At 43.2% G+C, this 57,671-nt stretch carries 63 protein-coding genes and 1 pseudogene (1 of these 64 only partly in view); 2 read left to right on the top strand and 62 right to left on the bottom strand.

Annotated features, from left to right (window positions below):
* The 16 genes from dnaD to CW370_RS06470 all read right to left on the bottom strand — a co-directional run.
* Positions 1-449: the 5' portion of a DNA replication protein DnaD gene (gene dnaD / locus CW370_RS06395; RefSeq protein WP_004398499.1), read on the bottom strand. It extends 250 nt beyond the left edge of the window; only the first 449 of its 699 coding nucleotides appear in the window; its start codon is at positions 447-449; its stop codon lies off the left edge, out of view.
* Between the two features lie 92 nt (positions 450-541).
* Entirely contained in the window at positions 542-1,834 is a 1,293-nt protein-coding gene (gene asnS, locus CW370_RS06400) for an asparagine--tRNA ligase (RefSeq protein WP_004398777.1), read from the bottom strand.
* A gap of 143 nt (positions 1,835-1,977) precedes the next feature.
* Positions 1,978-3,159, bottom strand: coding sequence for an aspartate transaminase AspB (aspB, locus tag CW370_RS06405; protein ID WP_024571844.1), 1,182 nt, complete (start codon positions 3,157-3,159; stop codon positions 1,978-1,980).
* A 22-nt stretch (positions 3,160-3,181) separates the two neighbouring features.
* Positions 3,182-3,667, bottom strand: a complete 486-nt coding sequence (tseB, locus tag CW370_RS06410; RefSeq protein WP_014477164.1) for a cell wall elongation/penicillin-binding protein regulator TseB — start codon at positions 3,665-3,667, stop codon at positions 3,182-3,184.
* Positions 3,668-3,675: 8 nt separating this feature from the next.
* The gene (locus tag CW370_RS06415; protein WP_003225588.1) at positions 3,676-3,846 is read right to left on the bottom strand and encodes a YpmA family protein; all 171 of its coding nucleotides are present in this window, start codon (positions 3,844-3,846) and stop codon (positions 3,676-3,678) included.
* 143 nt (positions 3,847-3,989) lie between these two features.
* A complete protein-coding gene (gene dinG / locus CW370_RS06420) occupies positions 3,990-6,785 on the bottom strand; it encodes an ATP-dependent DNA helicase DinG (protein ID WP_024571843.1) in 2,796 nt (931 codons plus the stop codon).
* 125 nt (positions 6,786-6,910) lie between these two features.
* Positions 6,911-7,294: an aspartate 1-decarboxylase gene (gene panD, locus CW370_RS06425; protein ID WP_003225586.1), complete on the bottom strand. Its 384-nt coding sequence runs from the start codon at positions 7,292-7,294 to the stop codon at positions 6,911-6,913.
* 1 nt (position 7,295) lies between these two features.
* Complete coding sequence (gene panC / locus CW370_RS06430) at positions 7,296-8,156, bottom strand: pantoate--beta-alanine ligase (protein ID WP_024571841.1); 861 nt, start codon at positions 8,154-8,156, stop codon at positions 7,296-7,298.
* A 1-nt stretch (position 8,157) separates the two neighbouring features.
* Positions 8,158-8,991 carry a 3-methyl-2-oxobutanoate hydroxymethyltransferase gene (panB, locus tag CW370_RS06435; protein ID WP_003230652.1) on the bottom strand — a complete coding sequence of 278 codons (834 nt, stop codon included), beginning with the start codon at positions 8,989-8,991 and terminating at the stop codon, positions 8,158-8,160.
* 245 nt (positions 8,992-9,236) lie between these two features.
* Positions 9,237-10,214 (bottom strand): bifunctional biotin--[acetyl-CoA-carboxylase] synthetase/biotin operon repressor, encoded by a 978-nt coding sequence (locus tag CW370_RS06440; protein WP_024571840.1) that lies wholly within the window; start codon positions 10,212-10,214, stop codon positions 9,237-9,239.
* A complete protein-coding gene (locus CW370_RS06445) occupies positions 10,199-11,392 on the bottom strand; it encodes a CCA tRNA nucleotidyltransferase (protein WP_029946163.1) in 1,194 nt (397 codons plus the stop codon). The genes CW370_RS06440 and CW370_RS06445 overlap by 16 nt, the downstream gene beginning before the upstream one ends.
* 4 nt (positions 11,393-11,396) lie before the next feature.
* Positions 11,397-12,530, bottom strand: coding sequence for an N-acetyl-alpha-D-glucosaminyl L-malate synthase BshA (gene bshA, locus CW370_RS06450; RefSeq protein WP_024573473.1), 1,134 nt, complete (start codon positions 12,528-12,530; stop codon positions 11,397-11,399).
* On the bottom strand, positions 12,527-13,237 hold the full coding sequence (gene bshB1 / locus CW370_RS06455; RefSeq protein ID WP_024573474.1) for a bacillithiol biosynthesis deacetylase BshB1: 711 nt from the start codon (positions 13,235-13,237) through the stop codon (positions 12,527-12,529). Before bshB1 ends, bshA begins: the two co-directional genes overlap by 4 nt.
* A complete protein-coding gene (gene mgsA, locus CW370_RS06460; RefSeq protein ID WP_014477171.1) occupies positions 13,230-13,643 on the bottom strand; it encodes a methylglyoxal synthase in 414 nt (137 codons plus the stop codon). Before mgsA ends, bshB1 begins: the two co-directional genes overlap by 8 nt.
* 15 nt (positions 13,644-13,658) lie before the next feature.
* Positions 13,659-14,462 carry a 4-hydroxy-tetrahydrodipicolinate reductase gene (gene dapB, locus CW370_RS06465; protein ID WP_024573475.1) on the bottom strand — a complete coding sequence of 268 codons (804 nt, stop codon included), beginning with the start codon at positions 14,460-14,462 and terminating at the stop codon, positions 13,659-13,661.
* Between the two features lie 11 nt (positions 14,463-14,473).
* On the bottom strand, positions 14,474-14,809 hold the full coding sequence (locus tag CW370_RS06470) for a nucleotide pyrophosphohydrolase (RefSeq protein WP_004398044.1): 336 nt from the start codon (positions 14,807-14,809) through the stop codon (positions 14,474-14,476).
* A gap of 139 nt (positions 14,810-14,948) precedes the next feature.
* On the opposite strand from CW370_RS06470, the gene CW370_RS06475 reads away from it, so the two are divergent.
* Positions 14,949-15,821 (top strand): YitT family protein, encoded by an 873-nt coding sequence (locus CW370_RS06475; protein ID WP_003230635.1) that lies wholly within the window; start codon positions 14,949-14,951, stop codon positions 15,819-15,821.
* A 41-nt stretch (positions 15,822-15,862) separates the two neighbouring features.
* On the opposite strand, the gene ypjB is transcribed toward CW370_RS06475, so the two are convergent.
* From ypjB to CW370_RS06655, 36 genes are all read right to left on the bottom strand, one after another.
* A complete protein-coding gene (ypjB, locus tag CW370_RS06480) occupies positions 15,863-16,657 on the bottom strand; it encodes a sporulation protein YpjB (protein ID WP_024573567.1) in 795 nt (264 codons plus the stop codon).
* A gap of 68 nt (positions 16,658-16,725) precedes the next feature.
* The gene (locus CW370_RS06485; protein ID WP_017696530.1) at positions 16,726-17,319 is read right to left on the bottom strand and encodes a DUF1405 domain-containing protein; all 594 of its coding nucleotides are present in this window, start codon (positions 17,317-17,319) and stop codon (positions 16,726-16,728) included.
* Between the two features lie 110 nt (positions 17,320-17,429).
* A complete protein-coding gene (locus CW370_RS06490; RefSeq protein ID WP_004398051.1) occupies positions 17,430-18,197 on the bottom strand; it encodes a menaquinol-cytochrome c reductase cytochrome b/c subunit in 768 nt (255 codons plus the stop codon).
* A gap of 34 nt (positions 18,198-18,231) precedes the next feature.
* Entirely contained in the window at positions 18,232-18,906 is a 675-nt protein-coding gene (gene qcrB / locus CW370_RS06495; protein ID WP_003225560.1) for a menaquinol-cytochrome c reductase cytochrome b subunit, read from the bottom strand.
* 1 nt (position 18,907) lies between these two features.
* Positions 18,908-19,411, bottom strand: a complete 504-nt coding sequence (locus CW370_RS06500) for a ubiquinol-cytochrome c reductase iron-sulfur subunit (protein ID WP_003230627.1) — start codon at positions 19,409-19,411, stop codon at positions 18,908-18,910.
* A gap of 142 nt (positions 19,412-19,553) precedes the next feature.
* Entirely contained in the window at positions 19,554-20,000 is a 447-nt protein-coding gene (locus tag CW370_RS06505) for a YpiF family protein (protein ID WP_014480115.1), read from the bottom strand.
* Between the two features lie 54 nt (positions 20,001-20,054).
* Positions 20,055-20,594, bottom strand: a complete 540-nt coding sequence (locus CW370_RS06510; RefSeq protein WP_015251820.1) for a ReoY family proteolytic degradation factor — start codon at positions 20,592-20,594, stop codon at positions 20,055-20,057.
* 71 nt (positions 20,595-20,665) lie between these two features.
* Positions 20,666-21,937 carry a tetratricopeptide repeat protein gene (locus CW370_RS06515; RefSeq protein ID WP_024573468.1) on the bottom strand — a complete coding sequence of 424 codons (1,272 nt, stop codon included), beginning with the start codon at positions 21,935-21,937 and terminating at the stop codon, positions 20,666-20,668.
* 334 nt (positions 21,938-22,271) lie between these two features.
* Positions 22,272-23,558, bottom strand: a complete 1,287-nt coding sequence (aroA, locus tag CW370_RS06520) for a 3-phosphoshikimate 1-carboxyvinyltransferase (RefSeq protein WP_015251819.1) — start codon at positions 23,556-23,558, stop codon at positions 22,272-22,274.
* A gap of 10 nt (positions 23,559-23,568) precedes the next feature.
* Positions 23,569-24,684 (bottom strand): prephenate dehydrogenase, encoded by a 1,116-nt coding sequence (locus tag CW370_RS06525; protein ID WP_014480118.1) that lies wholly within the window; start codon positions 24,682-24,684, stop codon positions 23,569-23,571.
* A gap of 48 nt (positions 24,685-24,732) precedes the next feature.
* On the bottom strand, positions 24,733-25,815 hold the full coding sequence (hisC, locus tag CW370_RS06530) for a histidinol-phosphate transaminase (protein WP_029946590.1): 1,083 nt from the start codon (positions 25,813-25,815) through the stop codon (positions 24,733-24,735).
* A 10-nt stretch (positions 25,816-25,825) separates the two neighbouring features.
* Complete coding sequence (gene trpA / locus CW370_RS06535; RefSeq protein ID WP_024573433.1) at positions 25,826-26,629, bottom strand: tryptophan synthase subunit alpha; 804 nt, start codon at positions 26,627-26,629, stop codon at positions 25,826-25,828.
* On the bottom strand, positions 26,622-27,824 hold the full coding sequence (gene trpB, locus CW370_RS06540) for a tryptophan synthase subunit beta (protein WP_024573432.1): 1,203 nt from the start codon (positions 27,822-27,824) through the stop codon (positions 26,622-26,624). Before trpB ends, trpA begins: the two co-directional genes overlap by 8 nt.
* A complete protein-coding gene (locus tag CW370_RS06545) occupies positions 27,805-28,452 on the bottom strand; it encodes a phosphoribosylanthranilate isomerase (protein WP_024573431.1) in 648 nt (215 codons plus the stop codon). Before CW370_RS06545 ends, trpB begins: the two co-directional genes overlap by 20 nt.
* A 4-nt stretch (positions 28,453-28,456) precedes the next feature.
* A complete protein-coding gene (gene trpC, locus CW370_RS06550; RefSeq protein WP_003230601.1) occupies positions 28,457-29,209 on the bottom strand; it encodes an indole-3-glycerol phosphate synthase TrpC in 753 nt (250 codons plus the stop codon).
* A complete protein-coding gene (gene trpD / locus CW370_RS06555) occupies positions 29,202-30,218 on the bottom strand; it encodes an anthranilate phosphoribosyltransferase (protein WP_024573430.1) in 1,017 nt (338 codons plus the stop codon). The genes trpC and trpD overlap by 8 nt, the downstream gene beginning before the upstream one ends.
* Complete coding sequence (gene trpE / locus CW370_RS06560) at positions 30,190-31,737, bottom strand: anthranilate synthase component I (RefSeq protein ID WP_029946591.1); 1,548 nt, start codon at positions 31,735-31,737, stop codon at positions 30,190-30,192. Before trpE ends, trpD begins: the two co-directional genes overlap by 29 nt.
* 216 nt (positions 31,738-31,953) lie before the next feature.
* Entirely contained in the window at positions 31,954-32,337 is a 384-nt protein-coding gene (gene aroH, locus CW370_RS06565) for a chorismate mutase (protein ID WP_004398675.1), read from the bottom strand.
* Positions 32,334-33,422 (bottom strand): 3-dehydroquinate synthase, encoded by a 1,089-nt coding sequence (gene aroB, locus CW370_RS06570; RefSeq protein ID WP_024573048.1) that lies wholly within the window; start codon positions 33,420-33,422, stop codon positions 32,334-32,336. The genes aroH and aroB overlap by 4 nt, the downstream gene beginning before the upstream one ends.
* Entirely contained in the window at positions 33,422-34,594 is a 1,173-nt protein-coding gene (gene aroC, locus CW370_RS06575) for a chorismate synthase (RefSeq protein WP_004398727.1), read from the bottom strand. The genes aroB and aroC overlap by 1 nt, the downstream gene beginning before the upstream one ends.
* 74 nt (positions 34,595-34,668) lie before the next feature.
* A complete protein-coding gene (gene cheR, locus CW370_RS06580; RefSeq protein ID WP_014477188.1) occupies positions 34,669-35,439 on the bottom strand; it encodes a protein-glutamate O-methyltransferase CheR in 771 nt (256 codons plus the stop codon).
* Positions 35,440-35,675: 236 nt separating this feature from the next.
* A complete protein-coding gene (gene ndk / locus CW370_RS06585) occupies positions 35,676-36,125 on the bottom strand; it encodes a nucleoside-diphosphate kinase (RefSeq protein ID WP_010886554.1) in 450 nt (149 codons plus the stop codon).
* 115 nt (positions 36,126-36,240) lie between these two features.
* On the bottom strand, positions 36,241-37,203 hold the full coding sequence (gene hepT / locus CW370_RS06590; RefSeq protein ID WP_024572573.1) for a heptaprenyl diphosphate synthase component II: 963 nt from the start codon (positions 37,201-37,203) through the stop codon (positions 36,241-36,243).
* A gap of 25 nt (positions 37,204-37,228) precedes the next feature.
* Positions 37,229-37,930, bottom strand: coding sequence for a demethylmenaquinone methyltransferase (gene menG, locus CW370_RS06595; RefSeq protein ID WP_003230580.1), 702 nt, complete (start codon positions 37,928-37,930; stop codon positions 37,229-37,231).
* 6 nt (positions 37,931-37,936) lie between these two features.
* On the bottom strand, positions 37,937-38,692 hold the full coding sequence (gene hepS / locus CW370_RS06600; protein ID WP_024572572.1) for a heptaprenyl diphosphate synthase component 1: 756 nt from the start codon (positions 38,690-38,692) through the stop codon (positions 37,937-37,939).
* Positions 38,693-38,855: 163 nt separating this feature from the next.
* Positions 38,856-39,083: a trp RNA-binding attenuation protein MtrB gene (mtrB, locus tag CW370_RS06605; protein ID WP_003230576.1), complete on the bottom strand. Its 228-nt coding sequence runs from the start codon at positions 39,081-39,083 to the stop codon at positions 38,856-38,858.
* 21 nt (positions 39,084-39,104) lie between these two features.
* Entirely contained in the window at positions 39,105-39,677 is a 573-nt protein-coding gene (gene folE / locus CW370_RS06610) for a GTP cyclohydrolase I FolE (RefSeq protein WP_003225516.1), read from the bottom strand.
* A gap of 187 nt (positions 39,678-39,864) precedes the next feature.
* Positions 39,865-40,143 (bottom strand): non-specific DNA-binding protein Hbs, encoded by a 279-nt coding sequence (gene hbs / locus CW370_RS06615; RefSeq protein WP_003153447.1) that lies wholly within the window; start codon positions 40,141-40,143, stop codon positions 39,865-39,867.
* A 373-nt stretch (positions 40,144-40,516) separates the two neighbouring features.
* Complete coding sequence (gene spoIVA, locus CW370_RS06620; RefSeq protein WP_003230572.1) at positions 40,517-41,995, bottom strand: stage IV sporulation protein A; 1,479 nt, start codon at positions 41,993-41,995, stop codon at positions 40,517-40,519.
* Between the two features lie 180 nt (positions 41,996-42,175).
* A complete protein-coding gene (locus CW370_RS06625; RefSeq protein ID WP_015714176.1) occupies positions 42,176-42,910 on the bottom strand; it encodes a hypothetical protein in 735 nt (244 codons plus the stop codon).
* A 21-nt stretch (positions 42,911-42,931) separates the two neighbouring features.
* Entirely contained in the window at positions 42,932-43,135 is a 204-nt protein-coding gene (locus CW370_RS06630; RefSeq protein WP_024572571.1) for a DUF2768 domain-containing protein, read from the bottom strand.
* 338 nt (positions 43,136-43,473) lie between these two features.
* Positions 43,474-44,511, bottom strand: a complete 1,038-nt coding sequence (locus CW370_RS06635) for an NAD(P)H-dependent glycerol-3-phosphate dehydrogenase (protein WP_024572570.1) — start codon at positions 44,509-44,511, stop codon at positions 43,474-43,476.
* Between the two features lie 17 nt (positions 44,512-44,528).
* Entirely contained in the window at positions 44,529-45,839 is a 1,311-nt protein-coding gene (gene der, locus CW370_RS06640) for a ribosome biogenesis GTPase Der (protein ID WP_003230565.1), read from the bottom strand.
* Between the two features lie 153 nt (positions 45,840-45,992).
* Complete coding sequence (locus tag CW370_RS06645) at positions 45,993-46,187, bottom strand: capping complex subunit for YIEGIA (RefSeq protein ID WP_024573590.1); 195 nt, start codon at positions 46,185-46,187, stop codon at positions 45,993-45,995.
* The gene (locus tag CW370_RS06650; protein WP_029946258.1) at positions 46,184-47,077 is read right to left on the bottom strand and encodes a YIEGIA family protein; all 894 of its coding nucleotides are present in this window, start codon (positions 47,075-47,077) and stop codon (positions 46,184-46,186) included. Before CW370_RS06650 ends, CW370_RS06645 begins: the two co-directional genes overlap by 4 nt.
* A complete protein-coding gene (locus tag CW370_RS06655; RefSeq protein ID WP_024572168.1) occupies positions 47,074-47,673 on the bottom strand; it encodes a YphA family membrane protein in 600 nt (199 codons plus the stop codon). Before CW370_RS06655 ends, CW370_RS06650 begins: the two co-directional genes overlap by 4 nt.
* A gap of 77 nt (positions 47,674-47,750) precedes the next feature.
* Here CW370_RS06655 and CW370_RS06660 point away from each other — a divergent pair, with 77 nt between their 5' ends.
* Positions 47,751-47,882, top strand: coding sequence for a YpzI family protein (locus tag CW370_RS06660; protein WP_003225499.1), 132 nt, complete (start codon positions 47,751-47,753; stop codon positions 47,880-47,882).
* Between the two features lie 42 nt (positions 47,883-47,924).
* Here CW370_RS06660 and fni read toward each other — a convergent pair whose 3' ends face one another.
* From fni to gudB, 10 genes and pseudogenes are all read right to left on the bottom strand, one after another.
* Positions 47,925-48,974 carry a type 2 isopentenyl-diphosphate Delta-isomerase gene (gene fni / locus CW370_RS06665; protein WP_024572169.1) on the bottom strand — a complete coding sequence of 350 codons (1,050 nt, stop codon included), beginning with the start codon at positions 48,972-48,974 and terminating at the stop codon, positions 47,925-47,927.
* Between the two features lie 12 nt (positions 48,975-48,986).
* Positions 48,987-50,135 carry a 30S ribosomal protein S1 gene (gene rpsA, locus CW370_RS06670; protein ID WP_014477197.1) on the bottom strand — a complete coding sequence of 383 codons (1,149 nt, stop codon included), beginning with the start codon at positions 50,133-50,135 and terminating at the stop codon, positions 48,987-48,989.
* 232 nt (positions 50,136-50,367) lie between these two features.
* Entirely contained in the window at positions 50,368-51,042 is a 675-nt protein-coding gene (cmk, locus tag CW370_RS06675; RefSeq protein ID WP_024572170.1) for a (d)CMP kinase, read from the bottom strand.
* 78 nt (positions 51,043-51,120) lie between these two features.
* Positions 51,121-51,297, bottom strand: coding sequence for a YpfB family protein (locus CW370_RS06680; protein WP_003230553.1), 177 nt, complete (start codon positions 51,295-51,297; stop codon positions 51,121-51,123).
* A 44-nt stretch (positions 51,298-51,341) separates the two neighbouring features.
* Positions 51,342-51,994 (bottom strand): annotated as a pseudogene (gene dgrA / locus CW370_RS06685) (cyclic di-GMP receptor DgrA).
* A 93-nt stretch (positions 51,995-52,087) separates the two neighbouring features.
* Positions 52,088-53,440 carry a germination protein YpeB gene (gene ypeB, locus CW370_RS06690; protein ID WP_003230547.1) on the bottom strand — a complete coding sequence of 451 codons (1,353 nt, stop codon included), beginning with the start codon at positions 53,438-53,440 and terminating at the stop codon, positions 52,088-52,090.
* A 34-nt stretch (positions 53,441-53,474) separates the two neighbouring features.
* Positions 53,475-54,392: a spore cortex-lytic enzyme gene (sleB, locus tag CW370_RS06695; protein WP_015714181.1), complete on the bottom strand. Its 918-nt coding sequence runs from the start codon at positions 54,390-54,392 to the stop codon at positions 53,475-53,477.
* A gap of 138 nt (positions 54,393-54,530) precedes the next feature.
* Entirely contained in the window at positions 54,531-55,187 is a 657-nt protein-coding gene (gene prsW / locus CW370_RS06700) for a glutamic-type intramembrane protease PrsW (protein ID WP_014480144.1), read from the bottom strand.
* 119 nt (positions 55,188-55,306) lie between these two features.
* Positions 55,307-56,281, bottom strand: coding sequence for a YpdA family putative bacillithiol disulfide reductase (locus CW370_RS06705; protein WP_029946317.1), 975 nt, complete (start codon positions 56,279-56,281; stop codon positions 55,307-55,309).
* Between the two features lie 108 nt (positions 56,282-56,389).
* Positions 56,390-57,664: an NAD-specific glutamate dehydrogenase gene (gene gudB / locus CW370_RS06710; RefSeq protein ID WP_003230536.1), complete on the bottom strand. Its 1,275-nt coding sequence runs from the start codon at positions 57,662-57,664 to the stop codon at positions 56,390-56,392.
* Between the last annotated feature and the right edge of the window lie 7 nt (positions 57,665-57,671).

The following is a 57,671-nucleotide window of genomic DNA, read 5'->3' on the forward strand; positions in this document are numbered from 1 at the left end:
GCCAGCGTTTCACACTCCAAAGGCGATAACGGCCTTGCGAACTCTTCCTCAAAAATGGTATAAAGGCTTTTTTGTTCCCCTTCTGCTTTTCTTTCCTGTGTTTGATTCTGTGCAAGCTGAATATACTCGTACAGCTTGCCCCATAAAGGCTGAAGAGAATATTTCTCAAATTTGATGCCGTTTTGATCCTCGCATTCTTCAATAAACAGAAAGCCTTTTTGAATAAACATCCGCAATCTGTTTGTGCATTCTTCAACAGAAATTGACATACCTTCCTGCAGCTGATTCGGTGTAGGAAAATATGATCCTTTTTCTAAATGCATTTTAATTTTTAACAGCAGAATAAGTTCTGTTTCATTAAGCCCAAGCTGTTTATAATGCGTGAGCAGAAGATTGGGGATGGTTGATGTTCCCTGCTCCTGCATATCAATAAATTGCTGTTTTTTCATCGTCACACCTCTTACTGTAAAGGATTGTGATTGCCCCTTTACTGTAAAAAGTCTCCCTTGCAGGAGACTCTTTTTTGTTTCATTTGAATGTATTACGGATACAGACGGTTTAACAGTCTTGGGAACGGAATCGTTTCACGAACGTGAGGCGCTCCGCTGATCCAAGCTACTGTCCGCTCTAATCCAAGGCCGAAGCCGGAATGAGGAACTGATCCATATTTTCTAAGTTCAGCATACCATTTATATGCGTCAGAATCCAGTCCATGTTCTTTAAGACGCGATTCCAAAAGTTCCATATCGTGAATCCGTTCAGACCCGCCGATGATTTCTCCATAGCCTTCCGGAGCAATCAAGTCAGCGCAAAGCACAACGTCCTCACGGTCAGAAGCCGGCTGCATATAGAACGGTTTTAAGGACGTCGGATAGCGAGTGATGAATACCGGTTTGTCATAGTGTTCAGCAATCGCTGTTTCATGAGGCGCTCCGAAATCATCTCCCCACTCGATATCGTCAAAGCCTTTTTCTTTCAGAAATTCAATCGCTTCATCATACGTGATTCTTGGGAATGGAGCTTTGATTTGCTCAAGTTTTGACGTGTCTCTTCCCAATGTGTTTAATTCAATTTTGCAATTCTTAAGAACTGATTGCACGATGAAAGAAACGTAATTTTCCTGTACTTGAAGGTTTTCTTCAAATTCTACAAACGCCATTTCCGGTTCGATCATCCAGAATTCGATTAAGTGACGCTTTGTTTTAGACTTTTCCGCTCTGAACGTCGGTCCGAAAGAGAATACTTTTCCTAAAGCCATTGCCGCAGCTTCCATGTAGAGCTGGCCGCTTTGAGACAGATAAGCATCTTCATCAAAGTACTTTGTCGCAAAGAGTTCTGTTGTTCCTTCAGGTGCACTTCCAGTCAGAATCGGCGGATCCACTTTTACGAAGCCTTCGTTATTAAAGAATTCGTAAGTCGCGCGAATGATTTCATTACGGATTTTCATGATCGCATGCTGGCGCTTTGAACGCAGCCATAAATGTCTGTGATCCATCAAAAATTCCGTTCCGTGTTCTTTTGGTGTAATTGGATAATCGGTCGCTTCGTGAATGACTTCAATATCTGTCACAGCAAGTTCATATCCAAGCGGAGAACGCTCGTCCTCTTTGACAATCCCTTTTATATAGAGCGACGTTTCCTGCGTCACTGATTTAGCTGTTTGGAAAATGCTTTCTTCCACTTCCGCTTTTACTACGACACCCTGAATAAAACCGGTACCGTCCCGAAGCTGTAAAAACGCAATTTTCCCGCTTGAACGCTTATTAGCGACCCAAGCTCCGATCGTTACTTCCTCACCTACGTGCTTGTACACTTGGTTGATTGTTGTTTTCAACATATTTCCCTCCAAAACAAGAAAGACATTCGGAAGCTCATTGCCCCGCGAACTCTTTTATCATCACTTTATTATACCCGCTCTTAACTAACCGGGTCAATGCAGATAAAAAGCGGCTTTTCTGTCAGCCGCTTTTTGATCTGTTAGCTATGTTTTTCTACAAAACGCTTGATTCTTTCAATGGCTTTTTCAAGAAGATCTAACGATGTTGCATAAGAAAGACGGACATTCTCAGGAGAGCCAAATCCGGATCCTGGAACAATCGCAACTTTTTCCTCCTCGAGAAGCGCTTTAACAAATTCATCTACATCTTTGAAACCGCAAGATTGAGCTGCCTCTTTTGCATTCGGGAACAAGTAAAAAGCACCTTCCGGCTTCACACAGCTGAACCCTGGGATTTCTATGAGCTTTGCATAGATCGTATTTAATCTATGTTCAAATGCTTCTCTCATTTCTTCCAATGGCTCAGAAGGCCCGTTATAAGCAGCAATCGCTCCGTATTGTGCGATTGATGTCGGGTTTGACGTGCTGTGGCTTGCAAGGTTCGTCATCGCTTTAATAATGTCTTCAGAGCCTGCCGCATAACCGATTCTCCAGCCTGTCATGCTGTGGGACTTCGATACGCCGTTTATAATGACCGTTTGTTCTTTCAGTCTGTCTGACAGCTGTGCAATGGAAACATGTTTCTTTCCGCCGTATGTAAGTTTTTCATAAATTTCATCTGACACAATCAAGATATCATGTTCAAGGCACACTTCACCGAGTGCAGATAGTTCTTCTTCCGTATACATGACACCAGTCGGGTTGCTTGGAGAGTTAATAACGATTGCTTTTGTTTTTTCCGTAATTGCATTTTTCAGCTGCTCAGGCGAAATTTTGAAGTGATTTTCCTCAAGCCCTTCTACATAAACTGGCTTTCCGCCAGCGAGTTTCACCTGCTCCGGATAGCTTACCCAGTAAGGCGTTGGAATAATAACTTCATCTTCTTCATCCAAAATCACTTGGAAAAGGGTATACAGAGCATGTTTGGCACCAGTGCAGACAATAATTTGAGACGGTTTGTATTCAATATTCTGGTCGCGTTTAAATTTCTTTGCAATGCTGTTTTTCAGTTCAGCCAAACCAGCGGAAGGCGTGTATTTCGTATGGCCCTCGTTCATCGAACGCACAGCGGCATCAATAATATGCTGCGGTGTATTGAAGTCAGGTTCGCCTGCTCCTAAGCCGATGACATCATGGCCTGCGGCTTTCAGTTCTTTCGCTTTCGCTGTGATTGCCAGTGTGGTTGATGGTGTTAATGCGGATACTCTTTTTGCCAGTTTCAACTTGAACTCCCCCTAATTCGTCTTAAGGCGTGATATTTTTGAGAATCTTTCCAGTTGTAAAGTCCACATAACTTAAACTGTATTGCCCTTCTTTGTCTAAGTACGTCACTTCCCAAAGCAGGACGTTTCCTTCTCTTGCCAGATGAACCTCTTTTTGCTTTGAAACCAGCCCTTCATCCTTTATGATTTTCGCCGCTTTGTCTTCAGAGATTCCCTCTTTCGCTTCTTTTGAGAGAATTTTTGCTTTTTTATCAGCAGGAACCCAGACATATAATGCAGTGCCTTTTTTATCCGTTCCCTTTACAACATAATATTTTTCTTTTCCGACAAATGTTTCGACTTGATCAACATTGGCGAGATCGGTTTCTTTTTTAGCTTCAGCAGCTGCTGCTTCGTGCCCCTCTTCCTTTTGTGCCATGGCTGATTTATAAATGCTTGCCGAGACAAGAAGTACTGCTAAAAAAATAATACCAAAAATGACGGTAAATATTAATGCTTTTTTTCTCATCTTCTCACCTACGTACGATAAATGGTAAAAACGGCTTGGTTTTTGTTTTCTTCATCCAGCGCAAGGCCGAACATCAGATTGTCTCTTTTCAGTGTACGATTCAATGTGTCCACAATTTTATACAGATCATCAGAATGCTCTACATTAATTGTTGAAAGAATTTCGATTTTACTTTCCATTTTTTCATCCTCCAGTTTGAACAAATATTGTTAGTCATACTCCATTTCAGGACACGCCATACTAGTATCACAGAGCGGGAAATCCGCTTTTAAATAAAAACACCATCCTACTCCCACACCGCAAAAGCCGCTTTATGCGGCTTTTATTCTTTTTCCCCTGCAACATAAGCTTCAAGCTCGCTGTCAGTCATTTCGGATACTGAGGTTGTCGGCAAGGCATCAAGAAACAGCCGGCCGTAACCAGCGGTTTTAATCCGTCTGTCCAATATCATAATCGTTCCCTTGTCTCCCGCAGAACGCAGCAAGCGTCCGATTCCTTGCCTGAAGGTCAGCACAGCTTCCGGTAATGAAACTGTTTGAAACGGATTCTTTCCTTTTTTGCGGGCAAGCTCACATTTTGCAGCATGAAGCGGGTGATCAGGGGACCGGAATGGGAGCCTCACGATCATTACTGTCGTCAGCTCATCACCAGGGAAATCAACGCCTTCCCAAAAATGATTTGTTCCGAGCAGGATCGCCTGATTGGATGTTTTAAAAGTCTTCATCAGTTTGCCGGGACTTCCGCCTGTAATCCCTTGTGCCAAGAGCTGAATGCCGGAAGCACTCATTTTATGCTTAAGCTCCTGGTGAACCTTTTTCAGCATATCATGGGATGTAAACAGCACAAGGATTTTAGGCTGTTTTTCCTTTGCCATCAGTTCGATATAACGGGCTGTATCCTGTATAAATTCAGGTTGCCCTGTATCCTGAATTGATTTCATTTCTTTTGGAATCATCACCTGCATACGCTCATCGTAAGAAAAGGGTGACTCAATTCTCATTGTCCGCGGGAAAAAGTCACTCAGTCCCAGTCGTTCAATCATAAATTGAAAAGAACCTTCGACTGTAAGGGTTGCAGATGTCAGCACCACACTATTTTTGCGCGCGAAAAACTGATCAGCCAGAAGTTCACCAGGTTCAAGAGGCTGTGCGTAAATGGCCACTGCATTTTTCGCACCCTTTGCATCTATTTCAATCCAAACCGCTTCATCGTCATCAGACCCAAAGAAGAGCTTCTGCAACGTCTGACAGTAATGCTGCAAGCCTTTCATGCTTCTTTGGTATTCATCGGCTAAAAAGACGGTTTTGCTCTTCATACCCTTCAGATGTTTTTCCATCAGGGATGACTGTGCCTCAAAAAGCTGCTGCAAATGTGTCAGCATGGAACAAAGCCTCTCCGCACCATCCGTTAAGATCGACCAGCTTTTATCCTGGCTTTCTTTGTTCACCTTAAACACTAGACGGTTTAAGTCTTCTTTAGGTTTTCTTCGTTTGACAAAAGAATGTACAGAGCTGAAGAAAGCATCACTTTCTGCTTGAACGTGCTGAAGCCACTCTTCCAATTCGAAAAATGAATCAACCGGCAGGCTGTTTCGCTGGAATAGCTGTCTCATCTTTTTTAGAAGTCCCTGCTCCTTCAGAGTGCCGATTCTGCTCAATTTCGTATGCAATTCTATGTACGTAGCTCTTTTCCCTAAATGTTCGCTTGCCGCACGTTCAAAATGGTGTGCTTCATCAATAATAAATGTGCCGCTTTCGGGAAGCCTTTTTTTCTGGCTGCCTTCATCGGTCAGCAAAAGAGAATGATTGGTGATCACCAAATCGGAACGCAAAGCAATCTGTTTGGCCCGCTCGTAAAAACCGATCACATGCTCACTGCGACTTCTTTTATAGGAGTCATCGTCATAAGCCAATCTGTCCCACAGCAATTTTCCGCCTGAAGGCAAATTCAGTTCCGCTACATCTCCTGTATTTGTCTCTGTCAGCCAAACGAGAAGCTGTGCCTTTGTCAGTACGGCATCATAATTATCATCTTCTTCATGAAGCACCTGCTCAAATTTATACAGGCATAAATAATGCGATTGCCCTTTTAAAATCGCCGCTGTTACCGGAAATGGAAACAGATCTTGGACAATCGGCAAATCCTTTGTGAGAATCTGCTGCTGTAAAAGCGTCGAATACGTGCTGATTATGACCGGCTTTTTTGATTTCTTGGCAAAAAGCGCAGCCGGAATAAGATAGCCAATCGTTTTTCCGATGCCTGGAGGAGCTTCAATCAGCGCATGCTCACGATTGGCAAACGCATCAGCCACCTCTCTCATCATCATCATTTGGCCGTCTCTTTTTTCATACCCAGGCATTAACTCTGACAGCGCTTTTTCATTTCCCGCTTCCCAGCTTTCGATCTCAAATGAGAAGTTCTCGTCCTCATTTATACGAACATCGATAGCTTCAGGTTCTCTGACAGAAAACGAAGAAAAGCGCGTATAGCCCGGTATCTCGGTATGTCTGTTTTCATTAATGAACATATCCAACAAATGCGTCAGATCACTGATGAAATGCTGCGAAAGCCTTCTTAACTGCTTTAATGTCGGATAAGGAAGCTGCCGCAGCTTTTCAAGGATTTCCAAAAAAATAAGCCCTGTCACTTCAGCATCGCTGTCAGCCCGGTGCGGCTGATCATGCCGCAGCTGAAGCTCCTCGCTTAATTCCGTCAGCTTATACCCTTCAAATCCCGGAAAAACAATACGTGAGAGCTCGACAGTATCAAGCACTTCACAATCTGGGAGCTGAAAGCCCGCCTTATACAGCTCACACTTGACAAATCCAAGGTCAAAATGGATATTGTGGGCTACAAAATAAGCGCCGTCAAGCAATTGGAATACTTCTTCAGCAACTGCTTCAAATGGCTGTTCATTCTCGACCATTTGATTAGAGATTCCAGTAAGCTGCTCAATAAAAGCAGGGATTGATTTATTTGGATTAATGTATTTTGAAAACCGCTCAGTAATTTGTCCATTTTCGATTACAACCGCTGCGATTTGTATGATTTTATCGCCTTTCTTCGGCGAATTCCCTGTTGTCTCTACATCTATAACAACGAACCGTTGCTTATTCATTAAAATGGACACCTCAATTCTTGCATACGACAAAAGTGTAACACGTTTTGTACGGAAATGGAGCGGCAAAACCGTTTTACTCTCAAAATCTTAAAAGAAAACCCCCGATAAAGGGGGCTTTTCTTCTACAAAATTGTACGGGCTGGTTCGTTTCCCAGCATTTGTTCAATTTTGTTTTGATCATTCAGAACAGCCACTTTCGGCTCGTGGCTTGCCGCTTCTTGATCAGACATCATTTTGTAGGAAATAATAATGACCTTATCTCCTTCCTGCACAAGGCGTGCGGCTGCACCGTTTAAGCATATGACGCCGCTTCCCCGTTTACCAGGAATAATATACGTTTCAAGACGTGCTCCATTATTATTATTCACAATTTGTACTTTTTCATTAGGAAGCATTCCCACAGCATCAATGAGATCTTCATCAATTGTAATGCTTCCCACATAGTTCAGGTTTGCTTCCGTAACAGTTGCCCTGTGAAGCTTGCCGCTCATCATTGTTCGATACATATTATATTCTCTCCATTTCTCGAATATCAATAATGATATTATCTATTAAACGCGCTTTTGAAAAAGCAACTGCAACAGCGAGAATCATCTTTCCAGCAATTTCATTCACAGGCTCGAGTTCCGGATAGGAATAAAGCTCCACATAGTCTATGGTTCCGCTTGTCGTTTCAATGATTTCTTTTGCAGCTTTTATCACCGCTTCAGGATCTCTTTCACCGGCTTGGATCAGCTCCGCACTTGTTTGAAGGGCCCGATACAGCTTAGGCGCTTCTTTTCTTTCCTCAGCTGTTAAGTATACATTGCGAGAGCTTTTGGCTAAGCCGTCTTCCTCTCTGACCGTATCGACAGGAACCAATTCAATATCCATGAAGAAGTCACTGATTAACCCATCAACAACAGCTACCTGCTGCGCATCTTTTAAACCGAAATAGGCACGAGTCGGCTTGACTAGGTTGAAAAGCTTCGTCAGTACGATCGCGACCCCGTCAAAATGTCCTTCTCTTGAGCGCCCGCATAACACGTCTGTGCGTCTTTCTACATGAATCGTGACATTCTTTTCACCGGGATACATATCATGAGCATCTGGCGTAAATAAAATATCGACTCCGGCGTTTTCTGCAAGAGCTGCATCCCGCTCAATATCGCGCGGATATGCTTCAAAATCTTCATTAGGGCCGAATTGTGCAGGATTCACAAAAATACTCATAATAACGGCGTCGTTTTCTTGTCTTGCTTTGTCTGCTAAGGTTAAATGCCCCTCATGCAGAAACCCCATCGTCGGAACAAATCCGATTGACTTGCCCTCTGAATGGTATTGTTTTATGGCTTCTTTCAGCTGTGAAATATCAGTAATCTGTCTCATCTTATTTTCCCCCGTACAAGCCGTCAAGCACTGTCTGGTTCATTTGAAAGGAATGCTTTTGTTCAGGGAAAGCACGATGTCTTACATCCTGAACATATCCGCTGATTGCTGTTTCGATGGTTTCATCAATGCGCGTATATTGCTTTACAAATTTAGGTGTTCTCTCAACACCGTGGCCGATAATATCATGATAAACGAGAACTTGTCCGTCCGCTTTCACACCAGCCCCGATTCCAATGACCGGTATGCTTAGCGTCTCGGCAATTTTGGCTGTGAGTTCTGCCGGCACACATTCCAGCACAAGCATCATAGCTCCTGCTTCTTCGCATTTTATACTGTCTTCTATTAATTTTTTGGCGCTTTGTTCGTCTTTGCCCTGTACTTTATAGCCGCCCAGTACGCCGACTGACTGCGGTGTCAAACCTAAGTGACTGACTACTGGAATGCCTCCAAGCGTCAATGCGCGAATGGATTCAAACACGCCTTCTCCGCCCTCAAGCTTCAGTGCGTCAGCTCCGCTTTCCTGAACGATAGCCGCTGCATTTTTCAGCGTATCTTCCTTAGACAGGTGATAAGACATAAACGGCATATCTGTCACAATAAAGGTATTCGGCGCACCCCTTTTAACGGCTTTTGTATGATGGATCATGTCCGCAACTGTCACACCGACAGTTGAATCAAGGCCGAGGACGACCATTCCAAGTGAATCACCGACTAAAATCATGTCAACTCCCGCTTGTTCAGCAAGTTTAGCTGCCGGATAATCATAAGCGGTCAGCATGACAATCGGTTCTTCAGACTCCTTCATTTTTAGAAAATCCAGTTTTGTTTTCATGTTTTCTCCTCCTCATGTTTAGAGGAGATGATCTGCCGTTTTCTTCTGCAAGCCAAAAAACCTTCCGTTACAACGAGAAGGATTCTTCACTTTCTAAAGTTCGGCGAGTTTCATCCCTCTGTCCCAGTCCTTTTTTGGATCAAGGCAGACTGCTGCAATGTCTATCTATTTTAATAATAGGTGCAGTTCGCAGGCGATACTGCCCAATGGAAGTATACCAAAATCAACGGGCTTGTACCAACACATTAGCCCAATTCGATATCGGCAGAATAGATTTTTTTAATGCCTTCGTTCGTTTCTAAAAGCAGAACGCCTTCATCATCTATACCTAACGCCTTACCGTAAAAGGTTCCGTTTAACGTTCTGGCTCTCATATTAGTGCCAATACCGAGCGCATAGCTTTCCCATAAAAGCTTAATCGGCGTAAATCCGTGCGTCATATAATCCCGGTACCGTTTCTCAAAGCATAGTAAAATATACTGGATGACGCCGGCCCGATCAATTTTTTCCCCAGCAGCTTGGCTGAGGCTTGTCGCGATGTCCTTCAATTCATCTGGAAAATCATTAGGCTGCTGGTTAACGTTAATGCCGATCCCAATGATCACTGAACGTACGCGGTCTTCTTCAGCCTGCATTTCCGTTAGGATACCGACTGTTTTTTTTCCGTTAATCAAAATATCATTTGGCCATTTAATATCCGTTTGGATGCCTGCTGCCTCTTCTATTCCCTGCACAACAGCTACTGCAGCAAGCAGAGTCAGCTGCGGTGTTTTTTGGAGCGGAATGTCAGGCCGCAAAATCAGGCTCATCCAAACGCCGTTTCCTTCTTGAGAATGCCAAACCCTAGACATTCGGCCCCTTCCGGCTGTTTGTTTGTCAGCCACCACGAGGGTGCCTTCCGGTGCGTTATTATTCGCGAGCTCATGAGCCGTTTTTTGCGTGCTTGAAAGAACGTCATGGTAAATAAGATGCTGGCCCATCACTTCCGTTTTTAATCCAAAACGAATTTCGCTTTCACTGAGTTTTCCAGGCTTTTTGATGAGCCGATATCCTTTTCTTCTAACGGCTTCTACTTCATAACCCTCTTTCCGAAGCTCTTCAATATGCTTCCACACAGCAGTTCTTGAACAGCCGAGAGCATCACTGATTTTTTGGCCGGAAATAAATTCATTGCCGGCCTGAGAAAATAATTCAATAAGGTCTTTTCTTAATGTTGACCGCATGTCTTCAGCCACTCCTCTATGTGTTTCTTTTGATTGGAGAGCTTCCCTGTCACAACAGCCTGCTCGATCCGCTGTAATTCTTCCGACACCCATTTTCCGGCCGGCCGGTTTCGAAGCGCAAGCAAGTCCTTACCCGTGATATCAAGATCCTTAAGGCTTTTGATCGGCAGGTTTTGATAAGAGTACTGAATATCCTTCAGTTTCTTTTCATCCAGTTTTTCGTTTTGCCGAAGCTGCGATATTTTGGCCGCAGAGAGCAGTGCTTTTTCCCCAGCTCTGTACATTGTCATTACGTCAAGGCTCTGGCCAAACGTATCAGCAATGTGAATGGCTTCCTTGATCACTTTTCCCGGGAGCTTCCAGGCTTTCAGGAAAAGGGGCGCGTCTTTCAAGACTATGCCAAGGTTAATTAAAAGAGCAGCCCAAAGCTCCTCACGGGATGTTAAAGAGAAGAATGGAAACTCACTCGTTGAAATCAGGTTTTCTCGTTTATGATAAAAACCAGGAAGCTCTTCATACAATCTCGTTTGAATGAGCGTTTGAAGCGCCTGGCGAGAAGCTCTTCCCTGCAGCAATTTCTCGAACTCTATAGTTTTTCGTTCGACTGAAACATGGGAGAGGAGTGATTTTTCTTTCGCAATGGCTTCTTCTGTTTCCGGTGAAAGCGTAAAGCCAAGCTGGCTCATAAAACGTACGGCTCTCAGCATACGAAGCGCATCCTCTTGAAATCTATCCTCAGGCTTTCCAACGGTTCGAATCACTTTCTGATCAATATCTTTCTTGCCGCCAAAATAATCAAGCACCTTCCCGTCCGCTGTCATGGCCATCGCATTGATCGTTAAATCTCTTCGTTTTAGATCCTCTTCTAATGATGAGATAAATTGCACTTCTGACGGTCTTCTGAAATCAACATAATCAGATTCAGTCCGGAATGTCGTGACTTCATAGGTTTCATCCTCCCAGAGCACAATAATGGTCCCATGCTCTTTGCCTACATCAACAGTTCGCTGAAACAGCCGTTCTACTTGATCAGGTGCCGCATCTGTCGCGATATCGACATCTCCGATCGTTCGTTTCATATAGCTGTCACGAACTGCGCCCCCGACAAAATAAGCCTGATGGCCCGCTTCGATTAAGATGCGGAGCACGGGAAGTGCTTTGATAAAAACTTTTTCCATGTGATCACTCCGGTTCTGCTAAATCGGCATAAATCTGTTCATACTGGCTGACAATTTTTTTAGAAGAAAATTCATTTTCAAGCATCTCTATTGCCGCCTTTGTAAAACGATTGCTTAGCTGTTCATCTTCTAAAATGCTCATCGCGCGGGCTGTTGCGGCCGCAACATCACCGACATCCACCAAAAATCCGCTCACATTGTTTTTAATAACCTCAGGGATACCGCCAATGTTTGTTCCGATACAAGGCACTCCGCAAGCCATCGCTTCAAGCAGGACAAGACCGAAGCTTTCTTTTTCAGATAGCAGCAGCTTCAAATCGCTAATAGAATAAAGCTCTTCAACACGGTCTTGATTTCCAAGCATTGAGACTTGGTCTTCCAAGCCATATTTTCTGATAAGCTCGCAGGCTGTCGATTTCTCCGGACCGTCTCCGACTAAAAGCAGCTTCGCTTTCGTTTTGCCAGCGATATTGCGGAACACACGGATGACATCCTGCACGCGTTTAACCTTTCTAAAATTGGACACATGGATGACGACTTTTTCATCTGGTAAAATTCCATGTTTCTCTTTAATCACCGCTGTGTTTTTCTTCAGATACACGCGCTCGTCTATAAAGTTATAAATCGTTTCAATTTTTTTCTCCGGTTTAATTAAATCGTACGTTTCAGCCGCAAGCGCTGAGGAGACTGCAGTCACCCTGTCTGATGACTCAATAGCAAAACGGATCAGATCTTTTAGAGACGGATCATAACCTAACACCGTGATATCCGTGCCATGCAAAGTGGTAACAATGCCGATATTGCGTTTCAGCATTTGTTTTGCAAGATAGGCGCATACGGCATGCGGAAGAGCATAGTGAGCATGGATAATGTCTAAATTCTCCCGTTCCGCCACCTCAGCGATTTTGCTTGCCAATGTCAAATCATACGGAGGATATTTAAAAACAGCATATTGATTAACCTCAACTTCATGAAAATGAATATTGGGATGATATGTATTCAGTCTAAACGGAATGCTTGATGTGATGAAATGGATTTCATGTCCCTTTTCAGCAAGCTGCTTCCCCAGTTCTGTCGCAATGATACCCGAGCCTCCAACGCTCGGATAGCATGTGATTCCTATTTTTAGTTTTCTCATTGTTCGCCCCCAAGCACATCATGATCAAGCATCAGCATCCGTTTGGAAAAGAAACCTTCGGCATACTCCACGCCCGCTTCTTTACCGTAAAGCTTTTCTCTCGCTTCAACGATCTCGATATAACCATTCGTCAGAGGAGTAGAAACGGAATCCTTTGACGGGATAAACTGGCTTTTGTAGGCGTTGAGGCTTTGTTCCTTTGCCTCTATTGTATCCGAGATATCAATGACAAAATCCGGCTGATGAAAACCATTTATCATATAATAGTAAACCTTGCTGACTTTATGCGCCGGAAGGCTTTTTTCATCTTTATATTTATGGATTCCGGCGGAAAAGATCGCTTCTTCCACCAGTGCAGCCGCATTGCCGTGATCCGGATGGCGATCCTTTTTATACGGCATAAAAACCGCTTTTGGGCGGCAGGTTCTGATGACAGTGACAATCGACCGAATTGCCTGATCACTCATTATTAGGCCGCGGTCTGGAAGCGTCAGCTGAATTCTTTTATCTGCGCCTAATATGCGGGCTGCTTCAGCTGCTTCTTCTTTACGTAAACTGACCGTACCGTTAGAAGAGAGTTCCGCTTCTGTCAAGTCGCATATCATTACTTTTTTTCCCTGTTTGACAAACTTCGCTATTGTGCCGCCCATTCCGATCTCGACATCATCACTGTGGGCGCCAAAAGCAAGAACGTCAGCATTATACATTCGGCTCTTCTCCTCGAAGAAGGTCACGGAATTCGAAAACACCTTCATCAAGTGTGCGGACGAGAATTTCCGCAGTACCCATATTTGTGGCGAGCGGAATGGAATACACATCACATAACCGGATTAATGCCGAGACATCCGGTTCATGCGGCTGCGCGGTCAGCGGGTCGCGCAAAAAAATGACAAGATCGAGTGCATTGGCAGCGATCAATGCACCGATTTGCTGGTCTCCCCCTAAAGGGCCGGATTGAAAACGTTCAATTTGAAGACCTGTCGCCTCTTGAATTTTCAACCCTGTGGTTCCGGTTGCGTATAAATCATGATTCTTTAAAATATCCCGATAGGCAGTCGTAAATTGAACCATGTCCTGTTTTTTCTTGTCATGCGCGATCAAAGCAATTTTCATTGTTTATCCCCCCGTCTAATCAATGATATTTTCTAAACCGTACACAAGCTGATCAATCTTCATGACTTGTTCGACTGACAGTTTAACGCCTGACATGAAAGAAGCACGGTTATAAGAATCATGGCGTATCTGAAGCGTTTGGCCATCCATGCCGAACATGACCTCCTGATGCGCGATCAGTCCCGGAAGACGGACGCTGTGCAAGCGAATGCCGTTTTGCTCCGCTCCTCTTGCTCCTGGGAGAATTTCTTTTTCATCCGGATGTCCTTGCTGCTTTTCTTTACGGACTTCTGAAATCATTTCCGCTGTTTTAAGCGCAGTTCCGCTTGGTGCGTCAAGCTTCTGATCATGATGAAGCTCAATAATCTCAACATCCTCAAAATAGTTGGCAGCCATTTTTGAAAATTTCATCATCAGTATCGCACCGAGCGCAAAATTTGGCGCGATGATGGCTCCGATCCCTTTTTCTTCTGTTAAAGACGTGAGCTCTTTTAAATCAGCTTCTGAGAAACCGGTTGTTCCGACAACTGGACGGACTCCGTGCTCTAATGCAATTTTTGTATGTACTTTTCCGATTTCGGGCGTTGTTAAATCAATCAAGACATCCGGTTGTGTTTCTGTAAAGCAGGCATGGATATCTGTGTAAATTAAAGCATCTGACTCAACAGGCATCACATCAGATAATTTTTGCTGATCGTATGTATGGTCTATGGCCCCGACAAGGTCAAAATGAGGTGTTCGTTCTGCCAATTTAACAGCTTCCTGCCCCATTCTTCCACGCGGTCCCGCAATGACTACTTTAATTGTTTCGTTTGACATCTTGATCTCCTCTACTTTCCTTCTTCTTTTCTGGTCCAGCGATCTTTATCTCTTGTATTAAATTTATGCATGACTCGGTCGTGAGCTTCCTCTAAAGAGATATCAAGAGAGTTGGCTAAACAAACCAATACAAATAGCACATCGCCCATTTCCTCTTCCATGCTTTTATCATCTTCAGTCGCTTTTTTTGGTTTTTCTCCATAACGGTGATTCACTTCTCTGGCAAGCTCGCCCAGTTCTTCAGTCAGCCTCGCCATCATGGCCAGCGGGCTAAAATATCCTTCTTTAAATTGGCCGATGTAACGGTCTACTTCAGCCTGTATGTCTTTCATTGTTTTATCACTCACTGAACGAAACCTCCTATCATCCTCTTACATGTTAGCTAATTCAGATACGTTTGACAAATGTTTAAGCACGTTTGCTGTTTTCTTTTTCATCCACTATAATATAAACGCTATCTAATGGAAGGAAAAGGGGTTTTGTGTGATGCTTGGAGAAATTAGATTAAAAAACATATTTTTTATTTTAATCGGAGCGGCAATTTTTTCATTTGGCTTGGTTCATTTCAATATGCAGAACAATCTGGCTGAGGGCGGTTTTACAGGTATTACACTTTTGCTTTATGCCCTTTTCCACATCAGCCCCTCTATCTCGAACCTGGTGTTGAACATTCCGATTTTTTTTATTGGCTGGCGTTTGCTCGGCAGGACAATGTTTGTTTATACCCTTGTCGGCACTGTAGCCTTGTCTTTGTTCCTCAGCATCTTTCAGCGATATGAAATACATATGCCCCTTCAGCACGACTTAGCGCTCGCCGCTTTATTTGCCGGCGTATTCATCGGAGCCGGATTGGGAATTATTTTTAAGTTCGGCGGTACGACAGGCGGTGTTGATATCATCGCACGTTTAGTGAATAAGTATTTTGGGATCCCGATGGGCAGAACGATGTTTGCTTTCGATGCCTGCGTCATCATTTTGTCTTTGCTTACTTATCTCTCCTATAAAGAAGCGATGTATACGCTGGTAGCTGTATTTGTAGCTGCAAGATTAATTGATTTTATTCAGGAAGGCGGATACGCTGCTAAAGGCGCTACGATCATCTCTTCGAAAAACGACCTGATTCAGAAAAAGATTCTTGAAGAAATGGAACGGGGCGTCACCATTTTGAAAGGACAAGGTTCCTACACAAAAGAGGATATAGATGTACTTTATTGTGTGGTGCCGAAAAACGAATTGGTGATGCTGAAAAGCGTGATTAACTCCATTGATCCCCATGCCTTTGTAGCGGTAAGCGATGTTCACGATGTGCTCGGAGAAGGATTTACGCTTGATGAAAATAAAAATCCGCTTCCGCGCTGACATGTAATAGAAAAAAGGCGGCTGACCGCCGCCCCTCATCCTTATTTAGGGTAGTCCCTTTTTTTCAGCTTGTTTTTTTCCGCCTTGTACTTTCTGTAACCGACATAGGTGAGAGCAGTAATGATGATACTGCCGGTTGTAATCATCACCCAGAGTAAAGACGGATCGGCATCATCCTCCTCCACCCTGTCAAACACATTTTTCAGGTCATGCTGAAGAAGGGAAAGCCGTTCAAGCTTCGTGCTCTCTGTCATTTGCTGAAATTCCTCTTGCTCAATAACATCTATATGTTTTCCGACTGTTTCAAGCTGATCCTCTGATACATCGATTGTAAGACTAGGGTAAATCAAGTCATATAAACTGATAAATTCATTCCATTTTTCATGAAAGCTTATGCTTCCATTCTTTTGGACATCTCGCTTCAGCTCAGTAAAAGCTTCCATAATCGGTTTTTCCAGTGAACCCCAAAGCGGGTCAGACCGATTGTCAACCGCATCCATCAGCATTCTGAACTGCGCGGCTGCTCTGAGTTTTTGTGTGTCTGATGTATCAGCTTGCTTTAAACTCCGAACCATATCATTATAGCCCAATGTGATTTGACGGATTTGGGCTCCCGTTAGCATGGGGTCTTGCTGTTTTTTCTCAGCGGATTTTAATGTTTTTTCAAAATACTCCAAGACTTGAAGCGCCTCTTCATATTTCGCCTGTCGGGTCATTTGAAAGACTGTATCGGATAAATCATTCAATTCCTCGAGGCTTCCCCGCTCTGCAGCCTTGGCATTTCCATTATAAAAAATAAGTGCAATCAACAAACAGATCGTCAGCTTTCGTTTCATGCAGGTCCCTCCCACTCTCTCTCCTTACAGAATATGAAGAAAGGGACAAGGATAGACCAACATTGTCTTTACATCAGCTCAAGCTTCGTTTGCTTTTTCGAGACCACAAGAAAGTAAGCAAGCCCGATTGAAAAGATGCTTAGCCAAAATGTTCCGTATCCTATTTCAGTCATATAATCAGAAAGCATAGAGTATTGCGGCATCATATCAAACAAGTAGTCAATGACATCGTTATGCAGTGTCCAGACTGCAGCAATTGCAAGATGCCAAAATGAAAAACGAAAATACGGACTGTATAATACGCCTTGAACTGCCATTGCAAAATGCGAAGCAATTAGCATGTAGCCCTCCCACGGCAAGTCACCAGTTACTGCAAGCACAAGAAAATTCATAGCCACCGCCCATAGGCCATACTTTACGAGGGTAACTAGCGCAAGCGCCTCAAAGAGCGGAGCATTCCGTTTCATGAGAAAGGCAAGCAGCACAAACAGAAAGAAAAACGTTGCTGTCGGACTGTCCGGAACAAAAATCAGGAAACGGGCCGGTGTCTCCAAAAGCTGCGGCAAGTACCAATAGTAGCCGTAAACCGTTCCCAGAAAATTAATGGCTAAGACAAGAATAAGCATCGGCCGCTGCCCTAATACATATTGAAACCATTTCACATCGAATCAACTCTCAGTCTGTAAAAATAATATGTCCATATAAAAAAGCTGACGCCGGGTCAGCTTTTGATAATAAAAGTATATCCTTCCATTTGACAATTCACAATACGTTATTTTGCGGTTGTTTCAGAAATAAATTTTGCAAGTTCTTCGAGCTGTTTATCATTTCCTTTGAACACACCCGCCGGCATTTTGCCTTTCCCTTCTACAGCGATTTTTTTGATTTCTTCCGGTTTCAGCCCGCTGTCAACCAATGAAGGCCCAGCCGCTCCTCCCTGAAGGTTATCCCCATGGCAAGAAATACAGCCCTGTTCCTTAAAGACCTTATATCCTTCTGCATTGGTGTCAATGTCGGCTTCTTTTGTGATTTTCCCCTGTTCCTCTGCCTTGGCCCAATCATGAGTAGCAACTGACTGCCACGTCAAAAATACAGCAGCGGAAATGGCCAGAAGCATCATACCGACAGCGACCGGACGCTTCCACGGCCTTCTTTCTGTCCCTCTGTCCAGAAATGGAGCCAAAAGCAGGGCCCCAAAAGCGAGACCTGGCATAATCATGGCGCCGACCACTGTAAAGCTTCCAGCGGCGTATTCATACTTCAACAGCTGGTATAAGAAAAGAAAATACCAATCCGGCAGCGGAATATAACCAGTATCAGTCGGGTCCGCCATCCGCTCCAAAGGCGGCTGATGCACAATCGTCAAAACGAGAAAACCGATGAGAAAGACAGCTCCAACCATCCATTCCTTTAACAAGAAATTTGGCCAGAAAGCCTCTGTTTTACCGGGATACTCCGAATAATCCTTCGGTATATTCGGCTTTTTTTCAGCCGGTATCCTTGAGTCGCCTACAAATTTCATCCCTTTGCCCCGGTGCATGTCATCCCCTCCCTTTTATTCGCAGATCAAGAGTTTAAAGCGGTCCTGAAATCCCCTGCTTCCGGATCATAATAAAATGTGCAGCCATCAGCCCGAACAATGCGGCAGGAAGAAAAAATACATGGATCGCAAAAAACCTAGTCAGCGTTTGGGCGCCTACAATATCCGGATGCCCTGCAAGGAGCGTTTTAACTTGCGTTCCGATCAAAGGCGTGGCTTCGGCGATCTGCAGCCCGACTTTTGTTGCAAACAGAGCCTTCATATCCCAAGGAAGCAAGTAGCCTGTAAAGCCAAGACCGAGCATAACAAAAAAGATCAGCACACCGACAATCCAGTTCAGCTCGCGCGGTTTTTTATACGCGCCTTGGAAAAAGACCCTCAGCGTATGTAAAAACATCATCACAATGACCAGGCTCGCACCCCAGTGGTGCATCCCCCTGACAATCTGGCCGAATGCCACTTCATTTTGCAAATAATATACCGATTCCCAGGCATTTTTGATATCAGGCACATAATACATCGTTAAAAACATTCCAGATAATACTTGGATAACGGTTACAAAAAACGTCAGTCCCCCAAAGCAATACACAAACGCAGAGAAATGATGGGCGGGATTCACATGTTCCGGTACTTCGTGATCGGCAATATCTCTCCACATCGGTGTAATATCAAGCCGCTCGTCTACCCAATCATAAATTTTGTTCAGCATGTCACCCTTCCCCCTTAGGCTTTGCTTTTCCAAGATACAGGAAGCCGTCTTTTACTTCTTGCTCATAATGATCAAGAGGCGCAAGCGGCGGCGTGCCAGGGACATTGGTGCCGTCCTTTTCATAGAGTCCGTAATGGCATGGACAAAAGAATTTATTCGGGTTTTTAGGATCACTATTCCAGTTCACCGTACACCCTAAATGTTTACAAATTGGCGAAAGTGCTACAATTTCATCCCCGTTTTTGAAGACCCAGGCTGATCTTGACTCTTCTGACTCATACCAGGCATCGACTTGATTAATTTTAAAATCAAAGCGCTGCGGCTCTTTTGTCAACTCATCAACGCTGACAACCTGAACCATATCCTGCTTCCCTGTCGATTTTAATACCGGGTCGAGTGCGAAGCGAACCATAGGCATGAGCATACTAGCCGCCATAAAACCTCCTACACCTGTGAGCGTGTAATTCAAAAATTGACGTCTGGATATATCATGTTTTCCGCCCATCTCTTCTCCCCCCTCAAGGTCACCCCTGCAAACTGACTAAAATAGAAAATATTGCAATAACTCTAGACACCCTCATAATATATGAATCTCTCAGCAAGGTCAATATAGCCAAAATATTGTTTATAAGGAAATGTAAGTGTTTTTATGAAGTGCTCCATAACTGTAACAAAACGTTCAAAATTTCAGCAGTGCGTTCATCCAATATTTTTCTTTTTAAAGAGTCATTTAAATGCTCTAATGGAACAGACGGTGTAACAATCATTTTGCCTAACGCATCCTCAGCTCTCCAACTTTCGTCAGATGTGAGCAGGACAACATGCGGAAATTCCGTTATCAGCTCTTCCCGCAAATCCTTAAGCCCTTGAACGGTTATTTCATTTCTATCAACATATGTATAAGGAGGAAGTAAATATACCCGTCCCTTTAACTGCCTTTCAAGTTCTTCTGAGAGAAGCTGCGTAAACTCGCCTTTCTCCGCCGCCATTTTAAAATGGTTATTAACCCTTATGTTAATTAATGGTATGACAGCGGTATCAATGTAATCCTTAGCTTGTAAATAGTCCTTGGCATCAGTGATTCTCCACCTCATCGTTCTCCCCCTTTACGGCAACAAGCCTTGCAATTCACTGCAAGGCTGGTCATATTATGTGAGCTGATTTAATTGGCGCGATAATTGTTCAAATGCCTCTTTATCATGACGATCTAACGCCTCGTCAATGTCTTTTAATAATTTTTCTCTTTGGAATGTGGAAATAGCGTGCTCTAAAATCTGTTCCGCCAATCCCTGATCTTTTTTATTCTCAAAAAGGTTTTTCGGAATATGCGGGTTGGACTCCAGCACCGCCGCATATTCAGGTGAGCTGTAAGCCGAACGGAAATTAAGCTGGATAAACAAATCCTGCTGTTTATTTAATCTAATATCATGAAAAGATTTTTCCGCGTCGGTAGTCATGACATTCTCTTTATAGAACCGGAACGGAACTTCTTCAACACAATGTGTTGACATTATAATGCCTCTCGGGCAAAATTCAGCCTGCTCCACAAAATGAACCTTCTCCATGAGAGAATCATGGCTCATTAAGTAGTTCAAGATCCAAACGCACTCTCGGCGCTTTAACTGATAATGGTTTAAAAACCAACGGATAAAATCTTTTTTCTCATTGACAGAAACAGGGGTCTGCATGTAATTCCCTCCTCTATCGTTCGTATAATCTATATACTTATATGTTCCACATGAATGGTTAATATTCCTGCTTATCTAGAAAATTCATCCTCGATTCGCAAAATCGTTTCTTCCAGCTCTTCATTGGCTCCGTCCATTTCAAGAACCTTTTTCAAAAGCGGCAGCGCTTCTTTTTGAAGGCCTTCTTCTAATAGGAAGCTTGCGTATTCATATAAGAAATCTCTATCCTCCCGGTAATGAAGATAGGCAGCCTCAAAGGATTGTTTTGCTTCCTCGTATTGCTCTAATTCAGTATATGCGCTTGCAAGATACCAATTGTATTTCGGATCTTCTTCACCGTAGCTTCGAACCTCTTGAATAAGATCAATGATCTGATCATAATCCTCTTCTTTGTGATACACGGCAAGAAGTGTATGAAGCGCCTCGACAAAGCCCGGATCAAGCGCAAGCGCCTCCTGAAGCAGCTTTTTTCCCTCTTCTGACTTCCCGATTTTTAAGGCCATTTTGGCGGCATAAAGGAAAAGTTCTTTGTTATATTCATCATATCTGATACCCTCTTTTGCCGTTTTTAATGCCTCTTCATACATTTCTTCAGCTTCATAGCTTTTCGAGAGCGGCATATAAAGTGAAGTATAAGATGGATCAAGCTCCTTTAAATCAGACAGCTGCTTAATAGCTGTTTTCACAAGCCCCGCCTGTAAGGCTGTAAAACCATAGCCGAAAATCGTATTAGGATCAGGATTCTCATCGACAGCTTTCTCGTACCATGGAATGGCATCCTCAAATTCACCTGAGGCACTTAACGATTCTGCCAGTCTTTGATGGACATTAACGCCTCCGATCTCCCCCTGCTCCTCAGCCGTTGTTTTAAAATATTGAACCGCTTTTGCATAGGCTCCCTGAGCAAAGTAAAGTTCTCCCAGTGCAAAATCAATAACAGGTTCATTGTCCAGAATGGACTTTGCTTGTAAAAGCTTTTGTTCACTGACTTCGAATAACCCCTGCATCTGATAAAGATCCGCCATAAGCAGCAAACTTTCTGGATATGATGGATCTGTTTCCGGAATAGTCTCCAGCACAGCGAGGGCTTTTTCTTCTTCGTCAATATCTATTAAAAGTTCAGCGTAGAAATTCGTCAGTTCTGTTTCATTTGGATATAAATCATGTAGATCACTAATCAGTGAAATTGCTTTTTCTACATCGCCCCACTCGTAATAAAGCTGGGCTGCAATGGCTTTATCTTCATCATGCAGCTGTTTTTCAGCCTTCGAGAGCGTGTTGAGGCCTTTTTCTGTTTCACCTGCTTCAACTAATTTTATGGCTTCTTGAATCAATGTATTCAAATCGGACCGGTCCTTTCTTTTCCTATACAACATCAACCATACAAAAAAGCTTTATTTGTTCGGGTTAATCTTATCATAATTCAGACGAATGCCCCCGGCAAATAAGATGCTTCTGTACGGAAGGGAATTATTGAGTCTTATTAGTTTACCAAAAGATCTTGAGATAGAAAATGAAAAAAGGAAGATCGCCCTCTGTACAGTAAAGCAGCTCTTTGACCTGCCGGCTTGTAAGTAAAGCACATCCCCCCTTTTCGTTTTTCTATCCCCTCTATAAGACAAGCTATGTTTTTTTGCCTCAAATTATGATCTGCATAAAAAATCCTGAAGTAAAACTTCAGGATTTTTTCGAAAGCTTATTTAAATGCTCGAAGAAGGTTGGATAAGAAACGTGAATGGCATCCGTGTGCTCGATTTCAATCGGCTCCTCCGTTATACAGGAAGCAATACCAAGCATCATTCCGATTCGATGATCTCCGTGGCTGGACACTGCAGCGCCGCCTTTCAACGTTTGTTTGCCATAAACCTTCATTCCATCTGCTGTCGGTTCAATTTCAGCACCCAGCTTGCGAAGCTCAGAAACAACAGTATCAATACGGTTTGTTTCTTTCACTTTTAGCTCTGCCGCGTCCTTAATAACGGTAGTTCCTTCCGCCTGAGTCGCAAGAAGCGCGATGATAGGGATCTCATCAATTAAACGCGGAATGATATCTCCTCCGATTTCAACTGCTTTTAGAGATGACGTTTCTATAATCAAATCTCCATAAGGCTCTGCACCGCTATCAGCAGATGGTTTGATTTCAAGTTTTGCCCCCATGTTTTGAAGGACATCAATAATACCTGTCCGAGTCGGATTTAAACCTACGTTTTTCAATACAATTCTGCTGTTTGGAACCATCGCGCCAGCAGCAAGGAAAAACGCGGCTGAAGAAATGTCTCCAGGAACAAAAATATCAGCAGCTGTCAGTTTCTGGCCACCAGCAATGGAAACACTCGTTTGATCTTCAGAAAGCTTAACGCCAAAAGCAGAAAGCATCCGCTCAGTGTGGTCCCGAGATTTATGGGGCTCTGTGACAGTTGTTGTGCCCTCAGCCTGTAATCCGGCCAGCAAAACAGCAGATTTAATTTGCGCGCTTGCAACAGGTGATACATATTCAATGCCTTTTAATGAAGCGCCGCTCACCGACAGCGGTGTAAATTCTCCGCCGGCTCTGCCGTCGATTTTAGCCCCCATTTTTTTTAAAGGCTCAGTCACACGCTTCATTGGGCGCTTCGCAATGCTCTCATCTCCGGCTACCGCGCTGTAAAAAGGACGGCCCGCTAATATTCCAAGCATCAGGCGAATGGTTGTACCTGAATTTCCGACATCTAAAAGGCTTTCTGGCTCTTTCAGGGCATCGATTCCTTTTCCGTGAATCACGACATCGCTGCCGCTTTGCTCAATGTGAACACCCATTTTTCTAAAGCAATCGATCGTGCTCAGACAATCTGCTCCCGGCAGAAAGTTTTTAACTGTTGTTGTGCCTGCCGCTAGCGCGCCAAACATAACAGAGCGGTGAGAAATGGATTTATCACCGGGAATATGTATTTCTCCATGTAAGGTCTGCACCTTTTCTCGTTTCATTTTTTCCACCTCAATCAGCATAAAAAGTTTCATATTCCGCCCGGGCTTCAATGCATTGTTCTGCCCTTTTGCGGTCGTCATCAGACTGAAAACTGATCCTTAAAATCCCGTTAATATCTTCTCGTGTTTCGATAATGCGGATATTCGTGATACTGATGCGCTCCGCAGCTAAGATCGCTGTTATCTCGGATATTACACCTGGATGATCGGGCACATCAACGTATAGATCATAAAATGCAGGTATCGCTCCCTTCTGCCGAAGCGGCAGCCCGTCGCGATAATCCTTGGCGGTTTTAAAATAACGAAATAGATTTTCCGCATCTTCTTGTTCTACATATGTACGGATCTTGTCAATTTCACGAATCCACTCATCAAAACGGTCTAAGATTTTATCTTTATTATGTAATAAAATATCCCGCCACATTGCCGGGCTGCTTGATGCAATCCTTGTAATATCTCTGAACCCGCCGGCAGCAAAACGTTTAACAAGCGGATACAGGTTTTCCGAATGATGGGTTTGGTGAACAAGACTAGCTGCTACAATATGCGGAAAATGACTGATTACACTTGTAACACCATCATGCTCCTCTGGCGACATTTCCACAAAATGGGCATTCGTCCCCTTCAGCAGGTTTTTTAACTGTTCCACAGCTTGTTTGTCCGTTTTCTGGCCTGGCGTTAAAATATAAAATGCATTTTCAAACAGGAACTCCTTCGCAGCGGCCACTCCTGATTTATGTGAACCCGCCATCGGATGCCCTCCGACAAACTGATAGCGGCTAGGCAGCACTTGATCAGCGTAATCAACCACTTTTTGCTTTGTGCTTCCTACATCCGTAATCAAAAGCTCATGTTCAATTCCTGAATGAGCCAGCTCTTCAAGCATAACCAGTGTTTGTTCGACAGGTGTCGCAATGATTACTGTAGCTGCCTCTTTCGCACCGCTAATAAACGAATCAGCACGATCGTCTATCACACCTAATTTTAATGCCGCTACCGCCTGTTCATCAGAGATGTCGATTCCGATAATCCGTTTGCCGGGATGATTTTTTTTGATCGCTAGGGCAATCGAACCGCCTATCAATCCGAGACCGGCGAGCAATATTGTATCTTTCATTTGATTCATACGTCATCACCTGGTTTATAGACTAAAGAGGTGATATTTGATCACCTCTTATAAAATTTCAGCTAAAATTGCAAGTATTTCTTCATTTTGCTCTTTTGTTCCGATCGTAATCCGGAGTGATGTCGGGAAACCTAATGCATTTCCTGACCGGACGATATAGCCTTTTTCCAGCAGAGCCTGAAACAGTTCATCAGCAGGACGTTTAAAGTCAATTAACACAAAATTTGTCTGTGAAGGGTAGCACTTTAAACCATGAGTTTTCGCAAAATCATAATACTGCTGAAGGCCTGCATTATTTTGCTCGATACAGGAAGCAATAAACGCTTGATCATCAAGAGCGGCAATCGCCGCAGCCTGGCCCAGACGGCTCGTATTAAACGGCTCTCTCGCCGGCTCAATCTGGCGAATCAGGTTCTCGTCAGCAATTCCGTATCCGACTCTGAGCGCTGCCAGACCGTATGCCTTTGAAAATGTGCGCAAAATCATCAAATTGGAATACTTGCTTAAGAGCGGCACGGTTTCCGGGTAATCCTCTGCTGTTACATATTCATAATATGCTTCGTCAAGAACAACAAGGACACGTGAAGGAACGCGCTCCAGAAATGCGAGTAATTCTCCTTCAGATGTATAAGTGCCAGTCGGATTATTCGGGCTGCATATCCAAACGACTTGTGTCTGTTCGTCGATGGCTTCTAACATGGCGTCTAAATCATGTGAGCCGTCGGGACGAAGTGCAATTTCACGTACTTCAGCACCTTCAATGACCGCATTATGTTTATATTGCGGAAAAGTGGGGGCAGCAGTAACCGTGTTTGTTTTATCGTTTAAAAATGCCCGGCAGATGATCTGTATGATTTCATCAGAACCGTTGCCGAAAATAAGTGATGTTTCGCTGACATTGAGGTGCTTACTGAGCCTTGTCCGCAAAGCGGCGCTATACCCGTCCGGGTAAAGGGCAAGCTGTTGAATCTCATGATGAAGCGCCTCTTTTGCAGCCTCTGAACAGCCGTAAGGATTCTCGTTTGAAGCAAGCTTCACCACTTTATCCAAGCCATATTCTGATTTCACTGCTTCAATCGGCTTTCCAGGCTGATAAGGCTTCAGCTGTTTTAAATGTTCTTTGATACGCAAATCAGTCACCTCATTTTAAACTGTACAAGCCGCTAAACGCCATTGCATAATCCTCAAACTCCTGCAGCGCCTGATTTCTCGTTTCAGCGCTGATGAGCCGGTCCTTTAATTCTTCTATTTTTCTGACGAGCGCACTTCCCACTACGACACCGTCACTAATTTCATTCATCTTTATGACCTGTTCACGGTTTGATATACCGAACCCTACAGCAACCGGAACAGTGCTGAGATTCTTCACAGTCCGAATGAACGGGTACACGGATGAATTGAACTCATTGCGGACACCGGTCACACCCAGAGAAGATACACAGTAGACGAACCCCTCGGCTTGTTCAATAATGGTTTTCAAACGGCTTTCGCTTGTCGGCGCAACCAAAGAAATATACGTCACCTCATGGCTTTTACATTCCTCTTGAAGGCTGTTGCTTTCTTCTAATGGCAGATCCGGAACAAGCAGACCGTCAATATGATTTTCCCGCAGTAAAGCGAAAAAGTATTCTTTGTTCAATTGTAACACAGGATTATAATACGTAAAGAGGATAATCGGAATATTCACTCCGTTTTTTTTCATTTCTCCGCCTAATTCGATTGCCTTTACGATATTCATTCCTTGATCAAGTGCCCGCTTTGAAGCCCGCTGGATCACCGGACCGTCTGCAAGCGGGTCAGAGTATGCAACACCAAGCTCCAATGCTGTGGCGCCTGCTTTTTGGAGTGACTTCGCCAGATCAATCGAAACCTCAGGAACTGGATCGCCCGCCGTAATAAACGGGATAAACAATTTTTCTGATGGTTGAAGATTCAATTTAAACATGGGCTTTCACCTCTTTTTCCAATACATTCATTAATGTGTTGACATCCTTGTCTCCCCGTCCTGATAAACAGACGAGAATGAGTTGACCGCGATCCATTCCTTTGGCGAGTTTGAATGCTTTCGCTAACGCATGGGCAGATTCGATTGCCGGCAAAATCCCCTCTTTTTCTGACAAAAGCTTTAATGCATCCACCGCTTCTTCATCAGTGATACTGTCATAAGTGACACGGCCGCTCTTATGCAAGTATGCGTGCTCCGGACCGATTCCAGGATAGTCGAGACCGGCTGAAATAGAGTAGGGCTCAATAATTTGCCCGAACTCATCCTGAATGAGATAAGTCAATGAACCGTGAATAACCCCTACGGTTCCTTTCGAAATAGTGGCGGCATGAAGAGGCGTATCAATTCCTTTTCCTGCTGCTTCAGCGCCGATCAGTTCAACATCTTCATTTAAAAATGCCTGAAACATCCCCATCGCATTGCTTCCTCCGCCTACACATGCCACTACTTTATCAGGCAGAGTGCCTTCAATACGTTTCAACTGATCCTTCGCTTCCTCTCCGATCATTTTTTGAAATTCACGGACCACTTGCGGATAAGGATGCGGGCCGACAACTGATCCAATCATATAAAAGTGATCCTCACAATGCTGAACCCAGTACCGGATCGCCTCATTTGTGGCATCCTTCAATGTTCCGTTTCCGCTTGTTACAGGCACTACCTCCGCTCCAAGAAGCTTCATGCGGAAAACGTTCAGAGACTGGCGGGCAACATCCTCTTCACCCATAAACACTGTACAGGAAAAGCCGAATTTGGCTGCAACTGTTGCAGCGGCTACGCCATGCTGGCCGGCACCGGTTTCAGCAATGATTTTCGTTTTGCCCATTTTTTTAGCAAGCAGCGCTTGACCTAGCGCATTATTGATTTTATGAGAACCTGTATGGTTTAAATCTTCTCGTTTCAAATAGATTTTCGCGCCGCCTAAGTATTCAGTGACTCGATCAGCGTATGTTAATGCAGTCGGCCGTCCGGAATAGTCCTTTAACAGCTTATAATACTCTTCACGAAAAGCGGGATCATCCTTGATTTGTTTAAATACTGTTTCTATTTCATCTAACGGCTGCATGAGTGTTTCCGGAACAAACTTTCCTCCAAAATCACCGTATCTGCCTATTTCATTCGGATATGGATACATATCGATTCATCCTTTCTTCTAAAAGCCTCATCAGATTCTGATCTTTTTGTCCGTTTTTTTCAATTCCGCTGGCAAGGTCAATTCCTTCTGGCTGCCATTTCAATAGGCCTGTGATGCTATCCGGATTCACGCCGCCAGCGATAAAGCAGCGTTTACCAATAGCCGCCTGCTGATATTCCGGCACACATTCCCAAGAAAATGCAACACCAGTTCCGCCTCTAGACCCTTTTACAGATGAATCAATCACAAAGCCGTCAACATTATCTTTAAAGCGGGCTATTTCTTGAGTTGTGTTATCCTGATGGTGAAGCGCCTTCCATATTTCACAGCCAGTCAGCTTGCGAAGAGCATCAGCATCCGTCGGTTTTTCATCACCGTGAAGCTGAATGACGTCGAGCTTCAAGCTCTTGGCAATACGTGACATCGTCTCTATTGATTCATTAACAAAAACACCTGCAACCTGTTTTTCGACACGAACTTGGTTCAGCCATTTTTTCACATTTTCCGGAGATACTTTTCGTTTGCTTTCAGCAAAAATAAATCCTAGGTAATCAGCCTGTGATTCCGCCGCAAGCTGCAAATCCTTTAGTGACCGAATACCGCAATATTTTAATGCCGGTTTCTTCACAACCTCACTCCCTAAACAAAGCATGGATTGCTTTACGCTGAGAAGTTTGTCTCATCAATGATTCACCGATAAGTACAGCTCGCGCCCCATGTTCATTGACAAATGTTAAATGTTCTAAAGAACCGATTCCGCTTTCGCTGACAAGCAAGGATTCTTTCGGAACGAGAGATGCGATTTGTTCTGTCTGCTTTACAGATGTTTCAAACGTTTTTAGGTTTCGATTATTTACGCCGAGAATGTCGGGTGTGAACACTTTCAATATTTGTTCTAGCGTTGATGCATCATGAACCTCCACTAACACGTCCATCCCCTTTTCACCTGCTTCAAGATATAATTCATGAAGGTGTAAGGGATCAAGCACCTCGCCGATTAACAATATGGCATCCGCTCCGATTCTTCTTGATTCCTCTACTTGAAGAGAATCAATAATAAAATCTTTTCTAAGTACAGGAATCGAAACAGCACGCTTTACGTCTGATAAATAGCTGTTTTCCCCTTGAAAAAACGGGGTGTCTGTTAAAACGGAAATCGCATCTGCCTTCGCAGCTTCATAGTCTTTTGCAATCTGAACAGGCACAAAATCCTCTTTAATAAGCCCTTTTGACGGCGATGCTTTCTTCACTTCGGCAATCAACCCGATAAACCGATTCGGGCTTGCCAGCGCCTCCTTAAATGAACGTTTCTCGAAAGGCTGCTCTACCGGCAAAACCAGTGTTTTCACTTCTTCTTTCTTTTGTTTGATGATTTTTTCAAGCATAGATCTCTTCCTCTTTCTGCTTTAGTCGTTCAAGCTGCGCGGCAGCGCCTCCGCTTGTAATCGTCTCTAACGCCAGCTCCGTTCCTTCCTTCAGTGAGGCGGTAATTCCCGCCGTGTAAATCGCAGCTCCCGCATTAAAAGCCGTAATAGATAAAGCGGAACTGCTGCTTTTATTTTCAAAAATATTCTGAATGAGATAGGCGCTCTCTTTCGGTGACTGCACCTGTAAATCTTCAAGTCTGCCATTTGTGAAACCGAAATCTTCAGGTGAAACGGTATATTCCCGGCGCTCTCCGTCCTTTAATTCAATCACGTCGGTCGGTGCTGTAATTGAAAGCTCATCTAAACCGTCACGGCTTGATACAAACATAACGTGCTTCGGCTGAAACGTCTCCAGTGCGCTTGCCATCAGTCCAGCTTTTTCAACAGAATAGACCCCAATCACCTGACGCTTCGCCTGTAAAGGATTGCTGAGCGGCCCAAGCAGATTAAATACCGTTCTGAAACCTAGCTCTTTTCTAGTACCTGCTACATGTTTCATAGACGAATAGTAAAGCGGCGCAAAAAGAAATCCCATGTTGTTTGTTTCAATGCTGCTTTTGACCTTTTCGGGAGTGGTTTGAATAGAAACCTCTAGCTCCTCTAAAACATCAGCGCTTCCGCTTTTAGAAGAGACAGAGCGATTGCCATGCTTAGCGATTTTCGCGCCAGCTGCCGAGGCAACAATTGCCGAGGCCGTTGAGATATTAAAAGTGGAAATACCGTCTCCCCCTGTTCCGCATGTATCAACAATATCAGGAAGTCCATCGACTGTAAGAGCGTGTGCCCGCATGGCCTTCACAAAACCCGCAAGCTCTTCTGGCGTCTCTCCCCGATGAGCAAGAATAGACAATATACCACCCATTTCCGAAGGAGTCATTTCCTCTGCCATCATCATATTCATCAGCGTTTCAGCCTCACCGGCAGTAAGGGTTTTTCCGTCAACGCACAATTGTAGAAATCTGTTCATCAGCTTTATCCTCCTTGCTATGAAACATGTCTTCTGCAATATGAATCGTTTTCAGCAGCGCACCGGCTTTATTACAGCTTTCTTCGTATTCGGCTTCCGGAACAGAATCAGCAACAATGCCAGCACCTGCCTGTATCGATGCAACGCCGTTCTTTACACTCATCGTGCGAATCGTAATACAAGAGTCGATATTCCCGTCAAACCCAATGTAGGCAATACATCCTCCGTATGTCTCTCTCGGTGTTGGCTCGAGCTCTTGCAAAAGCTGCATGGCACGGATTTTGGGTGCGCCTGTTAAAGTCCCCGCCGGGAAAGCAGACATCAGTGCATCGACAGGATGAACCCCTTTTTTCAATCGGCCTGTAACCACCGAGATAATGTGCATGACATGTGAAAAGGAAACAATTTTTGTGAACTCCGGCACAGAAACTGAACCATACTCTGCTACTCTGCCGATATCGTTTCGGGCAAGATCAACGAGCATGTAATGCTCCGCTTTTTCTTTTTCATCCTTCATGAGCTCAACCTTCAGTCTCTCATCTTCAGCTTTGTCTGCACCGCGTTTTCTCGTACCGGCAATCGGATGGATTTCTAAGTGCCCGTCTTGAACGTGTATTAACCGTTCCGGAGAGCTGCCGACTATTTCTCTGTCTAGCAGTTTCATATAATACATATACGGCGAAGGATTGACGATCCTAAGCACTCGGTATAACTCAAAAGCATCTGCTTTTATCGGCACCTCAAATTTTTGTGATAAAACACCCTGGAAGATATCGCCTGCTTTTATATAGCTTTTGATTTTTTCTACATCAGCCATAAAAGCCGATTTTTCATAATTAGAAGATACTGTCTCAAAGCTGGGTGTCTTGTATGAATCAGCAGAGAGAAACAGCTCTTTTATGTTTTTTTGGTCCATCATTTTTTCGATGAGATTTTGGAGCTCCAGATGATTTTGATGGAATACATCCATTTTTTCGTTTTCTGTTTCCTCTCCAGTGAGCCTTGCATATTGGATAAAGTGGACGTTTTTGGTTTCATGATCATACGCAATTAATGTCCGGCAAACAAACAGCATGCACTTTTCCATGTCTGTTTCTTTTGTATGCGAAGGAACAGAAGGCTCAATCAGCGGGATCATATCATAGCTTAAGTACCCGACAGCTCCGCCGACAAAAGGAATGCCAAGCTGAGGTGTTTTGATTTTGTATGTGGTATTCATCCAGTTCAGCACTTCTTTTAGTTCATTTCCTGTGTAAAGAGAGTTGCTGTCCTGATCAGCGGCCGAAAAACGGCCCTGCTCTTCTTTAATTGTGAGAAATGGATTCAGGCCGATAAACGAATATCTTGACCAAGTGGATGTATCGTCCTTGCTTTCAAGAAGATACGTAATCTCCCTGTCAAGCTTCTCTATCATTTGAATGGGTGTCAGTGTATCGACTGTGAAGGTCTCCACAATCGGTATCGTGTGGTGGGACAAGCTGTCCTCTAAAAATGCGGAAATGTTTGATTGGAAATTCATTGCTCTCACTCCTTATGGCAAGGAGAATGAGAAGATGGCATGAGAGGATAAAATACTATATAACAAATAAACCCAAAAGAAAGACTTCTTTTGGGTAGAATAAACATACATGTCTCAGCTCAACTAAACTCATTCTCTGCTACCCTATTCTCTAACTCAACTCATTCTAATCGCTTTATACACACTCTTGTGTATTTCTAAGCTATTCTTATCGTATTACAATTCAGTATTTTTTGTCAATGATAAATCGGGCCTCAATACGACGGCTTTTTCTAAATATACATGTCTGATCTGATCCTGAGGGACATCTGTCTGGACCGTCATCATGACTCTTATGCACTTTTTCAGACCGCCCGTTACGTCCATTTCCTGCATACATGTTACCGGTACATACTGCCATCCTGAAAGCTCGCGAACAGCTTTTGCCGGGAAAACAGCGTGCAAGTCAGGTGTAGCCGAAAGAAGCATTTGAACAACATCTTCCGGTTTTGTATGATTTTCTTCTATGATTTTCTCTAACAGCTGTTTTGTTTTTTGTAAAATTTCTTCTTCAGTATCCCGTTCAACTGTAGTTGCTCCGCGAATTCCGCGAATCATCATGATGTCTCCTCCAATCGCCATTTGTTCAGCCAGCTCTCAAGTTCATTTCTGGAAAATGTATGATCAGCAACTTTCCCTAATTCGTTGAGCACAATAAACTGAATCTTCCCGCCACGGGTTTTCTTATCATTCATCATACGGTCCAAGAGAACCGAAGTTTCCGTCTCTTTTCTGATTTGACTTGGATAACCCAGGCTTTTTAGCCAGCTGACCAAACGTTTTCTGTCCATTTCACAGCCTACAGTCTTTTCGCTTATATATAAAGCAAACTGCATTCCGAGGGCTACGGCATCACCGTGAGTGATCTGCCCGTATCCATATTCCGCCTCAACGGCATGACCGAGCGTATGCCCAAAGTTTAAGTAAGCTCTTATCCCCTCTTCTTTTTCATCCTGCTGAACGACAGACGCTTTAATTGAAATGCCTTTAAAAATCATGTCATTCAGCTGATCATTAGTGATATCACGCAGTGAGTGGATATTCAGCAGCTCCTCCAGAAACGCTCTGTCATAGATAAAAGCGTGTTTAATCACTTCTGCCATTCCGGACCTAAGCTCTTTTTCAGGCAGAGAACGCAGGAAATCTGTATCATAGAGCACGGCTTTCGGCTGATAAAACGCACCGATTAGATTTTTTCCAAGCGGATGGTTCACGGCTACTTTTCCTCCGACTGCGCTGTCATGCGCCAAGAGCGTCGTAGGCATTTGGATGAAATCAATGCCGCGCATAAAAGTGGCAGCCACAAAACCGGCAAGATCCCCTACAACACCGCCACCGAATGCGATGATGCATGAGGAGCGATCCATATGAAAACGAATCGCTGCACTCTGCAATTTTGTGTACATGTCCATGGATTTTGCCTGCTCTCCACTCGGTACCGTCACTTTTTTCACAGGCCATTTATCTTGCAGCAAATGAAGCATTTCATCACCATACAGGCGGTCTACTTCTTCATCCGTGACAAGCATAATCCTTGTTAAAGGCCTGTTTAAAGAGGTTAATAGTTCGCAAGCCTTTTTTCTGATACCTTGTCCGATAAAAACAGGATATGACGAGGAAGCAGTTTGAACATGCAGTGTCTTCATTAAAATTCCCTCGACAGTTTTCTCATATTCTCCACATTTTCTCTAATGCGGTCAATTTGATCTAATCCGAATTGTTCAACGACTGCGTTCGCAATTTCCCAAGCGACAGCGGCTTCAGCGACTACACTTGCCGCAGGAACAGCACAGCTGTCTGAACGTTCTATGCTGGCGGAAAACGGTTCTTTCGTTTCAATATCGACACTTTTCAGCGGTTTATACAAAGTCGGAATCGGCTTCATGACTCCGCGGACAACGATTGGCATTCCTGTCGTCATGCCGCCTTCCAGTCCTCCAAGTCTGTTAGTAGCACGGGTGTATCCTTTTTCCTCGTCCCAAATGATCTCGTCATGGACTTCGCTTCCATTTCGCCCTGCTGCCTCAAATCCGATGCCGAATTCCACACCTTTAAATGCGTTAATTGACAGAACAGCGGCAGCAAGCTTGCTATCCAGCTTGCGGTCATAATGGACATAGCTGCCCACGCCTACCGGCATTCCCTCGACAATGACTTCTACTATTCCGCCGATGGAATCTCCGTTTGCCTTTGCTTCATCAATGGCAGCCATCATTTTTTTGCCTGCCTCTTCATCGTAGCATCTGACAGGAGACTCTTCCGTTACGCGCTGCAGGTCTTCAATTGACGTATATTCTGTTTTTTCAGCTTTAACAGCGCCAATTTGCAACACGTGGCCCGCCACCTTAATGCCAAGCTCAGAAAGAATCTTTTTAGCTACAGCCCCTGCCGCCACTCTGACAGTTGTTTCCCTTGCTGAAGAACGCTCAAGCACATTTCTCATATCACGATGATTATATTTAATTGCACCGTTTAAGTCAGCGTGCCCAGGTCTCGGTCTGGAAATCTGGCGCTTCATTTCCTTTTCTTCATCTTCTGTAATTGGAGCGGCGCCCATGATTTTTGTCCAATGCTTCCAATCGTTATTTTCAACTACGAGAGCAATTGGTGAACCGAGTGTACGTGCATGGCGCACCCCGCTCATAATTTTGGCCTGGTCTTTTTCGATCTGCATGCGGCGGCCGCGGCCGTGTCCTTTTTGGCGTCTGGCAAGCTCAAAATTGATATCTTCCTCCGTTATGTAAAGCCCGGCAGGTACACCCTCAATAATGGTTGTCAGTTGGGGGCCGTGTGATTCTCCGGCTGTTAAATATCTCATGACTTCTTCTCCCTTCATCGCATTAACGCTTTTAAGTAAGACTACTATAACATATTTTTCAGCAAAAAGTCAGTCTATCTTTTTTGATAAAAGAATGTATCGGCTGGGACTAGGCCAAATTTCTCGGGATTGAAGATTTGCTCGGTGCTGCCGACAAAAAGAACTCCATTCTTCTTCAAGCTATGTGCCATTTTTAAATACAGCTCTTCCTTCGCGCTTTCTGTAAAATAAATAAATACATTGCGGCACACGATTAAGTCAAAGTCTTGTTCATAACGATCCGCCAGCAAATTGTGCTTTTTGAATGTAATATTCTTTTTGATTTCCGGTTTTACTTCATAACTTCTATTTGCGTTTTGCGTAAAATAACGATCTTTCACAGATAGCGGCACTTCCTGTAAAGACCGCTCCTGATAAACGCCTTTTTTCGCTTTTTCCAATGCTTTTTCATCAATATCCGTCGCCAAAATCTGATAGCCCGGAAGACCTTTTTGCTGGTCCAAAAGCATGGCAAGCGTGTATGGCTCCTCCCCCGTTGAGCAGGCGGCACTCCAAATCTTTAAAGGCCTAGAGGTCTTGATTAACGGCAGAATTGCAGTCTCAAGAACTTCCCACCTTTTATAATTACGATAAAATTCTGAAACATTGATCGTCATTCTGTCCAATGTTTCATTTAAGAGAGCTTGATCCTTTTCCAATGCCGCCGCAAAGTCCTTAAAGCTTTGGAAACCCTTTTTCTCATAAAGTGACGTTAGCCTTCTCTTCATTTGTGCTTCTTTATATAGTGTCAAATCGACTCCGGTTAATTGTTTCCATTTCGTTGTAAATACGCTGTATGTATCCATCTCTACTCTCCCAGTCTCGCTGTCTTTTTGTCCTAGTATAGCTTGTTTTATCAGGAAATTGTATTGTTTCAATAAAAAAATCAGCTTTTCAGCTGATTTTAGATCGTTGGGAAAGGCAGAGGTCTGATGCACACTGCCATTCAACCCTTTATTCACTTTAATGTAAACCTTTACAAAACAGATCAAAAACCGGCGGCGTTATATGATGCCGGCTCTGTTACTTATTTTCACAATGATTAATAGATCCAGCCTGCCATAAGCTGCTGATATGATACTAATTCTTCATTCTTAAAGAAAATGTTAATCTCGCGTTCTGCACTTTCGAGAGAATCAGAGCCGTGGATGATGTTTTTTCCGACAAACATGCCATAATCCCCACGAATCGTACCAGGTAAAGCTTCTTTAGGGTTTGTTTTCCCGATCAGCTGTCTCGTCACTTCAATGACATTTTCGCCTTCCCACACCATTGCGAATACAGGTCCTGAAGTAATAAACTCAACGAGCTCTCCGAAGAAAGGCTTTCCTTGATGTTCGGCGTAGTGTTTCTCAGCCATTTGTTCAGTCACTCTCATTAACTTGGCGCCAGCTAATTGTAAGCCCTTACGTTCGAATCTAGATAAAATGTCCCCAATGAGCTGACGTTGGACACCGTCTGGTTTCACCATGATAAAAGTCTTTTCCATCATATTCTCCACCCCATCATTATGTATGTATAGGCTTTCACACTGCACACCGAAATCGTAACATCTTTCTGATAATTAATCAATCCGGGGCGGAGAAATTTCTTAATATCTACAAAAATTAAAATTTTCTTTTACCGATATATTTTGCGATGGTTGCAAGAGACGAGCGTGCGCGCCCTCGTGGAAGCGTGTTTAATTTCTGAAAAGCTTTCTGCAGATACATTTCGCTTACTGCCATAGATGCTTCAATTGCATCTGTTTTTTTGATTTCTTCAATGATTGGTTCAAGCTGCTCCTGCGTTGTCTCACTGTTAATCAATTTAAGCTGGTTTTTTAATGCAGGATTTTTCAGGGCATACAGCACTGGCAATGTGACGTTTCCTTGAAGCAAATCTCCTCCAACGGGTTTACCCAGCTCTTCTTCAGTTGAAGTAAAATCAAGAATATCATCAATAATCTGATAAGACATGCCGACGTAATACCCAAACCAGTACAATGCCTTATGAATCTTCTCATCAGCTCCAGACGCAATGGCACCAAGCTGGCAGCTGACCGCGATCAAGAGAGCCGTTTTTCTTTTGATACGCCGGAGATACGTTCTGAGATTTTGTTCCATGTTGTATTTGTCTTTGATCTGCTCAATTTCCCCTAGACAAACTTCAACGATCGTCTGTGACAAAATCCTATGGGCTTTCGGTTCGTTAATTCTCGTCATCATTTCAAGAGATCCCGCAAGCATATAATCGCCTGTGTACATCGCAATACGATTGTCCCACTTTGCTTTGATTGTCGGTTTTCCTCGGCGAAGCTCCGCATCATCAATGACATCATCATGAACCAAAGATGCCATGTGAATCATTTCCAGAGTGACGGCGACATATTTAATCTTATTAATATCGTAATCGCCAAACATGCCGGAAAGCAGCACGAAAACAGGACGAATACGTTTCCCTCCGGCCTGCAGCAGGTGAAGACCTGCCTCGCTTAAAAGCGGGTAATCGGAACGTACGGTTTGTTCAAGTTCTCTTTCGATTACATCAATATCGTCATTTAAAAAAGAGTAGGCCATTTTAAATTTCATATCATTCACCCAAACATCTGTGTTTTCATTTCCATCCGATATGCGTGGCAGCGACTCCGCCAGTAAACGAATGATATTTAACATTTTTCAGGCCCGCCTCTTCAAACAGGCCTGCCAGTTCCTTCATTCCAGGGAAATCTCTGGCTGATTCTTGAAGCCAAGAATATTCTTTATAGCTCTTCGCAAACAGTTTCCCGAAAAACGGCATAATATACTTAAAGTACATAAAGTAAGCCTGTCTAAATCCGAACATTTCCGGCTGGGACGTTTCCAGACATACCACCTGCCCGCCCGGCTTCACTACACGTCTCATCTCTTTCAGTACAGTCAAGTAATCAGGGACATTGCGGAGTCCGAAGCCAATGGTGACATAATCAAATGTATCATCATCAAAAGGAAGCTCCATCGCATTTCCGTGCAGCAGTTCAATTTGGCTGAATCCGCCGTCTTTTACTTTCTGCTCGCCGACACTCAGCATATTTTCACTGAAATCCAAGCCCTTGATCTCGCCGCTTTTGCCAGCCGCTTTTGCAAGAGCGATCGTCCAGTCAGCCGTTCCGCAGCAGACATCAAGTGCTTTTGCGCCTTCTTTTACATTCATGATGCGCATCGTTTTGTCGCGCCATTTTTTATGCTGCTGAAAACTGATGACAGAGTTCATTTGGTCATAGTTTTTATATATTTTTTCAAATACTCCGTGTACGCGCTGTTCTTTTGAGTCCTGCATAATGGTTTACCCTTCTTCCACTTTCTGATGATAGGTTTGATCTTGGCTGATTGTCTTCAGACGGTTTATTAAAATGTTCTGAATAGGTGAATTTAGAGGCAGAAGTGACTCAATGCTGTTTTTCGCTTTTTTAAAACAATCTTCTAATATCTCTTCTTTTGTTTTTCCCAGCTGTATAAAACTGCCGATCACATCCAGAAATGCATCATTTCCGTTCATAAGCCGCTTAAATACAAAAAAATCAGTCGACAGCTTTTTCCAGCACGGAAGGTTGAAGTGTTCCGCCACACGATGGAATAAAGCTGATTCAACGATGCCGACACTTTCGAAAAAATCGTTTTCGTCCTTGAAAGAACGGTCATATAGACGAATTTTATGTTCGTTGATTTCTTTAATGGCTGTAGCAAGCGTCCGAATCATGTAGATATCCTTCATTTCAGATAGTAAAGAGTAGTACAGCCCGCTGAAATAATCGCCCGCGAGAACAGTCAATTGGCGGTTTTTGTTTTCGTCTCGTTTTATGACTCTAGCTGTCGTCACTTCATCATGGGTATCAAGGGCGCTTTGTACAAGCATCGCTGTTACAATATAATTTTCTCTGTCGTTGTTTTTTATGTCAGCTTCTTCAAATAAAGCATGAAAAAGAAGAAGCTTATCCTCATCAATTTTCGGCGCAGAAATATGCTTCGCTAAATAAGGATGAGACAGCTTTTGTTTTAATTTCGTGTTCAGATTGGCTAAAGTTCCGTAGATGTCTTGCAAAAATATCACCCTTGTCCCCAAATTCACATTTATTTCTTAATCTATGTATGAGTTTTATCTTTTCATTCGCTTACGCAGGTATCATTATAGCATAAAAAAAAGAAATTGGCTGTATCCTCCCGCTGTTTGCGAGCATTTGCTTTTAACAGCGGGGACAGCCAGCTTATTTTTTTTCGCTTTTCATTTCTCCGTACGCGGTTTGAATCAGTGCCTCTCCTCTGACTTTAATGGCAGAAGTATGCTCTGTAAACTGAGCGATGATCACTTCTCCCTTGTCGAGTTTTTCGGAATGGTGAAACTTTGTGTCTGTTCCTCTTGTCAGGCCGATCACATTCACTCCGTCCTCAACGGCTTTAATGACGACAAAATCACTTGAATGCTTTTGGTTCATTTATAGCACCCTCTATCTTTATTAGTCCTGGCGTTTAATATGTTCCAATACTTCTGCACGGGCAGCGGCATCATCTTTAAAAACGCCTCTGACTGCTGAAGTCACAGTTTTCGCACCCGGTTTTCTTACACCGCGCATCGTCATGCACATGTGTTCCGCTTCAACCACTACCATTACGCCATGCGGATCAAGCGTTTCTACGATGCTTTCTGCAATTGTAGAAGTGATGCGTTCCTGAAGCTGCGGGCGCTTTGCAACGGCTTCAACGGCACGTGCCAGTTTGCTGAGTCCTGTGACCTTTCCGCCTCGCGGGATATATGCAACATGTGCTTTTCCATAAAAGGGAACAAGGTGATGCTCACACATAGAATGAAACGCGATATCTTTTACAAGAACAAGCTCCTCATGGTTTTCACCGAAGATAGTCTGGAAATGTTCTTTTGGATCTTCATTCAAGCCGGAGAATACTTCGGCATACATCTTTGCGACTCTTTTCGGAGTATCAAGAAGCCCTTCTCTATTCGGGTCTTCTCCGATCGCTTCTAAAATTTGACGAACAGCTTGTTCGATTTGCTCTTTATTAACTTCTTTCATGTTCTATGTCCTCCACCAATGAATACATTTAATTTCGATTCTAGCACATATGCCCCGCTAAAAGCAAAGTGAATGCCCTGTCAGGAAGCCTATGCTCTTGAAATATGAAAAGCCCCTTAGAAAGGGGCTTTTCTGTGAAGAAATAAAGTGTATGTAAGCTAGATGCATACACGATCTATATTCACAATTATTTTCCGGCAACAGCGTCTTTAAGCGCTTTACCTGGTTTGAAAGCAGGTACTTTGCTTGCTGGAATTTCGATTTCTTCACCTGTTTGAGGGTTGCGTCCTTTACGTGCAGAACGTTCACGCACCTCGAAGTTACCAAAACCGATCAGTTGGATTTTATCACCGTTTTTAAGTGCATCTAAGATCGTATCAAAAACAGAGTCAACTGCTTTTGTAGCGTCTTTTTTAGACAATTCGCTTGCTTCTGCAACCGCATTGATAAGTTCTGTTTTGTTCATGCCTTTCACCTCCTCCCAAAAGGATACATTCAGTTCGTTTATTATCATTTCTTCACAGTTCAGTCTGATTCTAAACCTGTCTCAGAAAAAAATGAGAACAAGTAAGAGAAAGACAATTAAACGGCTTTTTAAGAAAAACTGCACTCTGAGGAATGTTTGTCCAACAAAGTGAAGAATTTCTGTATGTAGAGTAACACATATAAAAAGCCATATCAAGCATTTTAAAGCGTCAATCCCTTGCTCGTCAAGGATTTAAGGTGATTTATCGAACAAATATTCCTTTTTTTACTTTTTTCATCCTATTCCTTGATCCTTTTCCATTATTAAGAGCAAAGAAAAAAGACCTCCCATTCTATAAAGAGGTCTACCGGTATTACAGGATGATGGCGATTAAGCCGCCAGAGCCTTCGTTTATGATTCTTTCTAATGTTTCTTTTAATTTATACCGTGCGTTTTCAGGCATTAATGACAGCTTTGCCTGAATCCCTTCTCTCACAATTGAGCTCAGCGACCTTCCGAAGATATCGGAGTTCCAGATGGAGAGCGGATCATCCTCAAAGTCCTGCATTAAATAGCGTACAAGCTCTTCACTTTGTTTTTCCGTTCCGATAATCGGGGCGAATTCGCTTTCGACATCGACTTTGATCATATGGATCGACGGAGCGACAGCTTTCAGCCTCACACCGAATCGCGAGCCCTGCCTTATAATTTCCGGCTCATCGAGACTCATATCAGCTAAAGCAGGCGCTGCAATGCCGTATCCCGTCTGTTTGACCATTTTTAAGGCATCAGAAACTTGATCATATTCTGTTTTCGCATGGGCGAAGTCTTGCATGAGCTCAAGCAGATGGTCTCTTCCTCTGATTTCGACGCCCACAACTTCTTTTAGGATTTGATCATATAGATGATCCGGCGCGTACAAATCAATTTCTGCCACCCCTTGGCCCAGCTCAATTCCGGCTAATCCGGCACTTTCAATGAATTCAAACTCGCTGAATTGGCCGACAACCCTGTCTACGTCCCGGAGCCGTTTAATATCCTTAACCGTTTCCTTCACGGACTCCTGATAGCTTTCACGCAGCCAATGGTTTTCTTTCAGCACCATTACCCAGCTTGGGAGATTGACATTCACTTCTAGCACCGGAAACTCGTAGAGGGCCTCTCTGAGCACACTCAGCACATCTGATTCCCGCATGCTCTCTACACTCATTGCCAATACCGGGATATCATATTTTTCGCTTAAATCCTGGCGCATGGCTTCCGTTTCCGGGTGATACGGCCTGACTGAGTTGATGACCATAATAAAAGGTTTGCCAACCTCTTTCAGCTCTTCAATGACTCTTTCTTCAGCCTCTATATAGTCACTTCTGGCGATATCTCCAATGGTGCCGTCTGTCGTAATGACAACTCCGATGGTCGAGTGTTCTTGAATGACTTTTCGAGTGCCGATTTCAGCAGCCTCATGAAATGGGATCGGTTCTTCGTACCAAGGCGTATTGATCATCCGCGGCCCGTTTTCATCTTCATATCCTTTAGCCCCGGGCACTGTGTAACCTACACAATCTACTAATCTTATATTCACATCGAGTCCGTCTGACACATGAACAGACATCGCCTGATTCGGAACAAATTTAGGCTCTGTAGTCATAATGGTTTTGCCGGCTGCGCTCTGCGGCAGTTCATCCTGCGCTCGGGCCCGGTCTGCTTCGTTACTGATATTCGGGAGCACCACAAGCTCCATAAATTTTTTAATGAACGTGGATTTTCCTGTACGGACAGCACCTACGACTCCTAAGTATATATCGCCTCCTGTTCGTTCAGCGATATCCTTGAAAATATCGACCTTTTCCAAGTGATCCCCTCCCGGACTTCCTATCCTTTTCAATTTTATTAAGCTCTTTCAATCAAACACAGGACACTATATGTGTATGACGTTGTCCTATTTGAATATGACATCTTTAGAAAATTTCTCATCCTCAATCTATTAATATAAAAAAACCTTTCTCCCTATTTGTATGCAAGGGAGAAAGGTTCATTCCTTTTTCATATCATTTTCTAAAAAAACAGGTTCCTGTTTGTCATTTACCGTATATTTTACAGAAAACGCGGGGACAAAGGGGGTTTCCTGCCAAATCATATCCTGGATTTCAGTCCCGGGTTTAAACGTTTTCTTGCTTTTTTTGAGGCAAGAAGCCAGCTCAGTCCGGTAATCAGCATATATTTCTCCGTCTCCGTCAATCATAAGCGGCAAGGAATTCCCTGAGATTGGGCTTGTCACTGTAAGAGAGCTTCCATCCCCAAGCTTCTTCTCATCGAGTGTAAATAAATCACGAGATAGCACATCTTTGTAAGGCGGATATTGATGCTCCTGACGATACATTTGGATGCGTAATTTCACATCGCGAATTTTTTCTGCCATCTTTAGATCAATTAATTTAACAGTCGGATCGTTCTCTACGTCAACAAGCACGTATTGATAGTCTCCCCCGCTTTCAAATGCCGTACTTGGAGGTTCAGCTATGTATCTTGGCGCTAACCGGTTAAAGTCTATCGGATATTTTTGATATAGCGGTGTCGACATATCTTTGGTTTGAATGGGAAGCAGCCCTCCATTTGCCTTTTGAAATTCATCAACAGCAGATTGAACCTGCTTTAGCTGGTCTTGATAAGGAATGGCATGCACACTGCTTTTCCGTTCATTTGGATATAAACATCCGGATAAAAACACGACTGCCGCAAAAATGATTGCGCACTTCAGTTTACCCATACAGCACTTCCTTTTACAGCTTTATTCATTGACAGGGCCGCTAAAAACCACGACAAACACAATAATTCCAGATATGAGCATACACATGTATGCGAATGATGAAATCGCAATCTTCAAAAAACGGTTTCGGCATTTAAAGCGGCTTAAATAGATGGAAGCTACAGCCAGAAACATCAGACCCATGGACCCTAGAGCAAACCACATTTTCATCAATGCCAGATTCAATGACGTGCGCCTCCCCGATATGTATGATGTAAGCGTTATATTATATTTTAATATACAGCGCCGGAAAAGATCAACCAGATTTTCCATCCTTTGATAGAACAAAAAAAACTGAAGCAAAGAGGGGGACCTTCGCTTCAGTCAACTTGACTATATTCACCTGCACGTTTAAGAAACACTCTCTTGGACTTCGATGCTATAGTATGCGACTTGACATACAGATGCATCCTCTATTGCCTAAATCGGCAAAATGTTTCAGGAGATCCCAAGACTTGGGTGTTCTTCTGTTTTTCGGGCTTTCGTTCAATTAAGATATGCGATTCACCATACGATTGACACTTTTACTTCACTTGATTTTCAAACGTATTTACCAAATCCTCCATCTCGTGGGTTTTCCCTCTCGCCATTAAAGATTCAACAGCGGTTTCCACTTTTTGTCCGTTGAACAGGACCTGATGGAGAGCTTCTGTAATCGGCATTTTAACATCATATTTCTTCGAAAGCTGATAAGCCGCTTTCGTCGTGCGAACGCCTTCGACTACCATTCCCATCTCTTCAAGAACATCTTCAAGCTTGTACCCTTTTCCGAGCAAATTGCCCGCACGCCAGTTTCTGGAATGAACACTTGTGCACGTCACAATCAGATCGCCTATTCCTGTCAATCCAGAGAACGTCAAGGGATTTCCGCCCATTTTCGTTCCGAGTCTCGCGATTTCGGCAAGTCCGCGTGTAATCAAAGCAGCTTTGGCATTGTCGCCGTACCCTAAACCATCTGTAATTCCTGCAGCAAGGGCAATAATATTTTTTAAAGCCCCTCCGATTTCAACTCCGATAATGTCAGGATTTGTGTACACCCGAAAATTGTGATTAATAAATAGATCCTGCACCTCTTCTGCTGCCCTCATGCTCTTTGAAGATGCAGTAACAGTTGTGGGGTGCCGCAGCCCTACTTCTTCCGCATGACTCGGGCCGGAAAGGACAACGATATCTTTTCTGACATCACTCGGGAGCTCAATTTCCATAATTTCAGAAATGCGCAGAAGTGAATCTGGCTCAATACCCTTGCTGACATGAACAAAGACTGCCTTTTTCGTTATAAAAGGGACAGCCTGTCTCAGCACTTCCCGAATTGCTTTTGTCGGGACCGCAACGATAATGAAATCCGCGTCTGAAACAGCTGTCTTCATATCCGTTGTTGCCTCTATTGATTCTGGAAGCTTGACGTTCGGCAAATAATCTTTATTTTCATGCTGATCATTGATTTGATGGATCAGATCTGCACGGTGCCCCCACATGGTTACATCGTGATGATTATCAGCTAACACTAAAGCCAGTGCTGTTCCCCAGCTCCCCGCTCCGAGCATTGTGACTTTTTTCATGTTTGATTCACACCTTTTTATTTTCTAGCTCTTGCAAATATTTTGATTGGTGTCCCCTCAAAACCGAACGCGTCTCTGATCCGGTTTTCTAAAAACCGTTCGTATGAAAAATGCATCAATTCCGGATCGTTTACAAACACAACGAAGCTTGGCGGCTTTACCGACACTTGAGTCGCATAGTAAATCTTCAAACGAGAACCGTTATGAGTCGGTGTCGGGTTCATTGCCACAGCATCCATGATGACATCATTTAAGACGTTTGTCTGAACTCGAAGTGAATGATTTTCACTTGCTTTAATAATCGCAGGCATCAGCGTATGGATCCGTTTTTTCGTTAAGGCAGACATAAATAGGATTGGCGCATAATCCAGAAATTGAAAATGATCGCGAATATTTTCTTCAAATTCTTTCATTGTGCTCTCATCTTTGTCAACAGCATCCCATTTGTTTACGACGATTACGACGGCCTTGCCCGCTTCGTGTGCATAACCGGCGATACGCTTGTCCTGTTCAATAATGCCTTCTTCGCCATCCAGCACAACCGCCACGACTTCTGAGCGGTCAATCGCTTTCAGCGCCCGCAGTACACTATACTTCTCAGTCGTTTCATAGACTTTCCCTTTTTTTCGCATACCTGCAGTATCGACAATGACAAACTCCTGCTGGTTGTAAGTAAACGACGTATCAACAGCATCTCTTGTCGTTCCAGCCACGTTGCTGACAATAACGCGTTCTTCGCCGAGCATTGCGTTCACAAGTGAGGACTTTCCGACATTTGGACGTCCGATCAGACAGAATTGAATAACTTCTTCATTGTATTTCGTTTCAGGAATGTTTTTAAAATGCTCTGCAACGGCATCCAGTAAATCACCCAGTCCGAGTCCATGTGTTCCCGAAATTGGATATGGCTCGCCAAAGCCTAGCGAATAAAAATCATAAATATTCGCTCTCATTTCTGTGTTATCCAGTTTATTAACCGCTAAAACAACAGGCTTTTTTGTGCGGTACAAAATTTTCGCCACTTCTTCATCAGCAGCTGTCACGCCTTCACGGCCGTTCACCATAAAAATAATCACGTCCGCTTCATCCATGGCGATTTCAGCTTGCTGGCGAATCTGTGCTAAAAACGGCTCATCACCGATATCAATACCGCCCGTATCAATCAAATTAAAATCATAATTCAGCCATTCAGCCGAGCTGTATATCCGATCCCTTGTCACGCCAGGGGTATCTTCTACTATTGAAATTCTTTCTCCCGCAATCCGGTTAAAGATTGTGGATTTTCCTACATTTGGTCTCCCGACAATGGCTACGACAGGTTTACCCATAGTACCCTTCCTTTCAATCCAGCCGCTTTCATTTTTACATAAATTTTCAACCGGTTATTAAAATCATTTCATTCACGTTTATGAAAAGAAACCCTTCAGAGGAAGGGCTTAACTCATTTATTATATCAGTTTTTACTGGGATCACAACTATTCTTAAAAATGTTTCACGATCAAATACACGTCATCTCCGATTCTGTGAGCTATTCCATCAAGGATCGCTTCAAGATTTTTAGCGAAAAGCTCCATCTCCTTTTGGTCATTGCAAAAAAAGACAGGTGCTCCCCCTGCAACCCGGTTTCGATTTGTCGTGATTATAGACAAAATCACTTTCGTAAGAGATTCACTCATCCTATCACCTTATCCTGATTCTTGATAAATTCAGTCGGCATTCTAATCGCATTTTCCAGGGTTGGAACATTGCTAATAATTTGAACAGCCGTTTCGGGATGGTGAATTTGCGGGAGAACAAATACTGCCACTCTCCCATCATTTAAATCCCGTTTTGCAATTGGTGTCAAAGATGGCTCTCCTGAATCCCGATAAACCCCGAGCACATTGGAAACATCAAATAAAATGGCCTGACGCTGCCCTAAATTTGCTATCGTCGCTGCTGAATTAAAGTTTTTTGGCGTTAAGATAAAGCCCATGCCATGCTTTAAAATCAGTTCCTGTTTCTCTGGAAGCCCGATATTCATCATATAAATATTATCAATAAACAGTCCCGGACCGTCAAAGCGCGGCTTTATGTACTCGATGTCTACAATATCCTTCAACACACTGCCCGACATAAACTTCATGGCCAGTAAAAAACAAACGACAGCCGCTATGACTGCAGCCCAGATGGATAAAAACACATACGCAGAGGTTGTCAAAAGCGCTGTAAAGATCACAATATAATTTCTGCTTTCAAACGCAATGGCAATCCCCTCAATATATGTGCTTCCTCTTGAGACAAGCTCATACGAATCCATTTGCGTCAATGTGTTCCGCTCCATGTTTCGGACATCTCTAAATTGCGTCGCTGCCAATGTTAAAAATGTGATGGCCGTAAATTCCTCCTGCAAAAGCGCCGGCATAATAATTGCACCTAAACCAGCCGCTATCAACCCCAGTGCGATGTGAATCACTTTCCCATGAACATAGGTGGGATACTGGCGGTAATCTGTTTTCAGCATATAAAGCCTTGTCGCAATTCCGGCAATGACCCCAGCAATAATCGGATAGATGTAATCACTCATGACATTTTGGTAGCTCCTTTGTTTGATCTTTTGCTTTTCTGACCAATCTGGCTTGCGAGGTGTTCGTATTTAGATATGCCAAACAGCAATATCATCCCCGCAGAACACGCATTCAGCCATTGAAAGCCGCCGACAGCCATAGCCCCGGCCAACTTCTGGATCACAAATGAATACACCAGTTCGCCATGGCACATCCCTAGGACAAATAAGACAAGCTGCTTCTCAAAATTCCTTTCAACAGAAGCTGTTAAAAGCACTATTAATATAACAGCAGCCCACTCAGGTTTTATGATGAACCAAACCGGGTCATATAATGCAAAAAGATAAACAAACGCATACGCGGCAACAAGCGTCAAATAGACCATAATGTAACGAAAACGATACATTCCCAAATACCCGGCATAGACACATCCGCAAACGAAAAACATCATATATGCAGCATTCAGGGAAAAATATAAAGCGATGTCATGTATGCTTAGAATAATATTAGTTAAAATAAAGACAGAGACGGCAATTCGTCTTTTCGTCTTTTCAAAAATAAATGTTGTCAAAACCCACAGAAACCACATTGACCAATAGTAATAAAATTGTTCCATTTTACTTCCTCCATATTCCCAGTATGGAGTTCAAGCACATTTTTTAAACAATCGATCTCACATTAAGGAGTATGATCATGGGAAAAGACAGACAAGAGAAAAAACTCAAAGCTTCAGGCAGAGTCGAATCAGACCGCGACCAGTCCATTCACTATGACGGAGCGACAAGCCTTGAACAAAACGGAAGATTCAAAAAGCGAAAATCATAATACAAAAAGCCCAAACCACATATGTTTTTGGGCTTTTATCATTTATCGCACACTATAGCTTGATGTATTGATCCCTCTCTCTGTGAGCCAATGATGGGTTTCACCTTTGATCACAAGGGGCGCCTTTTGTAAATCGTCAATCGTTCTGGCGCCCAGCACGGTCATAATCATCTTTAATTCCTCAAGGATCAGCTGAATCTCCTCAAGCAGTCCTTCCTCACCACTGTCAGTCAGCGCTTTTAAAAAATGCCCTGCCATTCCGGTGCAAGAGGCCCCAAGCGCAATTGCCTTTGCCACGTCAAGTGCATCTTGCAGACCGCCAGAGGCGATCATTGTGCTTGCAGGAAACTCAGAGCGGATTTCCGCCAAACTTGCAGCTGTCGAAATGCCCCACGAGTTAAAAAAGGAGATTTGCCGCTGTCTTCGGAGATTTTCGATTTTCGAGAAATTTGTTCCCCCGTAACCGCCAATGTCAACAGCTGCAGCACCAGCTTCATACAGCTTTCCTGCTGATTCTTTGCTCATACCGAATCCGACTTCTTTCACAATGACTGGTACACTGACATGACTGCAAATTTGTTCAATACGTTCCAGTGCGCCGCTAAAGCTTCTGTCTCCTTCAGGCATCACAATTTCCTGAATCACATTGAGGTGGATCTGCAGTGCGTTTGCTCCAATCATCTCAACAGCTTCCTTTGCCTGAGCAGCCGTTGCCTCGCTTCCCAGGTTGGCAAAAATCAGCCCGTTCGGGTTTTCCTTTCGAACAATTTCATAGGAAAGACGCTCTGATGGATCTTTTAATGCTGACATTTGCGATCCCACAGCAAGGGGAATTCCAGTCTGAGAAGCCGCTCGCGCAAGCGATTTATTAATCTCATATGTAAGTTTTCCGCCGCCGCCAGTCATTGCATTGATAAAAATCGGCGAACTGCTTGAAAGTTCGCCGATTTTTGTGGAAATATCTACTTGTTCTAATGCAAGATCGGGCAGACTGACGTGAACAAACGTAATATCATCAAGACCTGTTTCCCGCTTCTGGCCGGTGGACAAGGCATGATTGATGTGTTGTCTTTTTCGTTCTGCTCGAGTCACGTTTATCACCAATTATTTTAGTTTATTCAGCTTATCTCCGATCAGATCTCCAAGCTGGAAGCCAGTGCTTGTTTCTTCCTTCGCTTGATATTGACGGTAATCTTCCTGATCAGCTTTAGGCGTTTCTTCAAGTTCACGCATGCTTAATGAAATGCGCTCCTCATTTTCATTCACATCAAGAACCTTCACTTTTACAGTCTGTCCTTCTTCAAGGACTTCATGCGGCGTGCCGATGTGTTTATTGGAAATTTGAGAAATATGAACGAGACCTTCAACACCTGGAAGGATTTCAACAAAGGCACCGAAGCTTACAAGACGCTGTACAGTTCCTTCAAGCACATCGCCAGGCTTCACTTTTTCGCCGATTTGGCTCCAAGGTCCAGGCAGTGTATCTTTGATCGATAAAGAAATACGTTCATTATCACGGTCAACCGATAACACTTTCACTTTTACTTCTTGTCCCTCTTCAACAACGTCAGACGGCTTCTCTACATGAGAGTGGGAAAGCTGTGAAATGTGTACAAGTCCGTCGATGCCTCCAATATCAACAAACGCGCCAAAATCAGTCAGGCGCTGTACTTTGCCATCAAGTACACTTCCAACTTCAAGAGACTGAAGAAGTTCTTGTTTTTTATTCGCTTGTTCACTTTCAACAACAGCACGGTGTGAAAGGATCACGCGGTTTTTATCACGGTCAAGCTCTACAACGAGCAGTGACAGTGTTTTTCCTTTATAGTCAGTGAAGTCTTCAACGAAATGTGCTTCAACAAGTGATGCCGGAATAAAACCGCGAACGCCGATATCAACGACAAGGCCGCCTTTCACGACATCTTTCACTTCAGCTTCAAACACTTCTTTTGTTTCAAATTTTTTCTCAAGGTCTTCCCAAGCGCGGTCTGCATCAACAGCACGTTTAGATAAAATCAAAGCATCGTCTTCCACTTTTGTTACTTTCAGGTCAAGCTCGTCGTCTACTTTAACAACATCCGATGCTTTCTCTACATGAAGACTTGATAATTCACTGATTGGAATAATACCGGATTGTTTGACATTGATAATTTCTACATCTACATGTTTGTCTTCTACCTTTGTCACAATCCCTTTAACTACATCTCCAACCTCTGGCACTTGAACATCAATTTGATTCATTTCCTCTGTCATTTGAATAACCTCCTTGGTCCAAACCTACACAGCTTAATTAAAACGGTTTGAAAGCTGAACATATAACATGCCCGCTTTTAGCCGAATATGTATTAAAGAATCATCCAAAAAAGTTTTTTGAATGATCAATAAAAAGTTTTATTAGTATTAACTTCTAATAAAAGGACAGGTTTGTCAAGCAATAACATTCTATCTTCGTTGAAAAATTCAAAAAAAGTGGCATTTGCCATCCTCAGCGGGACTTTTGCTCCACAGCCTCGAGGATTTTATCAGCTACCTCTTGAATGGAAAGCGATGTCGTGTCGATTTCAAGAGCGTCTTCTGCTTTACGCAGCGGAGATACTTCGCGCTCTGAATCAAGCTTGTCTCTTCTTGCAATTTCCTCAATTAATGTTTCGAAGTTGACATCAAAGCCTTTTTTCACATTTTCTTCATAACGACGTTTCGCTCTCTCTTCAACAGATGCCAAAAGAAAGATTTTTACTTCTGCATTTGGCAGCACATGCGTCCCGATGTCACGACCATCCATGACGACGCCGCCTTTTTCCCCAAGCTGCTGCTGGCGTTTCACCATTTCTTCTCTGACACTTCTGTGCTTGGCCGCAATTGAAACTTGGTTGCTGACTTCATCTGTTCTGATCGCCTCAGTTACATCGGTGCCGTTTACAAGCACTTTTTGTCCATCTTTTGTTGTAATCAGCTCAATGTCTGTCCGCTTTAGCAGCTCAGCCAGTTTTTCTTCATCTGTCAGATCAACGTTTTCCTGTAAAGCCGCGTACGTAATCGCCCGATACATCGCTCCTGTATCAATATATATGTACGATTTTTTCTCAGCCACAATTTTGGCAACGGTGCTTTTCCCCGCAGCTGCCGGGCCGTCGATTGCAATCGATAATTTCTTTTCCATAATTCCTCTCCTTGCTCTTTTCTCCTCTATGGATTGTATCACGAACTTTATGAAAAAGGGTGAAAAATTGATGAATAATTAATGTTTGAAGGTTTCAATCCTATTGTTTTCCTCCATTTTATCCACCCCTTCATATTGAATCACTTTTGATACGTATGGTTCAATATGCTGATAGTGAAAAAGAAATTGGACACCAAGTAAAATGATGGCCTGAATGAACAATAATTTGATCAGCAGCCGTTCAAATGTTTTCATTGGAGCACCTCCATTACAAATAGTATGGAAGTGTTTGCCGATGTTTATTCCATTCGGGCCTTTCTTCTCTTATTTAACTGGCGCCGGATGCAGTATTGAAGCAAAGCCTGCTGGTCACCTGCTGCAATTTCTGAATACTCTGAAGTCATTTTTCGTTTTTCTGACTTGGGGTCATTAAAGATTCGTCTGACAACTGCTTCTGTTTCTATTTGACGTGTGTGTTCCTCTTCAGGAAGACGGATGATCAGGCGCAATGATTCCCCCGATTGAAAAGAAAGGCCATCAGCTAAAACCACGGCGATGCCGCCTGCACTGATGTTATAAGATAGTGTGCGGATCTCTTCTTCATTTCCCGGCTGAATTTGCACATCTAATACCGCATCAGTTCTTACATATTGGCGGCGCTGGATTCTTTTCATTTTTTCACGTGGAGGCACTTCAAGACAGATCATTTGAAGTTTGTCCTTCACTTTACCTTTTATACGGCTTATAAAGCGATAAGGAACTTCGTCTTTTCCCACAAACTCTACCGTTACTTCCATATCGTTATGTAAAATCACAGTTCGCCCTGTAACTACATCAACAGGATACGCGATCAAAAGTTCATTGTTTTCGATGCTGACCGCCTTGCTTTTTGCTTTTTCAATTCATTTTCTTCTATATATTCTAAAAGTACAGTTTCTCCAATCTCTATCATTGACTTCACTCTTTCGCATTCAATATACTCACGTTTTTATTAAAGCACGTAATGAAAAAAAGGAAAAGACATTTAGTCCTTTCCTCCTGTTTTTTATAGGTCTTTATATATAGGTTCTGCATTTTTTAGTTTTTCAACCTTTTCTTCCGATCCGTCTTTGGCATTGATATACATTCTGAATGTGTCATTTTCAATTGTTCCAAGCATTTCGTAACATAACACTTCTTGACCTAGTTCATTTGTAATCAAAGCGAGCCTTGTTTCTCTCACTTGTACATTTTTATTTAATTTAGACTTTGCCTCTGCTTCAGTAATTGCAGGCTTAGGTATGGTTCTTTTTCTATGAGATGTGAGGAAGTCTCTTGCTGAAAAGCCGACAACCTCACCGTCATCCAAGGCCACTTTCATACGAATTGCCTCGGGGTACATCCGGACTTTATTTTCAACAGGAACATATGAAAATACACCGATTTTATCATATTGGGCACTTTCATCAATTTCCAAATCATCTGTTTCAAATCCGTTTTTCTTTAAAAATGCAAGCGCTCGGTTCGATCCGTCATTTAAACTGATTTTCTGATCTTTCACTTCTCTGTTTTGGATCAAGTATACCGGATGCCCGCCCTTCTTCGTAATATCCATATAAATCACTGCTTTATGGTCTGGGTCTTTCATGCTGATGCTATATACATCGCGATTTGTTTTTTTTCCGCTCTTTACCACTTTAATTGAATAATTGTCATCTGGGGCAAAGCGCTCAGCAATTTGTTTTGCTTCCTGTTCGGAAATTTGTTTTCCCTTCAGATGGCTGAAGCCTTTCTCTTCTTTTTTCGTGCTGGTGAAACTCGGGCCAAGATCAGTGCCAGTGGAGAATGCACCAACATTTTTTTCGACTGTTTTAAAGCTGTTGATAATCGTATTATCACTTTGTTTTTCGTCAGAAGCCAGGGCCATTTCTACGTCCATCCAGCGAAGGTTTTTGCTCATGACAAGGTGCTGAACATGGCGCAATTCATTTTGTATATCTTCGGACTGCTGATATAGCTTATTTAGTGATGTATACTCGTTTTTATCAAGCGGCTTTTGGTCCAAATCTCTGACTGACGTTTTATAGCTGAAATCGCCGATCTTTGATAATAGCTCTTCAGTTTTATTAAACGGCATTAATGTAAGCGGCAGCTGACTGACGCTGTTATGAGCTTCTGATGTAATCCTCCACACATCGATCAATGCAGGCGACAGTGATTTTTGGCTGTTCATGGCAAGTGTTGTTCCGATTTTATCATGAAGCTGATCCACCTGATAGGTAAGCTCATGAAACGCCCGCTGATAGTTATTTTCAGCATGAAGAAGAACTGCGTCTTTTTCCTGGTGTTCTTTGTATCCCCAGTAGCCTGTACCGACTATTGCAATACCAAGCACGGCGATTAAAATTCCTCTGATCATTTATCACACCTCTTTTTATGCTTTCTCATATCTGCTACTCACAGAAAATGTGTTTACCGATTCTTTTAATCTGCGGACGCCCCCAAATCCACGGACTTGTAGCCGTATCCGGATTAAAGTAGTAAAGTGCTTCCTCTGATGGATCCCAGCCATTGATGGCATCCAGCACTGCTTCTCGTGCCGTTTCATTCGGCTGCATGTAAATTTGTCCGTCGGCTACTGCTGTGAAGGCAAGCGGCTCAAAAATAACCCCCGCTACTGAATTTGGAAATAACGGGCTGTTCAAACGGTTTAAAATGACTGCTGCAATAGCAACCTGCCCCTCGTACGGCTCGCCCCGGGCTTCGCCATAAACCGCTTGAGCAAGCAGCCTGATATCGTTGTTGGAAAATCCACCAGGCATGTTCGCTGCTACCGCATCCTGTTTTCTTGCTTTTGCTGGTGTATTGTTTTGCTGTTTATTCGCATTCGCTTTAGGCTGCTGCGTTGTTTTTTCTGCAGGCTGTTTCTGCCGTGCTTCTGCTTGTTGTCTTGCCTTTTGTGTTGCTGCTTTTGATGGTTTCGTCTGATACTTTAGCGGAATTTTTCCGTAATGCGTGAATGTATTCCCTTTATTGAGCTGTTCCATGACATATTCACGATAGTATTTTGATTTACATATTAAGGTTTGCTTTGTTTTAGCTCCTACAAGGCCGTCAACCTCTTTTAATCCGAATTGATCCTGAAAATTTCGAACTGCCCAGTACGTCCCCCATCCATAAACCCCGTCAATTTTTCCGTTATAATATCCGTTGTATTGAAGACGCGCCTGAAGCTCGACCACATCATCCCCTGTTGCCCCTCTTTGAATGACCTGATTCGAAAAGGCAGAGATCGTTTCAGTATTAATAAACGTCGTTATTGTAAAGGAAAAAAGGATGAGACATGCCATAATCGATCCTTTGGACTTCATCTTTTCAAGCCTCCTACTGCAAATTTTTAAGTGTAATCGTATTTTCTGTAACGAGGTTATTTTTATACACTCTTTCCTTGTTATCCCTCAGAACATAAAAACTGCACACAAAAAAGCCGCACGGTTGCTGTGCGGCTTCTATACTTGCATCATATTAACGGAACGGGCTTTTTTCGCTTTACGCAAACCAAACCACCATAAAAATACCATAAATGGAAGCATATAATATATCCAATTGCTAAGCGCTGTTAGGATAAAATCATATGATCCATGCAAAAGGGATGGGACAACTAAAGAAAGAGTAAGCCACTTTACACGCGCCTTATCAGCGGAAAAACGGGCTTTTCCAAGGTAAAATCCCATTATAACACCAATCAAGGCATGGCATGAAACAGGCAGCAGCGCCCTGACAAACGCATGCTCCACGCCGTGGCCAATTAAATAAAGAATATTTTCGAGGGTTGCAAAACCGAGTGATACACTTGTACCGTACACAATCCCGTCATAATGCTCATCAAAGTGGGCGTGCGGGTAAACACTGATCATCAGTATAAACCATTTTAATGATTCCTCCAAAAACCCCGAAGATAAAAAAGAAACGAAAAAGCTTCCGCCTCCTACATTCTCTTTTTCAAGTACATACTGGATAAACATTATGGGAAATACAAGAACAACCCCGAGAAAAAACGACCGTAGCACCATATGTACAGGTTCATTATCATACTGATCTTTTAAATAAAAATAACTTAATAACGCGATGCCGGGGGCAATTCCTGCAGAGATGATTGCAAACATCAGGCAACCTCTTTCCTTTATATTCCTACGTCTATCCTACCATGTTGTTTAAAATTTTACATCTGTCTGCACTTAAAAAAACAAAAAGAGCATACGAATGCATCATATGCTCCTCATCTTTAATGGTTTTCTCTTTTGGCGATTTCCGCTGCGATATGCCCCCCGTGAAACCTGCCGTTTTCAATAAATATTTCATTTGCATTGTTTCCCGCAGCAATAACACCGGCAATAAAGACACCTTCAACGTTCGTTTCCATCGTTTCTTCGTTGAAAAATGGACGCCCTGTTTCTTTATCAATTTCAACACCAATTTTTTCAAGAAATTGATGATCGGGATGATAGCCTGTCATGGCAAATACAAAATCATTTTTAATGGTAATGAGTTCTTTCTCTCCGGAGCGAAACACAACTTCATTCTGGGTGATTTTTTCGACACAAGCGCCAAATTCCATACGGATTGTACCGTTTCTGACGAGAGCTTCAAATTCCGGCAGAATCCACGGCTTAATGCTCGGAGAATACTCATTGCCCCTATATAAAACTGTGACACGCGCCCCAGATTTCACGAGTTCAAGGGCGGCGTCCACGCTTGAATTTTTCCCGCCGATGACAACAACATCTTTATCAAAATACGGGTGGCCTTCTTTAAAATAATGAAATACTTTCGGCAAATCCTCACCGGGTACGCCCATATAGTTTGGATGATCATAATAGCCTGTGGCGATGATACAATATGGCGTCTTGTAGGTCTCTTTTGACGTCTCAATAACAAATGTATTATTTTCCGTTTTCGTCACTTTATGCACCATTTCAAATGCGTTAACACGGATGTTTTTCCGTTTGACGACTTCCCGGTAATACGATAAAGCCTGAATTCTGACAGGCTTCCTGTTTTCCGTAATAAATGCCACATCTCCGATTTCGAGCTTTTCACTTGAGCTGAAAAAGGTTTGATGCGTCGGATAATTGTAAATACTGTTAACGACATTGCCTTTTTCGATGACGAGGGCATCAATGCCAATTTGTTTTAGGTGAATGGCAGCAGATAGTCCGCAAGGTCCTCCGCCTATAATAATTGCTTTTTCTTGAATCATTTCTGTCAACTCCTGCGATTGGCATTTCACTTCATATTTTCTATTTCCGAATAAAAAAATCTCCTATTTTATCATAGGAGATTTTTTATTTTTATGCAAATCATCAACTTATATCCAGCCTCTAAAACGCGAAGCTTCAGCCATTTTGCGAACGCCGACCATATATGCAGCGAGCCTCATGTCAATTCTTCGGTTGTTAGCCATTTCATAAATATTGTTAAATGATTTGACCATCATTTTTTCTAATTTTTCTTCTACCTCTTCTTCACTCCAGTAGAAGCCTTGGTTATTCTGAACCCATTCAAAATAAGAAACTGTTACGCCACCGGCACTTGCCAGCACGTCTGGTACAAGCAGAATGTCCCGGTCTGAAAGAATTTTTGTTCCTTCAAGCGTTGTTGGTCCGTTCGCTGCTTCAACGACAATTTTAGCCCGGATATTATGGGCATTTTCTTCTGTAATTTGATTTTCAATCGCAGCAGGAACGAGAATATCACAATCCAGCTCCAGCAGCTCTTGGTTGGTAATGGTATCGTTGAAAAGCTTTGTTACAGTACCGAAGCTGTCGCGTCGGTCGAGTAAATAATCGATATCAAGGCCTTCCGGATCATAAAGTCCGCCATACGCATCTGAGATGCCGACAACTTTTGCCCCCGCATCATGCATAAATTTTGCCAAATAGCTTCCCGCGTTTCCGAAGCCTTGGACAACGACACGCGCACCTTTAATATCGATGCCTCTCTTCTTAGCCGCTTCTTTAATACAGATGGTAACACCTTTTGCTGTCGCAGATTCTCTCCCGTGAGATCCGCCAAGCACAAGCGGTTTGCCTGTAATAAATCCAGGCGAATTAAATTCATCAATTCTTGAATACTCATCCATCATCCAAGCCATGATTTGTGAGTTTGTAAATACATCCGGTGCCGGCACGTCTTTTGTCGGGCCGACAATTTGGCTGATCGCTCTGACATACCCTCTGCTCAGACGCTCCAGCTCTCTAAACGACATATCCCTTGGATCACAAACAATTCCGCCTTTACCACCGCCATATGGAAGATCAATTATGCCGCATTTTAAACTCATCCAAATTGAAAGCGCCTTCACCTCTTTTTCTGTTACGTTCGGGTGAAAACGTATCCCGCCTTTCGTTGGACCGACAGAGTCATTGTGCTGCGCACGATATCCTGTGAAAATCTTTACTGAACCGTCGTCCATACGAACAGGTATTTTTACCGTTAATAATCTCATCGGCTCTTTTAACAATTCGTATACCTCTTCGGGATATCCTAATTTTTCCAGAGCCTTATGTATTACGGTTTGGGTTGATTTTAATACATCAAGTTTGTCCTCTTCTGTATGACCGGTGTTTCGATCGGCTGCCATTTGAGTT

The sequence above is a fragment of the Bacillus sp. SN32 genome, assembly GCF_002837495.1.
Classification (GTDB): Bacteria; Bacillota; Bacilli; order Bacillales; family Bacillaceae; genus Bacillus; species Bacillus subtilis.

Excerpts from the sequence above, each read along its gene's own strand:
- tseB (WP_014477164.1), bottom strand. The coding sequence starts at position 3,667 with ATGAGAAAAAAAGCATTAATATTTACCGTCATTTTTGGTATTATTTTT.
- CW370_RS06415 (WP_003225588.1), bottom strand. The coding sequence starts at position 3,846 with ATGGAAAGTAAAATCGAAATTCTTTCAACAATTAATGTAGAGCATTCT.
- dinG (WP_024571843.1), bottom strand. The coding sequence starts at position 6,785 with ATGAATAAGCAACGGTTCGTTGTTATAGATGTAGAGACAACAGGGAAT.
- panD (WP_003225586.1), bottom strand. The coding sequence starts at position 7,294 with ATGTATCGAACAATGATGAGCGGCAAGCTTCACAGGGCAACTGTTACG.
- panC (WP_024571841.1), bottom strand. The coding sequence starts at position 8,156 with ATGAGACAGATTACTGATATTTCACAGCTGAAAGAAGCCATAAAACAA.
- panB (WP_003230652.1), bottom strand. The coding sequence starts at position 8,991 with ATGAAAACAAAACTGGATTTTCTAAAAATGAAGGAGTCTGAAGAACCG.
- CW370_RS06440 (WP_024571840.1), bottom strand. The coding sequence starts at position 10,214 with ATGCGGTCAACATTAAGAAAAGACCTTATTGAATTATTTTCTCAGGCC.
- CW370_RS06445 (WP_029946163.1), bottom strand. The coding sequence starts at position 11,392 with ATGGAAAAAGTTTTTATCAAAGCACTTCCCGTGCTCCGCATCTTAATC.
- bshA (WP_024573473.1), bottom strand. The coding sequence starts at position 12,530 with ATGAGAAAACTAAAAATAGGAATCACATGCTATCCGAGCGTTGGAGGC.
- bshB1 (WP_024573474.1), bottom strand. The coding sequence starts at position 13,237 with ATGTATAATGCTGACGTTCTTGCTTTTGGCGCCCACAGTGATGATGTC.
- mgsA (WP_014477171.1), bottom strand. The coding sequence starts at position 13,643 with ATGAAAATTGCTTTGATCGCGCATGACAAGAAAAAACAGGACATGGTT.
- dapB (WP_024573475.1), bottom strand. The coding sequence starts at position 14,462 with ATGTCAAACGAAACAATTAAAGTAGTCATTGCGGGACCGCGTGGAAGA.
- CW370_RS06475 (WP_003230635.1), top strand. The coding sequence starts at position 14,949 with ATGCTTGGAGAAATTAGATTAAAAAACATATTTTTTATTTTAATCGGA.
- ypjB (WP_024573567.1), bottom strand. The coding sequence starts at position 16,657 with ATGAAACGAAAGCTGACGATCTGTTTGTTGATTGCACTTATTTTTTAT.
- CW370_RS06490 (WP_004398051.1), bottom strand. The coding sequence starts at position 18,197 with ATGCACCGGGGCAAAGGGATGAAATTTGTAGGCGACTCAAGGATACCG.
- qcrB (WP_003225560.1), bottom strand. The coding sequence starts at position 18,906 with ATGCTGAACAAAATTTATGATTGGGTAGACGAGCGGCTTGATATTACA.
- CW370_RS06500 (WP_003230627.1), bottom strand. The coding sequence starts at position 19,411 with ATGGGCGGAAAACATGATATATCCAGACGTCAATTTTTGAATTACACG.
- CW370_RS06505 (WP_014480115.1), bottom strand. The coding sequence starts at position 20,000 with ATGAGGTGGAGAATCACTGATGCCAAGGACTATTTACAAGCTAAGGAT.
- CW370_RS06510 (WP_015251820.1), bottom strand. The coding sequence starts at position 20,594 with ATGCAGACCCCTGTTTCTGTCAATGAGAAAAAAGATTTTATCCGTTGG.
- aroA (WP_015251819.1), bottom strand. The coding sequence starts at position 23,558 with ATGAAACGAGAAAAGGTGCAGACCTTACATGGAGAAATACATATTCCC.
- CW370_RS06525 (WP_014480118.1), bottom strand. The coding sequence starts at position 24,684 with ATGAATCAAATGAAAGATACAATATTGCTCGCCGGTCTCGGATTGATA.
- trpA (WP_024573433.1), bottom strand. The coding sequence starts at position 26,629 with ATGTTTAAATTGAATCTTCAACCATCAGAAAAATTGTTTATCCCGTTT.
- trpB (WP_024573432.1), bottom strand. The coding sequence starts at position 27,824 with ATGTATCCATATCCGAATGAAATAGGCAGATACGGTGATTTTGGAGGA.
- trpC (WP_003230601.1), bottom strand. The coding sequence starts at position 29,209 with ATGCTTGAAAAAATCATCAAACAAAAGAAAGAAGAAGTGAAAACACTG.
- trpD (WP_024573430.1), bottom strand. The coding sequence starts at position 30,218 with ATGAACAGATTTCTACAATTGTGCGTTGACGGAAAAACCCTTACTGCC.
- trpE (WP_029946591.1), bottom strand. The coding sequence starts at position 31,737 with ATGAATTTCCAATCAAACATTTCCGCATTTTTAGAGGACAGCTTGTCC.
- aroH (WP_004398675.1), bottom strand. The coding sequence starts at position 32,337 with ATGATGATTCGCGGAATTCGCGGAGCAACTACAGTTGAACGGGATACT.
- aroB (WP_024573048.1), bottom strand. The coding sequence starts at position 33,422 with ATGAAGACACTGCATGTTCAAACTGCTTCCTCGTCATATCCTGTTTTT.
- aroC (WP_004398727.1), bottom strand. The coding sequence starts at position 34,594 with ATGAGATATTTAACAGCCGGAGAATCACACGGCCCCCAACTGACAACC.
- cheR (WP_014477188.1), bottom strand. The coding sequence starts at position 35,439 with ATGGATACATACAGCGTATTTACAACGAAATGGAAACAATTAACCGGA.
- ndk (WP_010886554.1), bottom strand. The coding sequence starts at position 36,125 with ATGATGGAAAAGACTTTTATCATGGTGAAACCAGACGGTGTCCAACGT.
- hepT (WP_024572573.1), bottom strand. The coding sequence starts at position 37,203 with ATGAAATTTAAAATGGCCTACTCTTTTTTAAATGACGATATTGATGTA.
- menG (WP_003230580.1), bottom strand. The coding sequence starts at position 37,930 with ATGCAGGACTCAAAAGAACAGCGCGTACACGGAGTATTTGAAAAAATA.
- mtrB (WP_003230576.1), bottom strand. The coding sequence starts at position 39,083 with ATGAACCAAAAGCATTCAAGTGATTTTGTCGTCATTAAAGCCGTTGAG.
- folE (WP_003225516.1), bottom strand. The coding sequence starts at position 39,677 with ATGAAAGAAGTTAATAAAGAGCAAATCGAACAAGCTGTTCGTCAAATT.
- hbs (WP_003153447.1), bottom strand. The coding sequence starts at position 40,143 with ATGAACAAAACAGAACTTATCAATGCGGTTGCAGAAGCAAGCGAATTG.
- CW370_RS06625 (WP_015714176.1), bottom strand. The coding sequence starts at position 42,910 with ATGGGTAAACTGAAGTGCGCAATCATTTTTGCGGCAGTCGTGTTTTTA.
- CW370_RS06635 (WP_024572570.1), bottom strand. The coding sequence starts at position 44,511 with ATGAAAAAAGTCACAATGCTCGGAGCGGGGAGCTGGGGAACAGCACTG.
- der (WP_003230565.1), bottom strand. The coding sequence starts at position 45,839 with ATGGGTAAACCTGTCGTAGCCATTGTCGGGAGACCAAATGTAGGAAAA.
- CW370_RS06645 (WP_024573590.1), bottom strand. The coding sequence starts at position 46,187 with ATGAGTGAATCTCTTACGAAAGTGATTTTGTCTATAATCACGACAAAT.
- CW370_RS06650 (WP_029946258.1), bottom strand. The coding sequence starts at position 47,077 with ATGAGTGATTACATCTATCCGATTATTGCTGGGGTCATTGCCGGAATT.
- CW370_RS06655 (WP_024572168.1), bottom strand. The coding sequence starts at position 47,673 with ATGGAACAATTTTATTACTATTGGTCAATGTGGTTTCTGTGGGTTTTG.
- CW370_RS06660 (WP_003225499.1), top strand. The coding sequence starts at position 47,751 with ATGGGAAAAGACAGACAAGAGAAAAAACTCAAAGCTTCAGGCAGAGTC.
- rpsA (WP_014477197.1), bottom strand. The coding sequence starts at position 50,135 with ATGACAGAGGAAATGAATCAAATTGATGTTCAAGTGCCAGAGGTTGGA.
- cmk (WP_024572170.1), bottom strand. The coding sequence starts at position 51,042 with ATGGAAAAGAAATTATCGATTGCAATCGACGGCCCGGCAGCTGCGGGG.
- CW370_RS06680 (WP_003230553.1), bottom strand. The coding sequence starts at position 51,297 with ATGAAAACATTTGAACGGCTGCTGATCAAATTATTGTTCATTCAGGCC.
- ypeB (WP_003230547.1), bottom strand. The coding sequence starts at position 53,440 with ATGATCAGAGGAATTTTAATCGCCGTGCTTGGTATTGCAATAGTCGGT.
- sleB (WP_015714181.1), bottom strand. The coding sequence starts at position 54,392 with ATGAAGTCCAAAGGATCGATTATGGCATGTCTCATCCTTTTTTCCTTT.
- prsW (WP_014480144.1), bottom strand. The coding sequence starts at position 55,187 with ATGTTTGCAATCATCTCTGCAGGAATTGCCCCCGGCATCGCGTTATTA.
- CW370_RS06705 (WP_029946317.1), bottom strand. The coding sequence starts at position 56,281 with ATGATTCAAGAAAAAGCAATTATTATAGGCGGAGGACCTTGCGGACTA.
- gudB (WP_003230536.1), bottom strand. The coding sequence starts at position 57,664 with ATGGCAGCCGATCGAAACACCGGTCATACAGAAGAGGACAAACTTGAT.